Raw genomic sequence first — 57,671 nt, 5'->3', positions numbered from 1 at the left:
TTGCAGTACCTGTACCTGTTGCAGTACCTGTAGCTGTTGTTGTGCCTGATGGAGCACCTGTAACTACAGTTACAGTTGAAGTAGTTGTACCTGTTGCTGATGCTGTATTAGTATTTGAAGCTGTAGCTGTAGCAGTACCTGTACCTGTAGTTGTTGTTGATGTAATAGGATCTGTACCCGGAATAGGATCCTTGCCCTCAATGATGATAGCACCGCCAAGACCGATGATCTTGTCAGTGATGTCCTTGCACTTTTCGTCTGAAACGTTAAGTGTTCCGTTTGCAAAATCCACATTGTATGTACCCTCTGGGCAGTTTGCAGGAACAATAAATGTAAGAACTGCAACATTTGCGTCGTTAGCTGCTACAGCATTCTTAGCGTTCTCTGTTGTGAACAGGAAAGCGTTAAGATTCTTGTCAGCTTCCGGCTGGAGTACGAGTGTTCCGTTATATGCATCTGTACCCTTTGCAGAATCAAAGGAGATACCGCTTGCATTTGAAATACGGAACTGAGCGCCTGCAACGCCTACCTTGGCATTATTCTTATCGTTTACATAAACTCTGAGTTCAACCTTAGTATCTTCTGCAGGTGACTTCATATGCTTAGTATCGATCTGCCATACGAGAGCGTCGTCAGGGATATTTGTTGTTATTGTAGTTGTGGTTGTTGTAGGTCCAACTGTTGTAGTAGTAGTCGGAGGCGGGTTGCCTACACGAATGCTACCGTTTTCAAATGTGACCTTATCTGTGATGTCAACACACTTCTCGTTAGTTACGAACTGCTTGGACCACTTTACAGGATAAAGTCCGTCAGGTGTGCCAGCTGGAACGTCAACCTTGATCGTGAAGAGAACATCGCCGTCCTTAGCAGTCTTGCCGTCTACACTTTCAAAAATGCAGTTAGCCTTATACTCAGGATCGCTTGCAAGTGTCTTACCGTAAGGTGTACCACTTACAGTGTTAAGCATTGTAGGATCTGTGCATACGATAGAGAACTGAGCACCTGCAACTGCAAGGTCAGAATCTCCCTTTACCTTGGCAACGAGCTCAACTGAGCTTCCTGCCTCAGCCTTGACCTCACTTGGGATCACCCATGTAGCTTCGCCCTTAACTTCGGGATTTACATCGCCGACAGTAATTGAACCGCCTACAAGGATTATATCCTGAGTAATGTCCTTAGCCTTGTTGTCTGATACGAAAGTATCAGCCCAGTCTACAGTGTAAACGCCGTCTGCACAATTATCGGGAACCTTGAAGTCTACTGTGAAGATAGTAGAACCGTCAGCAGCACTCTTGCCCTTGTTTCCGAGATCGAACAGGAATCTGTTTACGCCCTCTGTAGCCTTGATAGCAGCGCCGTAAGCGTCGCCCTCTTTGATAGTATTATTGTAAGTGATAGGAGATTTAGCGTCAAAGCCAAACTGTGCACCACCTACAGGGACCTCGATGCTGTTCTTGTTTTCAACCTTAGCTGTCATAGTAACAACATCGCCGGCCTTAGCCTTCTCATTGCTGAGAGTCCACTTTACCTTATCGTCAGTGGTATTTTTCTTTCCTACCTTGATAGAACCGTCAACAAACTTTACCTTTGAGGTAATGTCTGCGCTCTTGCCATTACTTACAAAAGCGTCTGACCATGAGACCTTGTATTCGCCCTCAGGACAGGTTGATGGGATAGTGTAGGAAATGTTAAATATTGTTGCCTTATCAGCAGCAATGACACCCTTACCTGATGACTCACCAAGCAGGTATGTCTGAACCTTTTCGTCAAATGAGATAGGTGAAGCATAAGCTCCGCCTGCAACCATTGACTTGAATTCAATTGGAGACTCTGTCTTTACCTTGAACTGTGCACCTGCAACTGTAAGTGCTGCATCGTTAGGAGCATCGACATAAGCCTTTAATGTAACAGTCTCACCGGGTGCAGCCTCAACATTGTCGAGTACCCAAGAGATGTTTTGTTCAGTGATGTCTTTCTTTACCTTGATAGTGCCTGCGCCGATCTTTACACCTGAGGTGATATCAGCGCTCTTGGCATTACTTACGAAGAGGTCAGAGGCCTCTACCTTGTAATCGCCCTCAGCACAGTCAGCTGGTACAGAGAATGTCAGATTAAGAACCACTGAATCGTTGGCAGCAACAACGCCCTTACCGCTGCTTCTTTCAAGAAGGATCATGTTTCCGTCAAAAGAAGCATTAGCACCATAAGCCTCACCTGCTGTTACAGACTTGAGGGTGATTGGTGATGCGGCGTTGATCTTGAACTGGGCACCTGTTACTTCGAGAGTAGACTTGCTTACTACTACAGGTAATGTAACGTTCATACCTGGAGCAGTAATTCCGGTACCGATGTTCCACTCAACTGATTCACCGGCATTTTTATTAGCAGAAACATCCAATACTCCGCCCATATTAAGTTTAGGCTGCGAAGCAGTATTACCGCCCGCAGCACTAACTGGCGAAGCAAATGCACCTGCCATGAGCGAGAGGCTCATGGCAACGGATGTAACTGCTGAAAGCAGTTTCTTCATCAGTGCATTTCCTTTCCGAGCAAATTGCTCTTATTTTATTGGTGTTTCTTTATCAGGACTTCTTAGGAGTTACAGCCTTAGCCATATCGTAGTCCTTAGAAATGATGTAATTGATGATGTGGTCTACGTCAGCACCTGTGATCTGAACCTTAGCAGGATCGCAAGCTGCGCCTGTGATATCCTGAGGATCAACAACGTCAGAGTTTACTAAGCCCTGATCGCCGAAGCCGAGGTCAGTACCAGCGATTGTGTTTCTGATTGCAACAACGTCAGCAACGTTAACCTTGCCGTCTACGTTAGCATCGCCCCACATTGTAACCTTGATTGTCTTACCAGGTGTTACAGGAGCTGTTGTAGTTGTTGTAGGCTGAGGTGTAGCTGTTGTTGTAACAACAGTTGTAGTTGTTGTAGGCTGAGGAGCAGCTGTTGTAGTTGTTGTTACAGGCTTGTCACCGATCACGATTGTGAGAGGTGTGAAGTCTGTTGTGTAGTTGAAGTTTGTGTTATCCTTGAAGATCTTGCACTGGCTGTCGAAGCCGAATGTGTAAGTACCGTCAGCGATTGTTGCAGGAATCTCGATTGTGATACCGAATGCTGACTTACCGTCTACAGGAACCATAGGTGTGTCGCCCTTAAGTGTAGCGTAGTTAGCACGGTTGTCATCGATATTCTTGGAAACCTTAGCGCCCGGGAATGCCTCAGCTGTGCCGAGAACGTCTACGAGCTTGATGCCGCCTTCGCCCTTGAACTGTACGTCGAGAGCAGAAACGTCCTTGCCGCCTGCTGTGATGTTTACATCAACATCGATCTTATCGCCAGCCTTAGCTGTGATAGTATCCTTCTGAGTCTCATAGTCAACGAATGCGAACTTGATGTCTGCATTGCTTACAGGAGGCTTAGTTGTTGTTGTAACTGTGCTTCCACCGTCCTTGGTAGTTGTTGTACCAGGCTGAGGTGTATCGCCTATCTGGATTGTGATAGGAGTAAAGTCTGTTGTGTAGTTGAAGTTTGTGTTATCCTTGAAGATCTTGCACTGGCTGTCGAAGCCGAATGTGTAAGTACCCTCAGCGATATTTGCAGGAACTTCAACTGTGATGCCGAATGCTGACTTGCCGTCTACAGGAACCATAGGTGTGTCGCCCTTAAGTGTAGCGTAGTTAGCACGGCTGTCGTCGATATTCTTGGAAACCTTAGCGCCCGGGAATGCCTCAGCTGTGCCGAGAACGTCTACGAGCTTGATTCCGCCTGTACCCTTGAACTGAACGTCGAGAGCAGATACATCCTTGCCGCCTGCTGTGATGTTTACATCGATATCGATCTTATCACCGGGCTTAGCCTTGATTGTATCCTTCTGAGTCTCATAATCTACGAATGCGAACTTGATGTCTGCATTGCTTGTAGGATTAGACTTAGTTGTTGTTGTAACTGAGCTTCCGCCGTCCTTAGTTGTAGTTGTTGTAGGAGTTGGAGCCTTAGTTGTTGTAGGATCGGTTGTACCGCCGTCCTCTGTAACCTTGATTGTGAGCTCGCTGAGCTTGAGGTTACCGTCCTTCTTGGTGTATCTTGTACCCTGGCTCTCAACCATCGGGCAAGGATTGTCGTTAACACCTGTAGCGTCTGTGTTGTAGTCACAGAACATAACCTTGTATGAACCTACTGCGATGTCAGCAGGGATGATTGTATCAAATACATAGAAAGGATATGAATCAGACTTTTCGCCAGCCCAAGCGTAATCCTCACCGTTGTTCATCCATGAGCAGCCGATGAAGTAGTTGTCTGTCTTAGCAGCTGTCTGTGAAGCCTCACAAGCCATCTGATAAGCGCCGCCTGCCATATAGCCCTCTCTCTTTGACTTGCATTTACCAGCAAAAGAGATGTACTTGTCTGTTGTGAACTCTACATCACCGAGCTTGTATGACTTAGCTTCAGATGTGTAAGAATCCTTATCAGGATCATAAAGCTTGAACTTGATATCCTTAGAGTCAGTTGTGATACTTGCAAGGAGAGAACCTGTTGAGTTATTAGTTGCTTCTGAGTAATATACAGCAGAAGGAATTGTGTAGCCTGCAGCAGGGATGTCGCTCTTCTTGATTGTTATTTCTGACTTTGCAGAATCAGCAGATGGATTCGCGATATCATATGTTTTAATAGAAAATCCCTTGGAAGAATCAGCAGCACCTACAGTTGCAGGAACTACTGCACTTACCATTGTTGCAGCCATACACAGTGATGTGACTGCAGAAATTAACTTTTTCATTTGTAATAATTCCTTTCTTTAGGTTTTTAAGCCTATTAATAAAACATAAATTGGGTTTGTATTCCTTTGTAAGGGGGACAAATCAGATAATCTCGGATCAGAGCTCGGAAATGCTCTTGAGCAGCCACTTCTGGATCTTGAGGGCATCGTTTGAAGTAATACCCTTAACGTCCGAATCAACGTCGCCGTTTGCCTGTCCCTGAGCAGTAATGTGCTTTGAATCTGAACCGTCAAGGCCATACTTGTTGGGGTTAGCAAGGCTCTGCATGATAAGAACAACGTCAGACATATCTACTCCGCCGTCGCAGTTAGCGTCGCCGCGGACGATCTTGTTTGTAGGTGGCTGTGTAGTTGTTGTTACAATCGTACCAACTGTAACACTACCGTTATTCAGTGTTGTTGCATACTTAACGGGCTTACCGTCTTTCTCATAGCCACAGCTTATTTCCTTATTTGTCACGCCTGACTTTGAATAAGTCTCGCGATTGATAGGAACGATCTTAAGATCAGAAACTGTGCCGTCAGCAACGCCGCTTGCTACTTTACCTGTAATGGTGCAGAAAACGCCATCGCTCTTGAGCCAGTATGAAGCATCATCAGTAGATGTTGACCAAGCTGCGCTCACCCAGCCCTCTGAGCTGTTTACAGAACCCTCAAAAAGAGGTGCCAGAGATGCTGAAGCATCCTTAGAGTCAGCACCGTTTTTAACGAGTGCACCTGCCTCTACCTTGTCGATTGTGAGCACCTTGCTGTCATAAGTAACAGCGAAGTCAAGGCACTGAATGCCGGTTGATGGAATATCAGCTAACGATACGTCCACCGAGAATGTCTCACCTGCCTTTGCATTTACTTTGCCAACGGATATCTGCACTGTTTCGCCGGCAGCTACTGCAGGTGCAAGTGAGCAGACTGAAAGTGAAAGCATCGCAGCTAAAGCTCCGACGACTACCTTTTTTGTCTTCATTATTTTTTCCTCCTTCTTCAATAATGTTATATAACAAAGGAACAGGTCGCCCCTTTTATTATATCATGTCTTATGCAGCGGATACACCGTTCCGCCCTCCCTGCAAAACCGTATCACTAAAATACATAATGAAAGCTGTGCAAAGCGGTGGCTGTGAAGCCGCTGTCAGTCATACAGACGAGGCTAAGCTGTCCGAGCTGCGGTCGTTATGGAACAGTTCCGAACGACGTATGTACACGCCTCTCAGAAGCTCCCCTCTGCCGTCAGCCTGTGACTAAAAGCTTGTGCTCTGCCAGCAGTGGTTTTGTCTCAAGACGCATCACACTGCCGTGATGGGATACTAAATCCCAAATCTATATTTATTCATGATTTCATTATATATCAGGTCTAAAAAAAAGTAAATAGGTTCATATCGTTTTTGGTATTTTACATAAACAGCAAAAGTGATTTTTGCACGGTTTGCACAATGATAAAAATCTTGAAAAAGCCTTGCTAAAGCGGTTATTTGAACCAAAAATGAATTTATCAAATTATTTGTCGAGCTTGCGGAATTCCTGCGGGATCTGCTCATCTATTATGCGGTTGATGACGTCCCAGCCGAAGTCCGTATAGGTGCCCTGAGGCACGGCATACGGGAGTCCGTGGCGGTCTGCCAGCTCCGGTGAATACTTGCTGTACGGGTATATCTTCATGTTGGAGAAATCGTTCTCGTAATGGATTATGGTAGGTATGCAGCCCACGTTTTCCAGTCTGAGCTCGTTGGTATTCCCGTCAATGACTATATCGAAATCGGGCATCTCGCCGACCACGTTGAAGTTATCGGTCTGAGCGCATATGAAGTTGCCCATTGAGTAGTAAACAAAGCCCTTTGTGCCGTCGTCACGCTCTATCCACTCCATAGTCTCTGCGGTGTGAGTGTGACAGCCCAGTATCACATCGGCGCCCCAGTCCACCATTTTGTTTGCAAGCTCTATTCTGTCCTCTGTGACCACAGTGGTATCATCTTCGCCCCAGTGCGCGGACACGATGACCACATCTGCCAGTTCGTCGGCTTCCTTTATCTGGCGCTCGATAACGTCCTCCTCGTCGTTCTTGACAACTCTCAGAGGAACATCGTTCAGCAGATCGTCAAAGCCGTTTATATGGTGACAATACGCAAGGAATGCGATCTTTACGCCGTTGACCTCACGTACACGTATATTGTTTGCATCTTCCTCATTGAGGTAGGCTCCGAGAACAGTCAGATCGTTCTCTTCCGCCTTCTGGTTCCAGAATCTTATGGACTCCTCAAGACCGTCCGTACCCATATCAAGCAGGTGATTGTTAGCCATGGTGACTACGTCGAAGCCGAGGCCAATGACCGTATCGGCTACCTGCGGCGGAGAATTGAATATGAGCTGACCGCCGTCAGCACCGCGTATGGGATTGCTCTGAGAAATGATCGTTTCCTGATTTATGATAGCGAGGTCGGCGTCCTGAACAAGGTACTTGACCTCAGTATACATGGGGTCGAAATCATAGCCGCTGCCCCCTGCATACTCCTCAGCGTTTTTGTAGACTGAGTAATGTATAAGATTATCGCCTGCTGCCACAACGTGAACAACCTTATCGGGCTGATCCTCCGTGACCGCTTCGGTGACTTCCGTCGCTTCGGCAGCAGAAGAACCGCTGCTCGCAGGCACTGTGCCGCTTGTCTTTGTCTTTCCGACAACGCCGCAGCCTACTCCGCAGCCGATGATAGCTGCAAGGAAAGCCGCTGCACCGACAGCACGTCCTTTTCTGAGTTTCATAAAGGTCTCCTTTTTGTTAAGAGGCATAAAATCAATAAAAATTACACCTCTGTCCGTTTTTATTATATCACATTATTTTCCGTTTGGCAATTACAAATTGTATCAAACTTAAATGAATTTACAACGCGTTTTAAGTCTTGCAAGCTTAAATATCCGCAGCAAACAACGTATTTACGGCAAATTCTGCCTGTAAACTTTATCGTTGCCCCGTATTTGTTCATTCATACGAAGTTTTTGCATGTTTTTTGTGCATCATGACAACAAACTACTGTTTTGTCCACTTTGTATACGATTTGCACCGTTTCGGAATCCTCGGCGTATAACCGCACTTAAAAGCCTATTGACGGCTTCGCTGGAGCTCGATGAACTCCTCCGCCAGAGCTTCCGCTTCCGCATATGACGAAAGCTGATAGCAGCGCCCGCGGAATTTTGCCGAGCCGTAGCAGCCGTTCATATACCATGCCGCGTGCTTCCGTGCCTCGTGCATGGCAAGCTCCTCACACTTTTCGCTGAGCTCAAGTATCAGGCGTATATGCTCCAGCATGACCTGCATTTTCGTTTCAAGAGCAGGCGGCTCATAAGCCTCACCGCGGAGCTTCGCTTCTATCTCGCGGAATATAAATGGATTTCCGTAGCTGCCCCTGCCTATCATCACAAGGTCGCAGCCTGTCTCCTCATACATCTTCACGCATGAATCGGCGTCGGTGATATCGCCGTTTCCGATAACAGGAACGCTGACAGCCTCCTTAACAGCCCTGATAACGCTGCTGTCGGACTCGCCGCTGTAGAACATGTCCCTTGTGCGCCCGTGGACTGCAATAGCCGAAGCTCCTGCCGCTTCCAGAGCCTTTGCCATTTCGGGAGCGTTTATGCTCTCACTGTTCCAGCCGCTGCGTATCTTCACCGTGACAGGTGTCTCCCCTGCCGCCTTGACTGCGGCTTCCGTGATATCCGCCGCAAGCCTGATGTCCTTCATCAGAGCAGAGCCTGCTCCCGTACCCACTACCTTTGGCACAGGACAGCCCATATTTATGTCGATGATATCGGGGCTGTACTCCAGAACTATCTTCACAGCCTCCGCCATAAAGTCGGGCTCGCTGCCGAAAAGCTGGACAGCCATGGGACGCTCATCGTCCGTGACCGTACAAAGCTCCGCAGTCTTGCGGTCGCTGTAGCAGATGCCCTTTGCGGAAACCATTTCGCTGACAACATAAGCCGCACCGTACTTCTTGCACATGAGCCTGTACGCTCTGTCCGCAACTCCTGCCATGGGAGCCAGTGCAGCCGTCCTCGGCATAGCCACGCTTCCTATTTTAATTGTTTCAGTCATTGTGCTGCTCCGCAGTATTGTTTCCCTTATTTTTGAAAACGAACACCTTGCTGAGGATATAGTTTGCAATGAAAATGACTACCTGACTGAGGAAAGTGATGACGGTCTTGCTCATACCCAGCCAGTCGCAGAATATGAGGAATATAGCCTCCTCCATACCGAGGGTAGCAAGTCTCGCGCCGTAGAATGACGCAAAGACCTTCCAAAACTCCCTGGCATTGCTGGTCTTGTTCTTGAAAACGTACTTCTTATTGGTGAAGAACGCAAATGTTACGGCGCATATCCACGAGAAGACAACACCTGCGGTGCTCTCCCACTTGGGCTCTCCCGGGACCAGCTTGAAAAGCAGCAGCTTTGTGACGATAGACACGACGGTGGTAAGTCCGCCGAAAACGAGGTACAGCCACTTTTCTTCATATTTATAGTATATTTTCTGCAGCGGCTTCGGCAGTATCGAAACGCACCACTTTATGAATTTCTCCATTTTCAATATCCTTTCAAATAACAATGCTCTATAATAATAGCAGTTTATAAAGGAAAATGCAAGCCATTTCATGCGATTTTGTAGGAATTATTGAAATTTTCAACTGATCCGCCTCCTTACACATATATAATCGTATCAGGAGCGGTAAATGTAACAAGGTCGTGCTGACTTTATAATGAGTTCAAGGAATGCTATTACAGCAAGTATAATTGTTTATCCATATTACACTAAGTCGGCAGAATTAATTTGTGCATTACTGCTATTGTATATAACCGTAAATTGTGATATAATACAAATAGATTAATCATTTTACGCCTTGGCGCTTAAAAAAAGGCTTTTCGGCGTACTATTGAAAAATCATTCAAGCTCTGTTTTCATTTCACAGCTAACCGCTATGGAATGTAAAAAACTCCCCATAAGGGGAGCTTTTTTTATGCTAACACCTTTGTCATTCTGCACAACGCATGCTGCGTTTGCGGCAGCTTCACTTGTGCGTTATCACAATATTTAAAGTAACACTTTAAAAACTTATTGACACACTTTAATCTCTGTGCTATAATACAGTCATCAGCTGATAGAAACTTTAAAAACTTAAAGTAATACTTTAAAAAAGGAGATAATGTTATGAACAAAACTATATCAGAAAAACTAAAAAAACGCACCTTTATCGACACCATACTGAGCTGTCTCCTATGCTTTAGCGCACTCGGAGCTGCTGTATACCAGTTCATAGGCTATTCGGAGCATACGGCAATAAAAGAATATCTGATAAACAGCCTGTACTCCCTTGTATTATTCGCCGAGCTGGGACTTCTCGCCCTGATACTCCTTGAAATACGCAAAACAGGCAAGCCGTTCTCAAAAAAGATAATAACAAAGCTCCGCATTATGGCAGTTGTTCTGATCGCAGGCGCTCTTATCCCGTCTTATGCAACAGTACCGATCTCCGAACAGGAATACAGCGTAGTGATCGTTTTTGATATGCAGAATATGCTTTTTATCGCATTGGGAGTCATTATCGGCATATTATCCGAGGTTTTCGTCTACGGTCTGAGTCTTCAGGAAGACAACGACATGATAGCGTAAGGCGGTGCGGTATGGCAATAATAATCAGACTTGACAAGATGATGGCTGACCGCAAGATGTCGCTGAACGAGCTTGCCGAGAGGATAGGCATGACCAACGTGAACCTTTCAAACCTGAAGACCAGCAAGATGAAGGGCATACGCTTTGAGACCATGAACGCCATTTGCGAAGCTCTTGATTGTCAGCCGGGCGACCTTTTTGAATATGTGAAAGAATAAGGAAGAAATATAGAAAGCTCCCCACACGGGGAGCTTTTCTGCTATGCAAAATATTCCGAAAATGCCAGCCAGAAATACACGATCAAAAGCGCTATCCAGAACAGCAGCATGAACAGCGTCCGCCACGGAAAGCCGTGCTGCTTTATGTCCTTCGCGCCGAACTTCCACACTACGGAGCCTGCGCATGCTAACATCATAGCGTACCGTATCCCGTCCTCGTATATATCGCTGTTTCTCTCCGAAAAGCCGAATATCATGGGTATCAGGAAAACAAATACGACAATCCAGAAAATGCCTGCTGCGATAGGGACTAATTTCCATTTTCTGACCGCTGTTTCGGGGACTGTTATCTCCTCCGCAGGCACACAGCGCCGCGGAGCTTTTTCGTCGTACACCACGTCTATCCTGTATCCCTCATACATCTCGTTTTTCTTAGGAACAGTCCGACGGAGCTTATACGCCTTGTCCTCGACGTAATACTCCGCAGTGTACTGGTAAAAGTACTGCTTCCGCTTCTTGTCGTCCCTGCGTGAATACTCGCTTATCTTTGTGATGACCGCTTCTGTCCTGCCCTTGAAGTTCAGACAGTGAAGCTTCATGCGGTACCATATGAGCGACACTGCAAATAATACGCCCATGACCCCAGTAACTATCAGCCCTGTCATCATTTTCCCCATACCCCCTATATAGCAGAAAGGACTGCCGCAGCTGTGACAGTCCTTTCCTGTATATGCGGACTTGCCGCAAGATTTTCTATTACTTGTTGAGATTTGCTTCGATCATGTCGAGCTCATCGTAAAGTGCCTGTGGGATATTGCCGCCCTTAGCCTTGATGTCCTCGTCATAGTATCTTCTCATCTCAGCGATCTCCTTCTTCCACTCTTCCTTGTCAACAGTGAGGAGCATCTTGAGTGCGTCAGGAGTTACCTCGTCCTCGATACCCTTGAGGTTGATATCCTCAGCCTTAGGAAGGTATCCGATAGGAGTCTCAACAGCGTCAACTTCGCCGTCAACTCTCTTGATGATCCAGTCGAGAACTCTCATGTTGTCGCCGAAGCCGGGCCAGAGGAAGTTGCCCTGATCGTCAGTTCTGAACCAGTTTACGTTGAAGATCTTAGGAGCCTTGCTGCCGAGTCTTGCGCCCATTTCGAGCCAGTGTGCCCAGTAGTCGCCTACGTTGTAGCCGATGAATGGCTTCATAGCCATAGGATCGTGACGGAGAACGCCTACAGCACCTGTAGCAGCAGCAGTTGTCTCGGAAGAAACAGCTGAACCGATGTATGTACCGTGTGTCCAGTCGAATGACTGATATACGAGAGGAGCAGTTGTAGCTCTTCTGCCGCCGAAGATGATAGCAGATACAGGAACGCCCTCAGGATTGTTGAACTCAGGAGAGATGCATGGGCAGTTCTTAGCAGGAGCTGTGAATCTTGAGTTTGGATGAGCAAGCTTCTTGCCCTCAGCTACCCAAGCCTCACCGTCGCACTTGATACCAGTCCACTCTGTAGCGTCCTTAGGCGGATTCTCGTTGAGCTTCTCCCACCATACAGTGTTGTCGCTGTTGTCGAGAGCAACGTTTGTGAAGATAGCGCCGTTCTTTGTGCAAGCGAGAGCGTTGTAGTTTGACTTAGCGTTTGTTCCGGGAGCAACGCCGAAGAAGCCGTTCTCAGGGTTGATAGCATAGAGTCTGCCGTCCTTGCCGGGCTTCATCCAAGCGATATCGTCGCCGACTGTGAATATCTCATAGCCGTCCTTCTTGTATCCCTCTGGCGGGATAAGCATAGCTAAGTTGGTCTTACCGCAAGCTGACGGGAATGCAGCTGTGATGTACTTAACTTCACCGTTGGGCTTCTTAACGCCGAGGATAAGCATATGCTCAGCCATCCAAGCCTCGTTCTTGCCCTGGAATGAAGCGATACGGAGTGCGAAGCACTTCTTGCCGAGGAGAACGTTTCCGCCGTAAGCAGAGTTGATAGACCAGATAGTATTTTCCTCAGGGAACTGAACGATGTATCTCTTCTCGGGATCAACGTCAGCCTTTGAGTGGAGACCTCTTACGAAATCATCGGAAGTATCACCGAGGTTCTCGAAAGCCTGTTTACCCATACGTGTCATGATGTTCATGTTAAGAACAACGTAGATAGAGTCAGTGACCTCAACGCCTACCTTAGCAAGAGGAGAGCCGATAGGTCCCATTGAATAAGGGATAACGTACATTGTTCTGCCCTTCATAACGCCGTTGTACATAGGTGTAAGGAGAGCCTTCATCTCATCGGGAGCCATCCAGTTGTTTGTAGGACCTGCACCCTTCTTTTCCTTAGAGCAGATAAAGGTTCTGTCCTCAACACGGGCAACGTCGTTAGCACGGGTTCTGTGATAGAGACAATTCGGATACTTTTCCTGATTCAGCTTGTACATTTTGTCCCAGCTGTCATCGGGGAGTGAAGTTACCTCTTCGATAAGAGCGTCGATCTGCTCCTGAGAGCCGTCGATCCAAACTACCTTATCAGGCTGGCAGAGAGCTACCATTTCGTCTACCCACTTTAATACGTTAGGGTTTTTTGTCAGTGACATTGTATAATACCTCCTAAAAAATTATCATGTAATGTGCGGAAATAAGCACCGCAGCACGGAGCGTCCGACAAAAGCCAAACGTTCCTCTGATACTATTATATCTGTTTTTTGTCAATGTGTCAATAGCGGCAGAGGGTATTTTTTAGGAATAGCAATATTACCTGTAAGCAATGCAAAAATTGCGGTAAGGACAGTAAACATTGCCAAAGGCGGCGATAAACCGTTTCAGTGATATATAAAAAAAGGAAAGTTGTTATATTTTTATCAAAGCCTAAAACAAAAAATTCTCCCCATTTTTAGCTTTTTTCTTGCATTTTCTCCCCGTTTATGATATAATAGTCAAAGATTGCGCTTATTTAAAGTTGAGAGTTGAGAATTGAGAGTTGAAAGTTGTGGTATCGCCTTCGGCGATATTATTTAAATAACGTGAGCGAAGCGAACACCTAAACTCTCAACTCTCAACTTCCCAAAGAAGAGGGGGGATACTAATGCAAAAGAAAACCGCCACCAACTGCGAGACCTGCACCAACTATGTTTATGACGAGGACTACGACTGCTACGTCTGTATGATAAATCTCGACGAGGACGAGATGTACCGATTCTTGCAGGGCACCAACTACTCCTGTCCCTACTATCGCCTCGACGACGAGTACGGCGTGGTGCGCCACCAGAATTAACCCACGGAGCAGTATACACAGCAGCTCCCCGCGGAGCCGTCAGTGCGGAGCTCCGCCACCTCTGCTTCGCCTCTGCGGCAAAGCTCTCCCAGTACGGTTATGATGTCACACTTTGGAGCTATCCCCTGCTTCACTGCCTGTTCGGTTATGCCTATGAGAAGCTCCGCGTCATTATTGCGCAGAAGCTCTCCGCCGTTGTCACTGTACACCACTGTACATGAGGGCGACAGCTTCCAGCTGTCAAGCATATGGTCAAGAATCGCAAGGGAGTCCTTGCCGTCAATGATAATGAGCTCGGTATAGCCTGTAAATATTGGCTTGCCGCCAATGAGCTCCGCAGAGCTTTTGGCAGAATCCGCATCATCGCCCGAGCACGCAATGGTATCATCTTCGTCAAAGAATGAAAAAGTGAGCTGACCGCTTTCGGAAACTGCGGCAGCACGAAGATAGCTTCTCTCGTGGATACGTCCCGAGGAGCAGCCTGCGGCAGAGATAAGCGCCAGAACGGCAGCAGAAGAATAAAAGAATCTGTTCAAGATATATCACCTTTTTTATTTTATTCAATTAACTGATTGTTCATAAAAATGCTTTAAAATATCAACACTGTTCCCCTCAAAATGTGATACTATTATTATGAGAAACTGTAGGAGGTGAGTCAATGCAGCTTACTGACACCTCAGAGAAAAATATTATAAATGTTGTAGAACAATTCGATTATTCGACACAGGACGACAGCTACAATCAAAGCTTCATCAAATGGCGTAAGAACAAGGACAATCCATATGCCTTCAACTTTAAGATGGATCGCAGAGAAAGTGTCTTTGTAGAGGGAAAGGGCTTCGAGAGCAAGTCTCTCCCCACTGCCGAGCGCAACTGCGTTATCAAGATAATGAACGTTGCGGGCATAGCTATGCTGATATGGATAGTTATCGACAATATCATCGGCAAGGCAGTAATATCCCTTTTTGACTTTCTCGGCTTTGATATACATTCATCTTTTTTCAGCACGGGCGTTTACGGCGGCGATGTTGAGATCGTCACCTCACTCATACTTATCGGTCTGATGAAAGTACTGATACCCGCATGGTACGTACACAAGAAGCTGAAGATGCCTTCAAAGGCAGAGTACCTGACAAAGCTCAGGCATTCGCCGGATATGATAGACTCGCTTTGTATGGCGATGGCAGCAAGCGCAGTGACCAGCCTGCCGAACATTTACACCAACAAAACGCGCCTGCTCTACAATTATTTCCGCGACATAGACGCCGACACCTCAGTATGGAGCCAGGAACAGTTCATCATCTATGCCATATTCGATATAGTTGTCCTGTCGGTATTGTCCGAGCTCTTTTTCAGAGGGGCTATTTTCGGTGCGCTCCGCCAGTTCGGCGATGTGTTCGCATTGGTGATAACCTCTGTTATGTCCGCACTTCTTGTGCAGGACGTCCGCGAGTTCCCCGCAGCACTTCTGATGTCTGCCATAGCGGCAGCGGGAATGCTCAGGAGCGGCTCAATACTCACAGCCATATACGTGCAGATAATCTTCAAGCTGTACCGATTGGCACTGATACTTCTGGAATCGACCTCCACCGACACCATATACCTGCACAGAAATATTTTCATACTTGCGGTATTTATCATCGGAGCACTGGGCTTTGGCACCGTTTACCTGCTCAGCAAGAAAAAGAACCGCCACAGGATAGCCTCATACAAGTCAGAGATATCCATGTGGGAGAGACTGGTCATCGCATTCAGAAGCTATCCTGTGCCTGCTGTCGTAGGCGTATGCGTTATGGCAGCCCTCATAAAGCTCATATTATAAAGGAGCATATCAATGGATAAATATATGTCCCGCGCACTTGAGCTGGCAAGAGAAGCCTTTGAAGAGGGAGAAGTCCCAGTAGGTGCAGTGGTCGTAAAAAAGACCACGGGAGAAATCGTCGGCGAGGGACGGAATATGCGTGAGGGAGCAAAAAATGCTCTTGCTCATGCAGAGATAATGGCAATCGACCAAGCCTGCCGCACTCTTGGAGGCTGGCGGCTCCCGGAATGTGCCATATACATCACTCTTGAGCCCTGCCCCATGTGCTGCGGAGCTATAATAAACTCCCGTATCGACAACGTTATATTCGGAGCATACGATATTAAAAGCGGCTCTGCCGTTTCCGTGCAGAAGATGTTCGAGTTTCCCTACAACTACCGTCCCGAGGTCACGGGCGGCGTCATGGAGGAGGAGTGCTCGGCTATACTGTCGGAATTCTTCCGACAGCTCCGCGAAAGGAAAAGCCGCAACTAAGGTCCGCGCCTATCCGCTGCCAATGGCAGCGGATTTTTTTGCGCCAACAGGCGCAATAAGGAGCGCGGCTATTGCCGCGCAGGCGCGGACCGCCGTCAATTCACGCTGACTGATAACAAAAGACGCTCCGATCATCAGGGCAATGACCGTAAGACTCCGCCAGCGCTGAAAGCGCGGAAAAAGCTCTCCCAGCAGGTAAGCTCCCGTCATGACCTGCAAGCTCACGGAGAAAACAGCCAGCACCGAAAACACCACAAGAAACAGCGAGTCTATGCGCTGAGCCTCAAAAGGCTGGGAGAGCTGCGCCGCCGTGATAACGGGAAAGTCTGTCAGCGTCATGATACCACCCACAACGGGAAGTACCGTCAGCATGACCGCCGTCACAGCCATTGCCTTTGCCGCAAAGTATACCGTAACTGCACAGCTTTTGTCGCCCCTTACGCTGTCAAGCCACACTGCCATACTGCCAAGGCTGCCGCTGAGTCCGAAGCCCCTGAGCAGCTCCCTCAGAAAGCTCCTCTCCTGAGGGAGCGAAACGTTTCTCCACTCCGCATTGAATACCGCGCTTACAAGGTCAACGGACAGAAACAGCAGCGCCAATACCGCAGCAATAACAGCTGCCCGAGTCACTGACTTTATCCCCGTAGACGAAGCATACAGACACACAAGTGCTATAAGTCCTGCCGTCATAAGGCTGCCCCATACGCCGCGGCTTTCCTCATAGGGTATATAAATGGCGTCCCGTGTGCGCCAGAGACTTACAAAAAGAGCTCCGCCGCAGAAGACTGCATAGGCAAGAAAAAATACCTGCACCCACTTTTTCAGTGCTCCGCCCTGCACTGCAAAACACACCGCCCCAAGGAACTGCACTGCCGTCCCCGCCAGCATTCCCCACAGCGTAACTATGGAAACTCCGCCCCTGAGACAGCAAAGGCTGAAAAGGTCGGTGATGAGCAGCAGCGCTGCAAACTGATATTTCGATATGCTATTCATGGTATTCCTCCACAGTAAAACCGCGGCTCTGAAGCTTCTTTATGCCGCTTCGGACAGCCGTATCTCCCATGCCGCTCCTCCTGAACGGCGACAGGGGCGCCATATACGGGAAGCCGTAATTCTCCGCAGCACATATATTCACAAGCACCGCACAGGCAAGGAGACTTATGCCGAAAAGTCCCAGCGCTCCGCCTGCTATGAGAAAGGCGAACCTCAGCACCGTAACCTGCGGATTCAGCTCGGGAACTACCAGTCCGCCCAGTACAGAAAGTGCAGTCATTGTCAGCAGCGGAGTGCTGACAAGTCCGGAATTCACTGCCGCATCGCCTATGATAAGTCCGCTGATTATGCTGACAGCTCCGCCCACAGGCTTAGGCAGCCGCACTCCTGCTTCACGTATAACCTCGTACATTATCAGTACGAAGAAAGCCTCCGTGACTATAGACAGGGGCGCTTTTTTCTCAGCGTCCACAAGGAGCATGAACAGTGTGCTGTTGAGAAGCTCAGGGTGGTACATGACTATGGCAACATAAAATGAGGGCAGCAGCACCGCCGCAAGAAAAGCTCCGTATTTCAGCCAGCGTATAAAGGTCGCATAGTAGGGCTTGTAAGCGTAATCGTCCAGAGTCTGAAAACTCTCGCAGAATAACCGTGGTATAACTATGGCATAGGGAACGCCGTCCACAAGTATCGCCACACGCCCCTCGATAAGCTTTGAGCACAGCACGTCGGGACGCTCTGTTGTTCCCGTGGAGTCAAAGAGCTGAAAGCTGCTGTTCTCCACAAAGGGGCGCAGATAGCCCGTAGTGAGTATGGCTTCAAGCTCCACCTTGTCAAGGGAGCGGCGTATCTTCTCCATAAGCCCTTTCGGCACGCGGTCCTTCATGTAGCAAAGGCATATATCCGTGGAGCTCTTACTCCCCTTTTGGGTCAGCTCCATGACCAACTCTGGAGACTTTATCCGCCTGCGTATCTGGGACATATTGGTGCGGACAGTTTCCGTGAAGCCCTCATGTGCGCCCATGATATTGCCCTCGCCAAGGGGCTCCTGGATACCCCGTGAGCTATACCCCTGCACTCCGAATGCAAGTCCTGTGGTCATGCCCTCTGCAATAAACACCGCAAAGCCCGAGTTCATCAGGCTGAAAAGCGTATCGTAGTCTCTCACCTCGGGGCGGTCTGTTGACAGCAGCAGCTCCTCATTTATATAATGAAACAGCCCGTGGGAGTCCTTTTGCTGAGGTATATCGGTAATTGGCTCGAAAATTAGCTCCGTTATGACAGATGTGGACACCATGCCCTCGCAGCACAGCAGCGCACAGTGTATACCGCCCGTGACGAAGCGGTTTATGAGTACGTCCGAGGAGCCCCCCGAAATGCGGCGTATCTCATCAATACTGCTGTCAAGAACGGGCAGCAGTTCTCCTTTTCCCATACATCTCACCTCAGCGGTATTATCTGCTGAAACTGCGAAATTATACCTGTAGGGGCGGATAGTATCCGCCCGATAAAAACAAACCGCCCACACTGTGACTCTCCACAATGCAGGCGATAACTCTTATTTACGTTTATATTTGGAATATATCTTCCGATAGACAAGGAACAGCAATGGAATACCCGCTATTGTTCCGACAGCGACAACTATCCCTGCCGCCTCTAAGTTCAGAATTCCCAGAACAGCTCCCAGCCAGAAAACAGCCGAAAAGCTGAGCCACATGATGCCGTTTGCCCTGTTATAAGCAGGAATATCCGCTATTTTCTCTTCCTTTACCTCTTTTCCCGACCAGAACCACATGGGCTTTTTGCGTTTCCATGCGTATATACCAAAACAGGTAAAAAATACGCCTATGGGTATCGTAAGCATAAGCCAGACTGTCAGTTCCATTATAAGCCCCCCTATTTTTTAGGGCTGCCAAAGGCAGCCCCTACAGCGCGGACGGATAATATCCGCCCCTACTACTTTCTACTCACTACTCACCGATTACTTCTTTATCTTCATGGAAATATCAAAGCACTTTACTGAATGTGTAAGCGCACCGAGAGAGATTATATCCACGCCTGTCTCTGCAACTGCACGGATATTATCGGCAGTAACATTGCCCGAAGCTTCAAGGAGAGCCTTTCCGCCTGCTATCTCCACAGCCTGCTTCATCTCATCGCAGCTCATATTGTCAAGCATGATTATCTCAACACCTGTAGCAAGAGCCTCGCGGAGCTCGTCAAGTGTACGCACCTCCACCTCTATCTTGACGGTGTGACCTATCTTCTCGCGGAGCGCATTCACAGCCGCAGTAATGCCGCCGTAAGCGTCGATGTGGTTGTCCTTGAGCATTGCCGCGTCGGAGAGGTTGAAGCGGTGGTTCTTTCCGCCGCCAACAGTTACCGCGTACTTTTGCAGGGCACGAAGTCCGGGGAGAGTCTTTCTTGTGTCGGTTACAGCAGCCTTAGTGTCCTTGACAAGCTCCACGCACTTGTTTGTGGCAGTAGCTATACCCGACATATGCTGTAAGAGGTTGAGGGCTGTTCTCTCGCCTTTGAGAAGAGTGAGGGTGCTTCCCTCCAGCTCTGCGATTATATCGCCTTTCTGCACCTTTGTGCCGTCCTGAAGAAGTATCTTGAAGTCCACGTCGCCGCCGGCAAGGTCGAACACTCGCTTTGCGACCTCGATACCGCAGACAACTCCCGTGTCCTTTGCGACGTAATAAGCGGAGCTTCTGTGCTCGGGCGGGATAAGGTTATCCGCAGCAGCGTCGATGTAGTTTATGTCCTCCATGAGGGCAGTGGTTATGATATTGTCAACATAGCATTGTAAAAGCTTCATATGCAAAATCCTTCCATTTTAATTGTAGGGGCGGATATTATCCGCCCGTATATGATTTTCGCAATAAACACCATGAACCCATATGTAGAAGAGGGCAGGCTCCCCTACAATCGGTCATTTATAATTCATAGATTATTGGCGGGCGAATAATATCCGCCCCTACAAGCTAACGGCTAATGGCTAATGGCTAACGGCTCAAATTATGATTTGTACTTCGAGTCTATGCACAGGAACTCCTCTAAGGTAAGTCCCGAATCGCAGACCTCTTTTGCAAGCTGCTTGCCGAGATAGCGGACGTGCCACGACTCGTACATATAGCCCGTTATATTCTCCTTGCCCTTGGGGTAGCGAAGTATGAACCCATACTTATAGCAATTCTCCGCTATCCACTTAGCCTCGGGAGTATTATTGAAGCTGCTGCTTGCATTGTTTATATCCATTGCAAGTCCCGTCTGGTGCTCGGAGTGACCTGCTCTTGCGGAGTAGGTGTCCGCCGCCGCCTTTCCGTCACGGGCAACGTAGCCGTTGTACAGCTGTCCCTGATAGGAATATGAGCGGAAGCCCGAAACAATCGTGAGATTGTAGCCCGCCTTTTTCGCAGCCGCCTGCATTTCATTGAAAGCAGCCTGTGCGTCGGGAAGTATCTTGCCCGGATTGTAGTCCGAGGGCAGAGCGTAGGTCTTATTGGCAATAAGTATGCCGTTTACGTAGGTAATGCCGTTTTTCACTTCAATTTCCTGCTTCGTAAAGGTCTCCGCGGAGCCGTCTGCCCATGTCACGGTAAAGTGCATGGAGTCGGTATGCTTTATTTTGCCCTCGGTGTTGTTGTCGGTGCTGCCGAAGTGAAAAACTATATCCTCGCCGTTGGGAGCGTACTCGAAGCGGCTTATATTCTTGCTCTTGTCGGTGAGCTTTCCGCTGAGCCCGCTTATCTCATAGGTGCTGCCCTTATCGGTCACCCACCGTCCTGTGAGAAGCTCCGAGGAATTTATGGCGTTATCGCAGAAATACCTGAATGTCTCGGCAGTTCCGTTTTCCCATTTCAGCACAAAGGAGTTCTCATCGCTCCATGTTATGAACGCTGTAACAGTGCCGCCGTTCTTTATATTCAGCACCACCATGTCCTCGTCACACTCTATGGTGAACTCATTGGTCTTTCCCGAGCTCGGGTCGATAAGAGTGCCTGTGCCGTCTCCGAAGCTGAAATAGCGCTTGGAGCCTGCAATATCGCCTATCCATGTACCCTGCGGCAGCTTGTTCCTGCTCCTGAGGAAAATGTCCTGCATTTCCGCAAGGTCAAAGGTGTCGATATTTCCGTCGCTGTTTATATCAGCGGCTATGGACTGGTTCTCGTTGAGACCGTAGCGTCCCAGAAGATAATTCTTTAGCAGGACGATATCTGCAACAGATACCCTGTCATCGCGGCTTATGTCGCCCTTTATAAGTGTAGTGGCTCCCAGAGCGGCAAAGGGCTGAGCATAGCCTGCTATGACTGCGCCTGCCATTGCCGAAGCCGTAAAACGTCTGATTTTTCTCACAGATATCCCCCCTAAAATAAGATCAAAGATGAAAGCTTACTGCATTACCTCTCCGAGTATGATGTAAGCAACTGTAACGATAGACTTTGCAAGAACGAAGTCCGCGTCCACGAAGTAGCCGCCGTTTATAAGGTCGTCGCGTATCTCCTTGACACGCTTGAAGCCCTCGGCAGCAGCCTTTTTATCGGGTATTACAAAGTAGCAGTTCTGGAGTATCTTTCTTGTCTCCGTGCGGACGCCCTTGGGTATACGGGGAGCGCCCTTGTGCTCGTCAAATTCAGCCTCCTCAAAGTCCTTGGGTGCGTCGGCTATCTTTGAAGCTATATCGTTTGCCGCATGGCGTGAGAAAACAAGAGCTTCAAGGAGAGAATTGCTGGCGAGACGGTTGCTGCCGTGAACTCCCGTATGGGAGCATTCGCCGCAGGCATAGAGGTTTGGCAGGCTGGTCTCGGAGTTGTTGTCAACGTCGATACCGCCCATAAGGTAGTGCTGGCACGGGAATATGGGCACAGGCTCCTTTGTGAGATCGTAGCCCTGCTCCAGCAGGTTCTTGTATATCATAGGGAAGCGGTTCTTTAAGAATTCGCTGTCCTTATAGCTTATGTCGAGATAGAAGTCCGTAGAATTCTGCTTGCGTGATTCGAGGACGATAGCGTGGGAAACTACATCTCTGGGAGCAAGCTCCAGACGCTCGTCGTAGTTGTGCATGAAGCGCTCCTTCTTGCAGTTGAGGAGATAGGCTCCCTCGCCGCGGACAGCCTCTGATATAAGAAAACACTCGCGGGTAGCACGGTTGTTGAACGCTGTAGGGTGGAACTGCACATAGCTGAGGTTCTTTATCTTAGCGCCCATTTCGTAAGCGAAGGTGATACCGTCGCCTGTTGCGATAGCGGAGTTTGTAGTGAACTGGTATACACGTCCGATACCGCCTGTAGCCAGTATCATGAAGTGGCAGTTGCAGGTCTCGTAGCTGTCATCGGGCAGCTTGAGAAATGCGGAATAGCCCGTTTTTGTGCGCTTGACGCCGCACATTATCGTGTTTTCCATTATGGTCACGTTGCTGAGCTTCTGAACGTTTTCAAGGAGAGTTGAAGTTATCTCCTTGCCTGTAGCGTCAGCGTGGTGGAAGATACGGTGGTGGCTGTGACCGCCTTCAAGGGTGCGGTGGTATGTACCGTCGGGGTTCTTGTCGAACTCCACGCCCAGCTTGATGATATGCTCGATATCCTGAGCTGCCTCGCTTACAAGAGTATGAACGGCTTCAACGTTATTCTTGAAGCTTCCTGCGATAAGGGTATCGTTCTGGTGGTACTGGATATTGTCCGACGGGGAGTTGTACACACCTGCGATACCGCCCTGAGCCAGTGAGGAATTGCACAGCGGCAGGTCGCGCTTGCAGAGGATAAGGATATTCAGCTCCTTGGGGAGATTGATAGCTGCGTAGAGACCTGCTGCTCCGCAGCCTGCTATAATAACATCATAATTTTTAGACATGATACGGACCGTCCTTTACATAAAATATGTATACATAATTATTATACCACACTTGTACTGAATTGTAAATCCATTTTTTGCTAATATATTGAGCAGGGCGCACACTGTGCGCCCGAGCCGTTAGCCCTTAGCCATTAGCCTGTAGGGTCGGATATTATCCGCCCGTTGATTTCGGCGGTGATTTTAGCGGGCGAGTGTCACCTGCCCGAATAAAAATCCAAATAAAAATTACGGGCGCACGGAATGCGCCCCTACATTGGTTCAACATGTTCGTAATGCGACCTGCGGACGCGCAATGCGCGTCCCTACAGTGTGTCATTTTTAATTTTATCGTATAGTGTGGGACGTCGAGGACGCCGTCCCCTACATTGCGATATTAGAGTTTATGCGTAATCTGCGGGCTGCCAAAGGCAGCCCCTACAATTCCGAATCCCAAATTAAAAAGGGCGGATAATATCCGCCCCTACAAGCTATTTCTTCTTCCATTTCAGCAGCACAAACGCCGTTATTCCTGTGAGGAATGCGGTCAGCGAAAGGGCCACCCATGTATAGTTGAACGGTATATCATTGGTATTGATACCGTAGAACGCAAACATGATATTGGGTATCTGAAGTATGATAGTGACGATAGTCAGTCGCCACATAACGATATTCTGGTTATTTGAGATTATGGACGAGAAGCCGTCCATCATACTGGACAGGATTCCCGAATAGATACTTGCCATCTCGATAGCCTGCTTCATCTCGATGAGAACGTCTTCCAGAAGATCCTGATCCTCGTCGTAGAGCTTTATTACTCTGCCGCGGAATATCTTCTCGATAGTCGCCTCATTAGCCTTGAGTGAAGTAGAGAAATATACGAGAGACTTCTCCAATGCAAGGAGCTGCATGAGAAGCTCGTTCTTCATGGCGTCGTGGAGCTCCTGCTCGGCAGCCGATGATATCTTATCGATCTGTTTCAGGTAGGTAAGGAACAGAGCAGATATCCTCAGCAGCAGCTGAAGCACGAATCTTGTCTTGAAATCGGGGCGGAGATTGCGTATGCCGCCTCTCTTTGCCTCGCTTATTATCTGTGTTTCACGGATAGAGATAGTGAAAACGTACTCCTCCGTAACAATTATACCCATAGGCAGGGTATAGAAGTTCTTGGTCTTGTCCTCGTCAACAGCAGATACAGGAGTATCTATGATAACGAGAGTCTGGTTGTCCTCGCGCTCGATACGGGATGACTCCTCCTCGTCGAGTGCGGACTTAACGAAGCCGCTGTCCAGACCGTAGTCCTCGATAAGCTCCTTCACCTCTACTGGAGTCGGATCAATAACCGATATCCAGCAGCCAGCAGACGGAGCTTCGCACTGGGACAGCGAACCGTTGATGTAACTGTAAAAGTTTATCATATCATTTCGGGAGCAGCCTGCACACGGCGCAGACCATCCCTGCTCCTTTCGCCGAAATTCACTTCGGCAAAGGGCGAGAGCATTATCGTCTGCCGAAGCGTGGAATATTATTCAAATTCCCATAAGGGTCAGAACTCATAATGCACCTCCAAAAATTCATGATACAGTAATATTATATCAAATATCCTTCATGATTACAAGTACTTTTCAAAAAAATAATTATTGCTCCCTCAGTGTGGGGACAATATAAGAAAAAGGCTGTCGGACCTTTGTCCGACAGCCTTTGATAAACGATATTATCTCAGAAATATCAGTCGTCGTTTCTCTTTCTTGAACGAGCTGCGAAAGCGCCGCCTGCTGCAAGTGCGAGTATCGCAAGTGCTGCACTGATGCCCTTAACGCCCGTCTTAGGAGAATTTGCTGTAGCTATCTTACCCTTTGTGGTGGTAGATGCCTTTGTTGTTGTAGTAGCAGTAGTTGTTGCAGTTGTAGTTGTGGTCTCCTCTGTTGTTGTAGTTGTCTCGGGAACAGTAGTAGTTGTTGTAGTATCTGTTGTAGTTGTAGCAGTCGTTGTTGTTGTGGTAGTAGTAGTTGTTGTAGTTGTTGTATCTGTAGTTGTAGTCGTTGTAGTGGTTCTGGAAACGTCCATACCGTCTACACGGCTCTTTGTTGTAGTAGTAACAACTGCCTCGTCTATCATAATGATAGTCTGCTCAGAGGTTGCCTTTCCGTCAACTGAAACCACCTTGCCGTCAATGATCTCGAATACGATATCTGTTGCTACAACATAGCCTGTAGGAGCAGCTACCTCATGGAGAGTGTAGTTACCGTCTGTAAGCCTGATCTCTGTAGCGGAAGTACCTGAGATCCATGATGCAGCGGTGCCTGTCTTTCTTACAAATTCAGCACCCTCGCCAAGCTCGATGTCGCCGTCCTTGAATTCCACAGCTTCGCCGCTCTTATCCTTACCTGAGATAGAGAGCTCTGCGCCGGGGACCTCAGCACCGTAAACGTCCTGCTTGTCGATCTTTACAGCTGCTGTAACAGTTGTAGTAACTGTTGTAGCTGCAGCAGTTGTAGTTGTTGTAGTAGTTGTGGTCGTAGTAGTTGTTGATGTAGTTGTAGTTGTGGTGGTCGTAGTAGTTGTGGTAGTTGTTGTTGATGTTGTGGTCGTGGTTGTCGTAGTAGTTGTTGTTGTGGTAGTTGTAGTCGTCGTTGTAGTTGTTGTAGTAGTAACGATGATCTCGTCTACCATTTCAACTGTATCCTCGGACTTGCCGCCCTTTACTACCTTGCCGTCCTTGACCTCGAATGTGATAGCTGTAGCCTTCTCATATCCATTCGGAGCTGCAAGCTCTTCAAGTGTATATGTTCCGTCTGCAACTGAAACTATTGTCTTTTCGTCGCCTGAGAGCCATACGAGAGCATTGCCAACGCTGTTGACTGCTTCGCCGCCCTTGCCGACTGTAAGCTGACCGTCCTTGAAGGTGATCGGCTTGTCGCTTGCGTCCTTACCTGTGAGGGTAAGCTTTGCACCCTTAACTTCCTTGCTGTTCAGATCGTCTACCTTGTTGATATTGACCTTAGCAAGTGTAGTTGTTGTAGTAGAGGTTGTTGTAGGTGTTGTAGTAGTTGTGGTTGAAGTCGTAGTGCTTGTTGTGGTCGTAGTAGTCGTGGTAGTTGTAGTAGTCGTGGTAGTTGTAGTAGTTGTTGTTGTTGTGGTGGTGGTTGTAGTCGTTGTTGTAGTTGTAGTGGTAACGATTATCTTGTCTACCATTTCAACTGTATCCGCAGACTTGCCGCCCTTTACTACCTTACCGTCCTTGACCTCAAATGTTATCCTTGTAGCCTTTTCATATCCGTTAGGAGCTGCAAGCTCATCGAGTACATAAGTACCGTCCTGAACTGTAACTACAGTCTTTTCGTCACCTGAGAGCCATACGAGAGCACCGCCAACGCTGTTGATAGCCTCGCCGCCCTTGCCGACATTGAGCTGACCGTCCACGAATGTGATAGGAGTATCGGAAGCATCTCTTCCTACGAGAGTGAGCTTAGCGCCCTTGACCTCCTTGCCGTTCAGGTCGTCAACCTTATTGATATTGACCTTAGCAAGTGTAGTCGTTGTTGTAGAAGTTGTTGTTGGAGTTGTGGTTGTGGTTGTGGTAGTAGTTGTTGTTGTGGTAGTGGTAGTTGTTGTAGTTGTAGTCGTCGTTGTAGTAGTGCTTGTTGTGGTTGTAGTTGTTGTTGTGGTAGTGGTAGTTGTTGTAGAAGTTGTAGTTGTGCTTGTTGTTGTAGTTGTGCTTGTAGTTGTAGTTGTAGTTGTAGTTGTTGTAGCCTGAGCATCGCATACCTCGATAGCATTGCCTGCCTTGTCTACTAAGTAGTAGCCGTCAGCAGATGTCTTGTCGTGCTCAGCCTTGATATCCTTGCCTGATGCATCAACTATCTTACTGTTCTTGATAGTGAACTCCAGCTCGGAAGTGATTACGTCATAAACCTTGCCGCCGCTTGTGAACTTGTCACCTGTTTCCTTCAGCTTGTACTTACCGTCCTTGAGTGCCTGAACGATCTTTGCAGTATCGCCTGATACCCACTGGATACCGATAATGTTCTTGTCGCTGTCGTAAACCTTTGTGAAGTCCTTATCGCCGCTGTTGGCTTCGATAATTGAAGTCCAGTCAACGTCGGAGTTTGTGAGCTCCAGTGCAGCTCCGCTTATCTCATCTTCACCTGAGATGTCCTTCTTGCTGATGCTTACGTAGTTAGCGTCCTCGATAACGAGTGTCTTTCCGTCCTCAGCAACTGAAGTCCTGCCGTTTGTTACAGCGTCGACCTTTGTAACAACGCCGTTCTCCATAATGAAAGTGAACTTTGAAACTACTGAATAGCCGTCAGGAGCAGCTGTCTCTTCGAGACTGTACTTGCCGTCCTTTAAGCCTGTGAACTTTGTGCTGTTGCCTGTGAATGTTGTGGACTTGTCGTCCTTTGTCAGTGTCTTGTCGCCGACCTTTACTCCCTCGAGAGTCTTGCCCTCGTCCTCTGCTGTAAGTACAAATGTTGCCTTACCTGCGGAAGCGGGAATTTCCTTAGCGCCAAGTGCCTTCTTGTCGATCGTGATAACGGACTGCTTGTCCTCAACTACAAGGTTGCCCTTTTCGTCAACGTAAGCGTTGCCGTCTGTTACTGCCTCAACGTTCTTTACTACACCGTTCTCGATGTCGAATGTGAACTTTGTAACTGTTGTATAGCCGTCGGGAGCAACTGTCTCTTCGAGACTGTACTTGCCGTCCTTTAAGCCTGTGAACTTTGTGCTGTTGCCTGTGAATGTTGTGGACTTGTCGTCCTTTGTCAGTGTCTTGTCGCCGACCTTTACGCCCTCGAGAGTCTTGCCCTCGTCCTCTGCTGTAAGTACGAATGTTGCCTTACCTGCGGAAGCGGGAATTTCCTCAGCGCCAAGTGCCTTCTTGTCAATTGTGATAACGGACTGCTTGTCCTCAACTACAAGGTTGCCCTTTTCGTCAACGTAAGCGTTGCCGTCTGTTACTGTCTCAACGTTCTTTACTACACCGTTCTCGATGTCGAATGTGAACTTTGTAACTGTTGTATAGCCGTCAGGAGCAACTGTCTCTTCGAGACTGTACTTGCCGTCCTTTAAGCCTGTGAACTTTGTGCTGTTGCCTGTGAATGTTGTGGACTTGTCGTCCTTTGTCAGTGTCTTGTCGCCGACCTTTACTCCCTCAAGGTTCTTGCCCTCGTCCTCTGCTGTAAGTACGAATGTTGCCTTACCTGCGGAAGCGGGAATTTCCTCAGCGCCAAGTGCCTTCTTGTCAATTGTGATAACGGACTGCTTATCCTCAACTACAAGGTTGCCCTTTTCGTCAACGTAAGCATTTCCGTCTGTTACTGTCTCAACGTTCTTTACTACACCGTTCTCGATGTCGAATGTGAACTTTGTAACTGTTGTATAGCCGTCGGGAGCTACTGTCTCTTCAAGACTGTACTTGCCGTCCTTTAAGCCTGTGAACTTTGTGCTGTTGCCTGTGAATGTAGTTGACTTGTCCTCGCTTGTGAGTGTCTTATCGCCTACTTTTACTCCCTCGAGAGTCTTGCCCTCGTCCTCTGCTGTAAGTACAAATGTTGCCTTACCTGCGGAAGCGGGAATTTCCTCAGCGCCGAGAGCCTTCTTGTCGATCGTGATCTTTGAGATGTCATCTGCAACAGTGATTTTCTTTCCGTCCTCGGACTTTGTTACCACATCGCCTGTTGTTGATGTCTTGACATCTGTAACTACGCCGTTCTTTACAGTGAAATCAAATGTTGATACAACTGTATAGCCGTCCGGAGCAACTGTCTCCTTGAGAGAATAGCTGCCGTCCTTGAGGTGTTCAAGAGTTGAGATGTTGCCGACGATCTTTGCAGACTTATCTGTGCTTGTAAGAGCGTCGCCGCCGTTGATCTTCACACCCTCAAGTGTGCTGTCCTTGGCTGTGAGCTCGTACTCCACCTTGCCTGCCGACTCGGGAACGTCATTGCCGCCGAGATCGGTCTTGTTGATAGTGATTATGGGAGCGTCCTTGACTGTTACAGTCTTGCCGTCCTTTGATACTTCAACAACACCGTCTGTAACAGCACTTGACTCTGTTACGACACCGTTCTTGACTGTGAATGTGAACTCTGATACTGTTGAGTAGCCTGCGGGAGCTGTGTCCTCCTTCAGTGAGTACTTGCCGTCCTTAAGGTACTCGATCTTTGTTGTGTTGCCTGTGAATGTTGTTGACTTTGTATCGCCGAGAGCCTCGCCGCCGTTTACCTTAACACCTGCGAGAGAACCGTCAGCGTCCTTGGCTGTGAGTGTGAACTCTGCTGCGCCGTCTGTTATCTCCTTGCCGCCAAGATCAGTCTTGCTGATATTGAGTATAGGAGCGTCCTCGACTACGAGCTTGCCGTTCTCGTCAACATAAGCCTTGCCTGTTGTGACAGCAGATACGTCAGTTACCTTGCCGTCCTTTACTGTGAATGTGAAATCGCTTACTACTGAGAAGCCTGTAGGAGCAGCATCCTCTCTGAGGGTATATGTACCGTCCTTGAGACCCATGAATGTAGCAACGTTGCCGTCGAACTCGGAAGACTTAACGTCTGCGCCCAGCTCTGTGCCGTCGTTGATGCTTACACCGCTCAGGTCTGTGCCCTCTCCTGCAATAAGAGTGAACTTAGCCTTGCCTGCTTCCTCGGGGATAGGTGTTCCGCCGAGAGCCTGCTTGTCAAGTATGATAGTGTTCTTCTTTACGTTAAGGAGGCTTTCCTTATTGGAAGCATTGCCCTTGATAACGCCGTCCTCGATAGTAAATGTCTTTGAAGCTGCCTTTTCGTAGCCGTGAGGAGCCTTTACCTCTTCGAGAACATATTCGCCGTCCATGAGGCCCTTGAAGGTCTTGGAAGCGCTTGTCTTTGTGTTCCACTCAGCAGACTTGCCCTCTGCAATAGTGTCGGCGTCCTTGATAACTGTAACAGCCTTGTCGGAAGCCTTCTTGAATGTGAGCTTCAGGTCTGCGCCGTCGGTTGTGCCCGAAGGAGTTGTGTTGCCGTCTGAGTCGAAGTACTTGTCAATGGTTATCTCGGAAATATTATCCGTGATGATCAGTGAGCCGTCCTCAGCTGTCTTTATTGCGCCTGTTGTCTCGGACTTGACGCTTGACTTGTCAACTGCGCCGTCCTTGACAGTGAATGTGAATTCTGAATCTACCTTTGTGTAGCCGTTGGGTGAAGCAGTCTCTTTGAGTACATAATCGCCGTCGCTGAGACCTGCTATATCAGCCACACCGCCTGTGAACTTGTATTCGCTGAGCTGTTCAGCCTTGAAAGCAGTTACCTTAGGAGCAATTGCCTCGTCAGCGTCAGCTACTATATTGAATACTCTGCCGTCTTCAAGCTCCAGCCTGTAAGTACCGCCCAGTATGCCTGCGATCTCAAGCTTTGTGCCTGAAGCCTTGCCTGTTGTCTTGTATACGTTCTGCTCATCGGAAACAGCATTTCCGTCAACAGTAACGTTTCTGAATGTAGGACCGCTGAGTGTGTAGCCCATGCCGTCCGTAACATCGTTTACTGTGATGTTCTTCTTGTTTGCTTCAAGGACAGGACTCATTGAAGTCATAGCCTTGATCTCGTCAGCGGAATAATCGGTGATGACCTGTACCAGCTTGTCGCCGCTGCTCTTTGTGAGAGTGAACTCAGCGCCCTGAACGATCTCGCCGCCAACGTCAGCCTTACTTATTTTAATAGAAGAATCATTCTTCTTGTTTGTAACTACGACCTTGTCCTTTTCCTTGTCGGATACAAGCTTGCCGTCTTTTTTCGATACGGTGAACTTTACGACCTCGGTCGAAGTAACATAGCCTGTAGGAGCGCTTACCTCCTCAACGGTGTAATCGCCCTCTGGAAGACCTGTAAATACTATCTCCGAGCCTGTTGAGTTCCACTCGAAAGCGGAATTCCTCTTCAGATTGTTGATGTAGAACTCCAGCTTTTCGCCCTCGTCATGGCTGCGGCCGTCAGCAGTATAGTACTTTGCGTCACGAGCCTTGACGTTTGTCATGTCCACATCTTCGCCTGATTTAGTCTTACCTGTGAGTCTGAGACGAGCACCGACGAGAGCATCGCCGTTTTCGTCAACCTTATTGATAGAAAGCTCAAAGAGCTCGTTGACAACATCGATCTCAGTGCTTCCGTCGCCCAGTTTTCTTATCATATCCTTATTATCGGGATTTGATGGAGTGATACCTGTGCCGTCCAGTCTGAACTCTATGTCGTCGATTGGATTGAAGCCTGCGGGAGCTACCTCTGAGAGAACATAGACTCCGTAAGGGAGACCTGTGAACTCGATATCGGTAGTTCCTGTGAGCCATGTGATGGAATCCTCGGAATATACGGGAGTACCCTCGCCGTCGTTGTCGAGGTTTGAAGTAACGCCCGCATTGAGCTTAGCGCCCTCAACGTTCTTGGCAGTAAGTGTGAACCTTGCACCCTCCTGCTTCTTCTTGGCGCTCTCTGTAGTGATAGTGCTGTCGGTCTCGGAAGTGATCTTGATAGTGTCGTTGTACTTTACGAACTTTACCTTTGTGAGGACTTCCTCAAGCTTGTTTGTAACACCGATAGATCTGTTTCCGCCGCCGACGCCGTTTCCTGTGTATGAAACGTCATAGCCTGTGGGAACATTTTCCTCTACTGCATAGTAGAAGTAAGTATTGCCCTTGCCGTCGTCCTTGGGGAGCTCTGTCCACTTCGCTGTCCAGTCGCCTGTGCTGTTGAGCACCTTGGTATCCAGCTTTACAGCGGAAGCGTCAGCGCTTACATTTGCAAGACCTGCCTTGTCAGCACGGTAAAGTGTTACCTCTACCTCGTCGCCGGTGTGCTTGCTTTCGCCGTCACTCCAGCTCTTCTTTGCTGAAACGTCGATAGTCTCTTTTTCGGCAACGGGATTCATGAAGGGAGACATATGTGTCTCGTTGTGGAGGCGGATATTCTGTGCGATGATAGTACCGCTCATATTGTTGGGCACTACATCACAGTCGGGAGCAAGAACGCAGCCCCATGGCTCTGCCATACCGCCGCTTCCTATCTCGCCTTCGCTCCATGAAGTACCCTCGTTATAAATGATCTGTGTACCGCCCTCGGCAGCATTGAAGAAGTTATAGATGATATTTGTACCGTGAAGAGCACTCTGAGTCTCTGCGATCTCTACCTTGTTATCGGGATCCTCGATAGTTCTGTAGGTCCACTCGGGAGTCCAGCTGAGCTTTGACTTGCCCTGAAGATCTATATTTACTACCAGTACCTGATCGTCATAGAAAGTGCCGTCCTTATAATTGATGCCTGCAACTACAAGCCCCTTATAGCGGTCAAGCTGATCCGCAGTAAGGTGGAGTACATTCGTACCCTCGCTGTTCAGCATGAGCGTACCTAACTCTGCCTGCTGATTGTTGGGGTCGTCAGCGTTGTAATTCGGATTGGCTTCCCAGTTGACCTTGGCATAGGTATCGTCAAGTGCGGCATACTTCTTTGACATATTCTGGTAATTTACCTTTTCCTTGTCAAAGTCGATGAGATTGCTGCCTGCATGAGCTATATAACTCTCAGCCTTGCCAACACCGCCTGTGTAGAGCTCTATCACGTAATCAGCCGACGGAACTCTGAGGTTTACAGCTCCGCTGGTATCCTGAGGATAAGTGAGATTGCCCTCTGGGTAGCCTGTTGAAAGAGTGCAGTCCGCAGGGAACATGAAATCGCTCATATTACCCAGCGAGAAGCCTTTTCTTCCGTCGTTCTTTGCAGCGGTATCATAATTGCCGCCCTCTTTGAATTTGAAGGAATCCCTTACGACATTGAGAAGCCGTCCCGTTCCCTCTGTGTTGAGCTGACCGTGGTTTGCACCGATAAGATAATTTGGTGCAGCGATATTGCCGTTGATATGGGCGCTGTCATTCATTGTTTCGATAGTATCGAAAGCAAACAAATGGAAGTCACCTGCTACGCCCAGCGGATTTCCCCTGTACCACATAGACTCCTCATAGGGCGTGTTGACTATCGGAAGTCCGTCAGCGGCGGTCTCATCGGCATAAGCCGGGATACCCATACTTGACGGCACCGTGTACATCACAGCCAGAAGTCCCGAGGTAACGCCGCTTAACAGGCGCTTCCCCATTGAATTTTTCATGGTCATTCCGTCCTTTCTGTTTCTATATATTTCCACAATCCCCGTAAAAACTTCCCGAGCCTGTCCGCGTCGGGATATAGTTACAGACTTTTGCACATTAATTATAACACAACTGTATACAAATTGCAATATTTTAACATTAACTAATAATTAGAAATTTTTTTATCACTTTTGTGCACTTTGTTGCGGAATCAAGCTTTTTTTCGCAGTCCGACAGCATGTTCAACAAAGTATCACATCTTCAAGTCAACGCAACTCAAAAAGCGGGGTGACTCGCGGCAAAACGGGCAGTTTCCTGATATTAGCCTCAAATAATACCGTCAGTAAAGCTTTTGTGCGATTTGTTTATACAAGCAGTCGAATTTTGTGCAATAAGCACTAATCATGAACTTCTTGTTAACATCTTTCTGGAGGATTGGGCTATTTACAAATTGTGCTAAACATGGTATTATATTGTTATTGTATTATATCCTCACAAGAGGAGTAGTAACAAGGAGGAATTTTGAAAATGAAAAGTTTTAAGTTCGACGCCAAAAGCATGGTATTGCTCGGTCTGCTGACAGCGATCGTAGCGGTATTCTCGTTTACCCCCATCGGTTCCATACCAATAGGTCCGCTGGTAATAACCCTGAATATCATACCTATCGCAATAGCTGCCATTTCGCTCGGTCCCGTAGGCGGAGCCATTATCGGAGGAGTATTTGGCATATTCAGCTTCTTGCAGTGCTTCGGAATCGGAGTGCTCAGCGGTATGGGAGCAATACTGGTAGATATCAATCTCCCGTTTGCATTTATCCAGCGTTTTGTACCGCGTCTGCTTGACGGTTTTCTTGCAGGACTTATCTTCCAGTGGGTCTCAAAGCTCACAGGTGTCCGCATCGCCTGCTTTATCACAGGCTTCTGCACAGCCCTCATGAACACAGCCTTTTTTATGCTGTCACTGGTGTTCCTCTTCGGAAATACAGAGTACGTTCAGGGACTTATGAAAGGCAAGAGCGTTATTCCATTCATTATTAGTTTTGTAGGAGTAAACGCACTGGTCGAAATGATAGTATGTACGATAGTTACAGGTGCTGTGGGAGCAGCTCTTTTCCAGGCAAAGCTCATCAAAGCTCCCGAGAAAAAAGCAGCAGTCAGGTAATATACAGCTTCTCTCTGAGGAGCAGACAGGTCAATCATACATTAAAGGTATACAACAGATCCAACTACATCGGCAGACTCAGGGGGACGTCGGAGCACGCTGCTCTTTACCGCCGGTTCTGTCGGTATCAAAGCATTGTTTGAAATGTTTATCCCGACATCATTCTCAGCACTTATCGGCACAGTCCTTTCATGGAAAAGCCGATAAAGACTTACAATTTTTCCAAAGACTGAATTCAAAAGCCTTTCCACAAACGGAAAGGCTTTTTTATGCAATACTGCCAATGCAATCAAATGAACCAAAATGGTCACGAAATGACCATATCTTGCAACATTCTACCATTTTGCAGAGCCTTTACCCACACGCCCAAGCGAGCTTTTGAAAATTACTGCCAGTATAATCGGACTATTTTATAAAAAGTTATTGGTAGGTCAAACTATTTTTATGGTTTTTCCCAAACATTTCCAAAAGGGCTTCTTTTCTATTGACAGCGTGTAAAATAGGTGATAAGATGTATTTGGTGTATTAATAAGTAAGGAGCATAATAGATGTACAACAGAGCATTCCTGTTCAACGGCATCGGTTCAAAGCCCGAAAAGCTTCTCGTAAAGCTGCCGCCCGAACTCATGGATAAGTATGAATATTACATGGAAGCTGCATTCGGCAGACTGGGTCTGAACAAGGACCTTGAAAAAAACAAAGCCTACGACGGAAGAGTGGCAGAGTGGATAATCTCACTCATCTGCGACAGAGTAGTTTACGAGCACTACATAGACATGGGCATAATCCCCGACATCGGTGCGGGCTACAGCTCGGGAATAGTCAGCATAAGCGGCTGCTTCGGCTCTGTGCCCTACGAATTCGCACAGGACATCATTATGATGAACCGTTCCACTATGCGCTGCCTTGAAAGGAACGACCAGAAGCTTGACATGGGAATAGTTATCGGCTTCTCGTACAGCGACATCGAGGAAATGTTCAAAGACAAGTTCTCACCCGATGAAATCATCATCGGAAGCGGCAACTCCAAATTCCACGTAATGGTCAGCGGACGTGCCGACGCAGTAGAAGAGGCACTGGTGCTTTGCCAGAACGAGGGCGCTATCAAGGCGTTCAGCTTCGGTACAGGCGTAGCATACCACCACCCCATAATGAAGCAGTACTCACAGGAGTACGTGGATTTCTGCGGCTCAATAGCATACAGCGATCCCGAATATCCTATACTCTCTATCTTCGACAGAGAGATAATGACAAAGGGACAGCAGATAATGAAAGAAAACCAGCTGAATGTATATACACCTATCCGCTGGGATCTGGCTGTCAAAAAGCTTGAAGAGCTTGGCGTAACCGAGTTCTTCGACGTAAGCGCAAACGGCGCAGTGAGCAAGTTCTCACGTGTAAGCAGAATATGTAAAATTTACACTCTCGAGGAAGTATGCTGAGAACGTGTAGGTTTTCATATATAAACAAGCAGCCCCATTGAAAGGGAAAAGACAAGATTATTATTGATGGAGGATTTTATCATGAGAGAGATCACAGAAGAAATCAGACAGGAAATCAAGGACATGATCTTTGATTATTACGCAGAAGAGTGTGAAGTTGAAAAGGACGAGATCACTATGGACACAAACCCACAGGAAGACCTCGGCAGCGACTCACTTATGTTCGTTGAGCTTATCGAAATGACTGCTGATAAGTATGACCTCGACATCAAGCTCCAGAGCATCGGCAAGTATATGCTCAAGTCTCCTATGGACACAATGAGCGACGTTGTTGATATGTTCTGCAAGATCTATCAGTACGGCAACGACATCGTTAACCAGTAAGGGATACAGATGTTACAGTCTAATCATTCAGAGCTTCACGCCGAGGATGACATAGCCGTTCTCACTATTGACAACGGCCCCAAGAATCTCCTTTCCGAGCCCGAATTCATCGACCGCAAGGAGTTCCTCGGCTGGCTTCAGAAGAATCCGCAGATAAAGGCTCTTATCATCACAGGCAAGGGCAGACATTTCTCCCACGGCGCCGACGTTTCACGCTTCGGCACTGCAGGCGGTGATGAGCTTTCTGCAAAGCTTGAAAGCGCAAGAGAGCTTCTCCGTACTATTGAGAAGCTCCCCATAATCACAGCTGCTGCAATAAACGGCGGCTGCTTCGGCGGCGGACTGGAGGTCGCTCTGAGCTGTCAGTTCAGAGTTGCTTCACCCTCTGCTTTTCTGGGACTTCCCGAGATAATGCACGGCGTAGTTCCCGGTATGGGCGGCATGGAACGCCTTTACAGGCTCCTCGGCAAGGAAAAGGCTCTCCGCATGATTCTCTGCGGCGAGATGATCGGCGCCAAGGACGCTCTTGAACTGGGCCTCGTTACCAAGCTCAGTGAAAACAAGAATTCCTTCGATGAGACAGTTACTTTTGTAAAGGAGCTTCTCAGCGGCAAGAGCCTCGCACAGATAAACGCTATCATCGATACCATCAACCTTGCTTCGGACGGCGAAGTTGATCCTTCCAAGGGCAAGTTTGAGGCTGTTCTGGCGGAGGCGTTCAAAAAATGAGAAGAAGCTCTTACAAATTAACAGTAAGGGGCTATGAACTGGATTCCTTCGGACACGTCAACAACTCCGTATACCTTCAGTACGCAGAGACCGCTCTGTGGAACTTCTTCAAGGTACACGGACTGCTGGCAACTATTGTGGACGAAGGACTCTTTCCTGTTATAATGGAAAGCACCCAGCGCTACATACATGAGCTGAGGATGATGGACGAGGTCAGGATAGATACTGAGGTCACCTGCTCGGGCGGCATCGTAAGCTACAAGCATAACATCATAAACAAGAACACAGGTCTTGTTTCATGCAGAGTTTCAGGCAAGCTCGCCTACGTGGACAAACACCGCATGATATGCGATATCCCCGAAAAGGTGAGAGAGTGTCTGGAGGGGGACGAAAATGACGATAATTAATAACGAGATAACCGCCAGGGTCTCTCAGATAAGCTCGCTGTATCAGCTTCTTGAAAATAAGGAGCAGCTCGGCGAGCCTTGCTTGCTGCTCATCTGTACAGACGGCAGCACAGTTCTCGGCGCGGACGACAAGGAAAAGTCCGCAGTAAGAGAATTCCTTGCAGATGCACAGTTCATGACGGCAATAGTTTCAGAGGGCGAGCCCTCTGAGGAGCTCAGAGCCGCAGCGGATATGTGCATAAAGGCAGAGGAAGCGGACGAGTTCGTTGAGAAGATCTTCAAGGATAAGACCAAAAAGCAGATAACGGAGATAAATGCCTGCTTCATCGCAGCGCGCAGAGCTCCCGCAGAAAAGGTGCTCGAGACAGAGTCAAGAGCATTCTACCGCCTTATGGCAGACAAGAACGGGGGTGCAGCAAATGAGTGAGACAAGCGGAATGATACTTGAGGAACAGGACGGTATCCTTGTTCTCTCAATGAATATGGCAGGCAACAACCTTATGACCGCGGACTTCTTCAAGGAGTACGAGGCTGTAATGGCGCAGATAGAGGAAAAGGCTGCCAATAATACATACAAGGGACTTATAATCAAGGGCGCAGGCAGACACTTCAGCGTTGGCGCTGACGTTGCCGCTCTGGCAGACCGCTCCGCAAACGATGCCTACGACGACTCCACAGGAGAGCTCCCCGCAGGTCACATCAGGCAGAAGCATTTCTTCACATTTCTCCGTGAGCTCCCATTCCCCGTTGTAAGCGTGGTAACAGGCTTCTGTATCGGCTCGGGCAGCGAGATCGCTGTAAACAGCCACTACAGGATAATCGAGAAGAACGCAAGAGTAGGTCAGCCCGAATCCACATTCGGTATCCTCCCCGCACTTGGCGGAGTTGCAAGAACTATCGAGATATGCGGCGTTAAGAACGCTTATCAGCTCGTTATGTCCGGCGAGCTCATCCCTGCAGAGGACGCATTTGCGATCGGCTGGGCTGATATCTTCGCTGACAAAAAGCAGGGCGTTCCCGAGGCTGTATCACTTATAAATTATATTTCAGAGAGCACAGACAAATTCGTGCCTTTAAACTATAGGGAGTACATAAGCTCCTACTTAAAAAACAAGGAGGCGTGAATATGAAAATCGGAATAGTCGGCTACGGCAAAATGGGAAAGGACATCTTCTCCCTCTTCTTTGACAAGCTCCCCGATGCACAGTTTGTTGTCATCGACCTGTTCGGAGCCGAGGAGAACACCGCAGCATTACTTAAAACACTTGGCAAGAGCCTCAAGCGCAAGAAGCTCACAGAGGAGCAGTACGAATTCAAAAAGGACAGCTTCCTCTTTACTGACGATACCTCAGCACTCAGCGGCTGCGACGTCGTTATCGAGGCTGTATTCGAGAACATGGAAGCAAAGAAAGAACTCTTTGCAAAGGCAGCACAGGCTGTCTCGGATGACTGCCTGCTCCTTACAAACACATCATCACTGGATATCGCAAAGGTATTCGAGGATATCCCCCACAAGGAGCGCTGCTTCGGTCTCCACTTCTTCTACCCCGTAAAGCTCACAGGCTTCGTGGAGCTTAATATTCTCCCCGATACAGCACAGAGCAATGCGGACAAGGCTGCACAGCTGGTAAAAAGTGCAGGCAAGAAGCCTATCGTATTCTCAGGGGAATACCACATCTACCTGAATCAGATACTGTCATGCATGGTAGACCATGCAATATACCTCCGTGACAGCTTCGGCGTTACCGTCGCTGAGCTCAACAAGTCACTGGAGGAGCTCTTCCCCGTTGCAGCACCCTTTGACGTGCTGGACAGCATAGGTCTGGGACTTATGGCAGGAAACCCAAGCAACTTCCGCATCGAGAGAAACAAGGGACTTCTCGGTTACGGATGCGAGAAGCTGAACGGCTGGCTGAATGAGGGCTGCCCCAAGGAGACAATGACTTTCCTTGACTTCATGGCTGAACATGAGAGCGCAAGCGGCAAGGATTGCAGCAAGGCTCCTCTTTATATGGCAGCACTTATCCTCAATGAGACAGTAAATGCTGCAAGCGACTACACAGGCGACAAGGCAGTGCTTCTTGAAGCAGTACAGGATACTCTCGGACTTGCCGAGTCACCCGCAGACTATTACAGCAGATTCGGAGCTGAAAAGCTCTTTGCAGCTCTTGACGAGCTCAGCGCAAAGACAGGCTTCGGCTCATATGCACATCAGGAAAAAACAGTTTGGGATAAAACATTTTGTTAAAAAATTATCGAGATATGAGGTTGTTAATATGAAAAAAGTTGTTATTACCGGCATCGGTGCCGTTACATCAATAGGATATACCGCTGAAGACTACTGGAACGGACTCATTTCAGGCAAGTGCGGTATGAAGACCATCACACGTATCCCCCTTGACAAGCATGACACAACAGTTGCTGCCGAGGTCGGCGAGGACTTTGAGGCTGAGGCAGTAAAGTACTGGAAGAAGCGTCTTCTCAATGCCACAACCACAGCAACAAGAATGGGTCTTGCTTCCGCAGGAGAAGCTATCGAGGACTGCGGCGTTGACATCACAACATACAACGGCAAGAAGGTAGGCGTAGTATACGGCGTTATCGATACCTCCTACGAGGACTCCGAGCTTGACAAGCCACTCAACATCACACTGAAGAAGATGCCTAACGAGCTCCCTGCTCTGGTATCTATCAAGTACGGCTTCACAGGTCCTGCTTTCAATGTGAGCACAGCATGTGCTTCATCTGCTTACGCTATCACACTTGGCAAGCAGTTCATCGAGTCGGGACTCTGCGATATGGTCATCGCAGGCGGCATCTCAGGTATAATCACTCACCTTGTAATAAGCGGCTTCAATCAGCTCCTTGCAATGTCAGTAAATCCCGATCCCAATACAGCAGCCCGTCCTTTCACAAAGAACCGTGACGGCTTCATCATGGGCGAGGGCGGCGGTACAGTAGTACTTGAGTCCGAAGAGAGCGCAAAGGCAAGAGGAGCAAAGATATACTGCGAGCTTGCAGGCGCAGCAATGTGCGGCGAAGCATTCAACCTTACAGCTCCCAAGACAAACGGTGAGGGCATGGCTGAGTCCATAAGACTTGCACTTGACAACGCAGGACTTTCCCCCGACGCTGTTGACTATATCAACGCACACGGCACATCTACAGGTCTCAACGACCTCTACGAAACAATGGCAGTTAAGGAAGTATTCGGCAAGAGAGCTTATGATATCCCGATGTCAACAGTAAAGGCTTCCATCGGTCACACTCTCGGCGCAGGCGGAGCTCTTGAGGCTATCGCTTGTATCAAGGCTATAGAGACAGGCATCGTACCTCCTACTATACACTACGATGATCCCGACCCGGAGCTCGACCTCAACTACGTACCAAACAAGCCGCAGGAGCACAAGGTAGACGTTGCTATCTCAAACTCATTCGGCTTCGGCGGACACAATGCTACTCTTGTACTGAAAAGATACAACGGCTGATTTGAGCCGTTTCTGAAAGGATAAATAATTATGCCAATAGCACAAATGAAAACCAATTTCAAGTTCATCGCCCCGGCTGCAAAAACTGCTTTTCTTGACGAAGCAGCAACAGAGCTGGCTGATATACTCAAAAAGCCCCTGCCTGCAATAATGGTAATGCTTGACGACTGCTCAATGTATATGAACAAGTCCGAGGACACAGTTTTCTTCGCAGAGTTCAGATACATACTCCCACAGGAGTACGCAGACAACAAGGCAGCTTTCCTGAAAGAGCTTGCAGACAGAATGCTGAGTCTCATACAGAAGCACACTCAGGTGGATCCATACCGCATTTATATGCAGTTCACCGAAATGACCCGCGAGGGCGCATGGAAATACACAGGCTAACGGTTAAACTCTAAACACAGAAAGGACAAGATAAATATGAAATGGGCAATCAGAGACCTGCTTAACCCCGTAGTAACACGTTCACTCCTCTATGGAGCAGACCCCTTCGATCTGGAGGCAATACTCAAGAAGATAGACAGCATAAAGGTAAAGAGCGGCAAGCAGATCCAGGAGATCTGGATAAACGAATGGCATGCAAAGATCGACCGCTATTCCGAGCTCCGCGACAAGGCAGAGGCAGCAGGCAATAAGGTATCCGCAAGAGAGTACGCAAAAATGGTAACTCAGTGCCATTATGCATGCTTTATGATAAACATCGAGGACTTAGAGCACAAGACCGAGATATACAACGGTCTCGTTGAGAGCTACAGACGCTACGCCAAGCTCTGCAAGAACAAGATCGAGTACGTTGAGATAGACTCAAAGGCAGGCAAGATACCTGCATATATCCACTATCCCGACTCGGGCAGAAAGACCGACTACCCTGTAGTAGTTACCTACTCAGGTATCGGAAGCTGCAAGGAGGAGCTTGAAATGCTGGCTGCTCCCCTCAACGAGAGAGGTATCGCAGTTCTTACACCTGATATGCCCGGTGCAGGCGCTGCAATCATCTACAACAACATCAAGTGCGGCGGCAAGCAGCTTGAGGCTGCATTTGAAGGCATCACAAAGTTCATAAAGAATCACAAGAAGCTCGACGAGAAGAATCTGGCAAACTTCGGTCTCTGCATGGGCGGCGGCTACGCATTCCGCGCAACTGTAAAGAACCCCAAGGCAAAGGCTTGTGTAAGCCTCTTCCCTCTCCTTATGCACTTATCATCAATAGACAATATCCCGATATGGATGAAGCGCGGCAAGTGGAGCTCATACCAGTACAGTGACGATTATTATGAGGGCATGCAGGTACTTGAGGAGGGCACTCACAAGGCTGACTTCCTTATGGTATACAGCAGCGACGACAACTGGATGACTCCCGAGGCTTCAAAGGAAATCCTCGCCAAGGCTACAGGCTACAAGGAGTGCATACACATCGAGGACAAGCCCGCTTACGTTTCCGAGGAGACTATCATGCACGCTATGCCTGTTGGTGAGCAGTATCACTGGGTAAAGCACATTGCAGCAGACTTCCTTGCTGAAAGACTTATTGGGGGTAAGAAATAATGTCGGAAAAGTTTTTTGATTATTATGCCAAGTACGCTCAGGAAACACCTGACAAGGTAGTACTTAGGATCGACGAGAACGAGCTCACATATGCACAGTTCATGGAAAAGACAGCTGTTTTCGGCTCTGCAATGAAGAAGCTCGGTATCGGCGAGGACGACAAGGTGGGCATCTGCATGCCAAACAGCATCGAGTGGTTCATCGTTTACTGGTCAGCAGTAAGAATAGGCGCACAGCCTGTTCCAATGGATCCTCAGAGCGGCTCACTGGAGCTCTCAAAGCTTATCCCTGCTACAACATCAAAGATAATGTTCGTAACAGAGAAGTACAGAAACAACAACATCATCGCAGCTGTACACGATCTCGTACCTTCACAGCTCACACTGGACAAGGTAATATGCTTCGCTGATGACAGCGTTATCCCGCAGGACAGCTGCTACATCTCCGCTGACAAGTTCGCAGCAGAGTACGGCAGCAGTGAGTGCGATATCTACGAGCCCGATTATCTCCATACACTGTCACTTGCCTGCACATCAGGAAGTACAGGTATACCAAAGCTCCTCTCGGTTCCTTCGGGCGGATTCCTCTCCACACAGAGGGACATGGGCGACTACCTTGAATTCAAGGCTGACGACGTAATGATGCTGGGTATGACACTCTATCATCAGGGCGGCTTCGGCATGGGACAGCAGATGGTGCTCAAGGGCGGTACAGTTATGTATCAGCCCCAGTTCAACCCCGTAACATTCCTTGAAACAATAGAGAAGTACAAGATAACAGTTATCCAGCTCACAGCTACACTGGCAAAGGTGCTGCTTTCTACTCCCGACTTTGACAAGTACGACCTTTCAAGCGTTCGTGTAAGCTACTGGGCAGGAGAGGTCCTCCCCAAGGAGATAGCTGATATCTTCGTTGAGAAGCTTGGTATCCGTGTAGTAAACGTTATCGGCTCTTCCGAGACCTGCACCATGGTAGTATGGGACTCCGCTATCGATCAGGGCACAGACCCCAGCGATTTCAAGAAGCTCAGCTTCACTGATATCCGTGTTATCGACGGCGACAAGAACGAAGTAGCCGAGGGCGAAACAGGCGAGCTGTGCGTATACACAGACGGCGTTATCACCGAATACTTCGGCAACCCCGAGCTCTCCGCAGAGAAGATACTCACAGACGAGCAGGGACGCCGCTGGTTCTGCACAGGCGACCTTGTAAACAAGCTCCCTAATGGTATCGTTCGTTTCGCAGGAAGAAGCAAGCGTATCATCAAGCGCGGCGGCAACCTGGTCCACGCTGAGGAAGTTGAGGCTTGTCTCCTCACTCACCCCAAGATAGCAGCAGCTGCTGTTACAGACGAGCCGCACCCCATTATCGGTCAGCAGATAGTTGCATATATCCAGCCAAAGGGCGACGAGAGGATCACCCGCGGCGAGATCGCACACTACTTCGACGGCAAGCTTTCCGCATACAAGGTGCCCGATAAGGTAGTTCTCGTTGAAGAGATACCAAAGGACATCGGCAAGATACAGTTCAAATACCTGAGAAAAAAGGAGTATAAATAATGAATAACCTTAAATTTGAAGACTTCACAAAGGCAATTTCCGATTACGTAGGCGTTGATCCTTCCGAGATCACAAGAGACACAGACGTTTACGACGATCTTTTCCTCGATTCACTTGGACTTTTCGGTATGGGCTCAGAGATCACAGAGACCTTCAAGCTCAACATTCCCCTTTCACTGGTAGCTTCTATCAGCAAGGTAGGCGATATATTCGACCTCCTCAACGAAAAGGGCACACCTGTCGAGGAATAATATGGTATTATTCTTTTTCCCCCATGCAGGCGGCTCTGCAAAGAGCTACAGCTCCTTCAAGCGTTTTCTGCCAAAGGAGCTGACCGTAGTGCCTATGGAGCTCTCAGGACGCTTCACACGCTCCGCTGAGCCTCTCATAGACAACGTACCCGACTGTGTATCAGACCTTATAGAAAAGCACTCAGAGCTTCTCACAGAGGACTATGCGCTTTTCGGACACAGCATGGGAACAGTTCTTATAACAGAGTTCGTGAAGCAGACACAGGCAAAGGGACTTCCCCAGCCATGTCACATCTTCCTTTCGGGAAAGAATCCTCCCGACGAGGACGTACACTGCTTCAAGGACGTTACCACAGCCACTGACGAGGAGATAGTATCCTTCTTTACGGCAAATTCCCTTTCGTCAAGTGCTCCCGTTCCCGATGAGGAGCTTATGCGCACACTGAACCGCATACTCTGTACAGATGTACGTATGGCTGAGCGCTACAAGGCAACTCCCGAGGAAGTAAAGTTCCACTGTGATGTTACTGTTATATACGGCAAGGGCGACCCCCTTATGCAGAGCGTTGACATGAGCAGCTGGAGCAGATTTACCGACGGCAAATGTCAGATATATCCCTTTGACGGCGACCATTTCTACTATCAGCAGCACAAGGAAGAGGTCTGCGGCATAATCAAAGAAAAACTGCATATATAAAGCACAAAGCCCCCGCTATTGCGGGGGCTTCGTTCATCTCATTGAACCCTTACTAAGAATTATTACAAATTATCTGTTTAGAAATTAGCCCAAGTGTCCTCTCCTGTCTTAACGCTGTAGCTGCCAACATTACGACACTCGCTCTTATCAACACAGTTGCCTGCACTGTCAGTTACTATGAACTTGAGATCAACTTCCTCTGCGTAGTAATCATAGAATATTCTTGAATACCAGCCTGCACCTGACTGATATGTACTGCCGCTGCCTGTATAACATCTGTATATTTTTCCTCTTGTCCTATAAGTATTTGATCCCAGATTTGAATAAGTTCCTGTAGTGTAATAGCTGCCGTAACCGCCCTCTACCTTATAATCAACATAGTAATATCCGTCCTGTGTATAATGCTTTACTTCTTTCACTTTAAGAGGCTTTGTTACGTTCATAACTCCGCTTCCCACTGAAGCTGCATACGCATTGCCGTCCATGCTGTATATTATACAGCGGTACTTCTTATTATATGCGTTAAGATAAATGGTTCTTGTATTTGATGTTGCTGTAGTTATATCACTTCTGTAGAACTCTGTCCATGTGCTGCTGCCAATATCGGCTGACTGCCATACATACTGGTAATGACCTGTACCGCCCTGAACTGATACTGTGAAATCCTTTACAGTTCTTGTATTTTCGATATTGAATGTCTTGGGAAGTCCCTGCTTGAGGCTGTAGAAATTAATAGTTGCCTTGACTTTATTAGTTGTTACTGTGGAATTGAGTGAATCTGTGATAACGCAGTAATATGTGCCCGGATCAGTTACATTGAGATATGAGTTTGTTCCGATAACTGCATTGCCCGAATACCACTTGTATGTATAAGGAGCTTTTCCTCCGGCAACATTTGCATAGATATATCTGCCGTTCTCATTGCAGATAATAACGTCCTTGGGCTGGCTTGTTATTCTGAGGAAATTCTCTGTAACTATCGCACTGTTGCTTGTTACGGTATTGCCCTTGCTATCAGTTATCCTGCACTTGTATGTGCCTGCCTTTGGAGCGTTATAGGTCTGGTTTCTTCCTACTACAGTGCCGTTCAGCAGCCACTCGTATTTATAAGGCGCTGTACCGCCCTTAGCTTCAACAGAAAGAGCATATGTACTGCCGCTCTTGTATATGTAACCGCCCTTGGGCTGTGTCTTTATTTCAAGCTTTTCAGTTATAACGCAATTTTCTGTTGTGAATGAATCTACTGTAACAGGGATCAATCTGCCGTCTATTCTGCGAACTCTCCTTGTAGCGCTTACTGCACAGTAATATGTACCTGTCGATGTTGCGGGATAACTGTCCGATGTAGCTCCGCTGATAGTTGTTCCGTCCTTGTACCACTGATATTTAACGGAAACATCACTTGGTATCTGACAGGAGGAATCCTTCACAAGCTTTATAGTGATCTGACTGACGCTACCGCCTATCTGACCGCTTTTAGTATTAAGATGATATGCGAGCTTGCATGGTGCTGTTGTGGTAGTAGTTGTTTTTGAAGCAGCAGTTGTTGTAGTAGTTGTTACACGCGGTCTATTTCCTGTAGTCAGCCTTGGTCTCAGAAGATCATCATCCGAAGGAAGAGTAGTTAGCGGAAGAGTACGCTTGATCTGCTCATCGAACCGGATCGGGACTGTGGTCGTAACAGCTCCGCCTGCCTCTGTGGGGATAGTTTTCATATACTCATTCTCTATCTTCATTTCAGAGAAAGGAACGGCAGTTGTTGTGACATTCTCACCCACCTCTGTGGGGATCGTTTTTATCAATTCATTCTCTTTCATCAGCTGAGTGAAAGGAACTTTCGTTGTTGTGATCTCTAATTCAGCACTTGCAGGGATAGCGCCTGCGCCGCATAGTAAAACGGCACTGGAAATTAAGCTTAAAGCCTTCTTTGAAAAGTTTCTCATTTTTGACAACCTCCTATAAAACAATAATAATATGATCTGTTTTTTATTTTTATTCAAACAAGTTCGGCGCCTTGACTTGTTCTTAACTTTGACTATGTACAGATTATATCACGTTCATAGGAGCTTGAAAAGGTGTCATTTGTCACTTCGGCAGTGACATTTGTCACTTATTTTACCGAATTGGTTCAACAAGTAAAACAAAAAGGAACTGCAATTGCAGTTCCTTTTTACTATATCATGGATAATACTTTTTTCTATTAATTGCTGACAGCAGCCTTTTTTGCGGTAGTCGCAATAGCAGCGCCGCTGTACTTTACCTTTCTCACAAGAAGAGTAAGGATAATGAGCATTACTGCGAAGCCGAACTCCACAAGATAGCAAGTGAGCACGCTGCTTCTGCTGAAAGGCTCGATGTCGGCTATCATATTATTAGCCTTTACGTACCAGTAAGCAGGCAGGAACCTCGCAACCGAGAGCACGCCGTCGCTGAGGACCTCCATAGGGATAAATATACCGCAGAGGAAGCTCATACCAAGGCTGAGTGCCTGTGTGATAAGGTTAAGCACGTTTTCCTTTGGCTCAAAGCTGGATACGAATACAGCCATTGAGGCAACTACAACAGAGAAGATAAAGCTGTTGAGCACTGCGTACCAAGCTCTGCCCGTGTACATCTCCTTATTGAGCACAGCTCCGATAACGATGAGCAGCAGCCATACTGCAATTACGAATAATCCGCTGCCGAAGAAGAGCTGGAAGGTGTACTTTGAGCTTTGCATGCATGAGCAGTTTGTGCGGTAGCGAATGTCCTTTTTGTTCATGGTTACAAGCACCTGACAAACCACGATAAATACAGCTGCTATAAGGATATATGGCATATACTGGAAGTAGCCTGCGAAGTCCACGCTGAAGTGTGAATCGCCGCCCTTGTCCACTCTCAGCATATCCACCTCTGTGCTCTGTGAGAGAGCCTCCTCAGTGTTTTTTATAGCCTCGTCAAAGGTCATACCCATAGTGAGGTAAGCCTTTACCGAGGTGATATACTCATCGAGGAACTGTCCCATAAAGACTACGGAGTAGTTCTCGTCGATGTGATAGCTTCCGAAGAGGTCGGCGGTGTCCCCTGCTGCCAGCCTTTCAGCGTAGCCCTTATTTATAATAAGAGCGTAGTTTATGCGCTTATAATAAAGAGCGTCGATTATCTTGTCCCTGTCATTCTCTATTTCGACCATATCATTGCTTTTACCGAGAAATTCAATAAGCGCACGGCTTTCGGGAGTATCGTCCTCGTCGAAAACGCATATATCAAGCTTTGTGATCTCGAACTTATTATCCTTTGTGGAAGCATTTGTAACGAGTATAGAGATGACCACAAATACAATGATATATACCATTGCCGACGGAAGTCTTTTTCTTGTGACCTTCATCATTGCCTTAAATACTTGCATACTTTTTCCTCCTTGAACAGATAATGCCGAGAGAAATGAATATTACCGTAATGACTGCCATTGTTATAATCTTGGAGATATAGCGGTCATAGTCCTCATAGATGTTGAGGCAGTAGAAGCAGTCCGAGATGACCGCTACGGGATTGATGTTATTGAACCACGGAGCCTTTTCAGCTACAAGAGGTTTCATATTGCCCAGCATAAGACCGCTGAAAAAGCACAGCAGCATAGATGTGGTCATAAGTATAGCTGTCTTGACCTTTTCGTTTACACGGGCTAAAGAGCCTACCATAAAGCCAAAGGATACTCCGAGGATACCGCCGAATACCGCAGTAGGATATACCAGCCACAGTCTGTCGCCGAAATCAACTTTAAGCACGAATGCAAGGAAAGTTACGCATATCAGCATACATACCGTCTGCAATAAAAAGCTTGACGCAAGACTTGCAAGAACGCTTATCGACTTAGGCACAGGTGAGCAGCAGCTTCTTGCGCCCAGTGCCGAAAGGTCAGCCTGTGTGCGTGATGTAACTGTCATACCTGTTATACAGCCGAAAATCGCGACCATAGCAATGAGGTTGTAGAAGTACTGTGCATATACGTCGGGATTGCCCTGAGTAACAGGTATCTCCCTGCACGATGAAACAGTTTCCGAAGTAAGTGAGGTGATGACCTCCTGAGCCTTTTCGGGAGCTGTATTGATAGCGTCCATAGCTATCTTCTCGCGGACTGAATACTGCTCCACGAAGGATTTCAGCATGGTCTCGCGGAGTCCCTTTTCCTTGACTGTAAGTCTCAGCTTATCACCCGAGAAGATGATGCCCTCAACGTCGCCGTCATCAAGGAGCTTTTCAGCCTTTTCCTTATCTGCGAAGCTTACCTTGATAAAGGGCTCATCAGCGCTTGTTATATTGTCAAGCACCTGTCTGAACGCTGCATTTTCGCTCTCCTCTACCACTGCAACAGGTATGGAGCTGAACTTCTCCGTCTTTTCGTAAATGCTTCCGAAGCCTACCTTAAAGACTGTGCCGAGAAGTATGGGAAAGAGTATGAGCCATATGATAAGGTCCTTTGCGCGGAGACCGCCTTTCAGCTCATATTTGAGTATGTGCATGAACATATTCAGTCCTCCTTGTCTCTGAGAGCAGTACCTGTAATTTCAAGGAATACATCGTTGAGTGTAGGCAGCTCTGTGTAAACTCTGCCGAAGCCAAGCTCGTTCTTCTGCAAAACGTCCAGCACTCTTGTGAGGTTGTGCTTGCCGCCCGAGCAGTACACTGACAGCTTGCCGTTTTCAAAGCCCGAATCGTATACATGAGGCAGCGAAGCTATCTCTCTGAACGCCTTGTCGGGTAGCTCCAGTATCTCGATAGTGATAGTCTCTGTATTCTTTATCATGCGCTTGAGCTCGTCCTTGGTGCCCTCAGCCACCTTTTTGCCCTTGTCCATGATAGCTATGCGTGTGCATATCTGCTCTACCTCCTCCATGTAGTGCGAGGTATAGATAACAGTTGCACCGTTCTTGTTGAGCTCCTGTATGCCTTCAAGGATACGGTTTCTGCTCTGCGGGTCAACGGCAACTGTAGGCTCGTCGAGGATAATGAGCTTTGGCTTGTGAGCTATACCGCAGGCGATATTCAGTCTGCGGAGAAGTCCGCCCGAAAGCTTCTTGGGATAGAATTTGCGGAAGTCCTCCAGCCCCACGAACTTGATAGCCTCCTCAACGTACTGCTTTCTCTTTTCCTTGTCGGTTATGTAGAGACCGCAGAAGTAGTCGATGTTCTCGTATACCGTAAGCTCATCGAACACAGCCACGTTCTGCATGATAACGCCTATCTCCTTTTTGATGTCGTAGCTGACAGGCGTCATCTTCTTTCCGAATATCTCTATCTCGCCCTTGTCAAATGAAAGCAGGGACAGCAGACAGTTTATGGTAGTGGTCTTGCCCGAGCCGTTCGGGCCGAGAAGTCCGAATATCTCACCCTGCTCTATCTCCAGACCAAAGTGGTCCAGAGCTATGAGGTCGCCGTAGCGTTTAACGAGGTCCTTTATTTTAACAACAGTATTCATAGTGTTTTCCTCCCTTATGTTTTTCACTATAATCATTATACCTCATGGAAGAACACTTTTGTAGTGTCCCGTGTCAGTTTCTCATATGACATTTGTCACATTTCAGATATTGCAGATGTCATAAAATTAATTTCGCTTTTGTAACGTTACCGTAAGATAAGGGTGTTATACTGTGGTTACAATAAGGAAAGGTGGTCTTATTATGGAAAACAACATTATAATAAAAACAGAAAAGCTCTGCAAGCAGTACGGCGAGGGCGAGACAAAGCTCATGGCAGTCAACAGCGTAGACTTTGAAGTGCGCAAGGGCGAATTCGTAGCAATAACAGGCGAAAGCGGCAGCGGCAAGACCACTCTGCTGAACTGTCTCGGCTCACTGGACCGCCCCACAAGCGGCAACATCATAGTCAACGGCAGGGACATCACCAAGCTTGACGACAAGGGGCTCTCAGCCTACCGCAGAAAGAATATCGGCTTTATATTCCAGTCCTACAATCTTATCCCCGTGCTCAACGTGGAGGAAAATATAGTTCTCCCTCTGAATCTTGACAACACTCCTCCAGATATGGAGTTCCTTGAGGAGCTCCTGCGGCTGACGGGACTTGACAAGAAGCGTCAGAATTATCCCCACGAGCTCTCGGGCGGTCAGCAGCAGCGTGTAGCCTTTGCCCGCGCACTTATCCACAAGCCACAGATAATACTGGCGGACGAGCCCACGGGAAATCTTGACAGCAAGAACAGCCGCGAGATAATCTCCATACTGAAAAGCTCCATAAAGAAGTACAACCAGACTCTGATACTCATAACACATGACGGCAGCATAGCGACCCAAGCAGACCGTATCTGCCGTATCACCGACGGCGTTCTTTCAGAATAAAGGGGGCGGCATCATGAAACATCTTATCGCGCTTTCCATGAAGTATATCCGCCGACAAAGACTCCGCACCGTTCTCACGTTCATGTGCATAACCCTGTCGGCATTTATACTCACAACTATATGCGCCTACGGCAGCAGTCTCTATACCACATTATATAACGAGACCATTATGGACAACGGCAGCTGGGAGGTGGACATATCCTCATGGGTAGAACAGGCAAAGGACAAGACAAAAGCCGAGGATATAATCGCACACCACGCCGTAGTTGACGACTATATCTGCACAGACAGCGGCTTTATAAACACCACTATATATTCCGCAGACAATAAAGTAGGCTTATTAGAGCTTTCCGACGGAAAAAACACAATAGTCTGCAATAATCTGACAGTAAGCAATTTAAGCGGAAATACAGAACTTCTGGGCAAATATGACCAGAACAGTATCACTTCTGTCATAAACCCGTCCTCTTTAAAAAACGGCATCTTCGTTCCCAACTCATTAAAGGATATGGGCTATTCCGAGGGCGACACTATTACTCTTACCGTACGCCCTTTCACAGGTACTATTGACGAGGATTCCGACATTATAAAACAAGTCCGCGCCGAACTCAAAAAGAGATACGGCACGGAATACTGCAAGGGCGAGGAGGGCTACGAAAAGCTCACCAAGGAGGAGCGCAAAAAGGCATTCGGAGATTCCTTCTCCTTCTACCTTCATGCAAAAAAGCGCATGGCTTTCGGAAATATCCCCTATACCGATATTCAATACGGCACACCCGTTGAATACTCATTCAGGATAGCAGGCTTTATTGCTCCAAACGGAATTGTATTCGATGATGACTCCTTTATCATCGTAAATACAGGCAGTGAAAACCTCAGTCTCAATGATTTTCACGAGAAGAATCCCGATATCATATTCAATACCACACATGATATGAAAATACGTCTCACAGACAGCTGCGACTATGACGAGGCTCTGAAAATGCTGTTCACCGACCTTGGCTACAACTACGACACAGATTATCTCGATGAATACGAATATCCCCACCATGAAAACTCAATGCTCCTTGCACTTGAGCTGAAAAGCCCCTATGCTATCGCAAGCAAAATGGTAATGATAGTCCCCATGCTGTTGGTTCTTCTCATAGCATGGTTCATAGCACGATTCGTTATCGACAACACCTTTGAAATGGCAGTGCAGGAGCGCAGCACCCACTTTGCTGCTATGCGTATAATGGGCGCTTCAAAAACTCAGGTAGCCTTTGTGGTACTGAACGAAGCCCTGTTCTACTGCTTCACGGCAGTACCTCTGGGAATGATACTGGCAGTGCTCATATGCAAAGCCTGCTTCACAGCACTGAAAAAATCAGGACTGCCATACTTTGAGTTCTCCGCAAAGCCTGCATTTCTCATATTAGCCGCATTCCTGACCATAATAGCCCTGTTCATATCGGCATACACCTCAGCTATGTGGGCGTCGAGAAAGCTCTCCCCTGCCGAGGCTCTCAACTTCGGAAAGCCCAGAAGCAAAAAGAAGCTCCGCAAGAGAAAGTCTAAGCTGAACCTCAGCTTCAGGCAATTCCTGCGCCGCTACACAAAAAAGAACATCAAGGCATCAAAGAGCCGCTTTGTGGTTGCCACCATAACAATGGCACTGGGCGTGACCATGTTCACGGCGACCTCGCTTATAGGCACATATTTATACCGTGAGATCAAAAAAGAAGACATAATCTTTGACTTTGATTACTATATGGAAGGCTATGTCAGCAGCGAGCCCGACAAGCCCCTTGAAGAGACCGATAAATACTTCGGCGACAATGAGATATTTTCCAAGTACAAGATAACAGCCCTTGACTTCGTTATGCTCAGCACCGTGGACGGCTCCGATAAGGTCGTCACAGAAAAGCTGCTTACCCGTCCGCCGAAGAAAGGTGCGTCAGCCGTACGGCTCTGTGTTATCAGTGAAGCGGAGTACAACGAAAAAGGCATAGATACCCTTACGGGTATAAGCTATGAGGAGTACCGCAAAAATGACGGCGTCCTGTTCAATAACTCAGTATACGGCGACGGTTACTTTACCGATGAATTTGCCACATCCAAAAAGGAGATCTTTGACGAGAGCTATACCGATCTGAAAAAGGGCTTTACCATAACCGATTACAACGGCACCGCCTATCAGATCATCGGAAAGATGTCAAGCAAATTAGCTGACAATGCTATCATAATCCCCGTCGAAAAAGCTTCCGAATACGGTGTGAACTCATTCGACATCATTCTTAAAGTCTCTGACAGCAAGCACTACGAACAGGCAAAAGCAAATGTTGAGGAATTCAAAAAGAACTGCTTCTGTACAGATCTCAATGAGCTTTATATGTCCTGTACAGGATTTACAAGCTTCGTAAGCGCAATAATAAAGATAGTCCTCACATTCCTTGTATCCATATGGCTGGTAGGTATACTCTCCATGATAAACTCGGTAAACACCAGCGTACTCAACAGAAGCCGAGAGCTTATGATGCTGCGAAGCGTGGGAATGTCCAGAAATCAGCTCCGCAAGAGCGTAATGCAGGAGACTGTTATGTTTTCAGCCACAGCAGCCATATCAGGAACTCTCATCGGTATAGGCATATATATGCTTTGCATAATGAGCGAAATGAAGCTTAGTGACTTCTTTGCAGTACCTGCAGTTGCGGCAATAGCGCTGACCCTTAATATAATCATATCCCTTATCGCCGCGATACCTGCCGTAAGAAATCTCAACAGAGTAGAATCCATAGCACAGGCAGCAAACTCATAAAAGAAAAAGGTATAAAGAATGATCTTTATGCCTTTTTTGTCGCTTCCTTATGACTAACGAGTCATGCAATAGTATATTATCGCCTGCTGTATCTCAAGCAGCGCTTTTTTGAAGCCATATCCCACAAAATATTCTGAATCGATGGCGTCGGCAGAGACCTCCTCTCCGCGGTAAAACGGCGGACATGGATCAAGAACTGCTCCGCTGTTTGCCTTTTTCAATGCATCAAGTGTCACCTGACAGCCTTTAAAATCATCGAGAACGTCTGCTGACAGACAGTCGGTACAGATAACGTCCTTGCCCGCAATAGCCTCATAAATGTCATTGTAGGTCTTTACAGAGGGTATCTCATAGCCCTTTCCGCAGCACTGCTCCAGCTCAAAGCCCATGACCTCAGCGGCATTCTTCCATTCAAGACCTATATTGCCTCATTTACCAACGAAAAGATACTTGTCCCTGCGGAAATCCTCACGTATTTTTGAGAGAGAATACATATCCGTGAGTATCTCGCAGGGGTGATTCATGCTTGTCATCGCATTGATAAGCGGAGCGTCAAGGCAGTCCGCCATTGCTTCAAGAAGCTCTATTTTACTGTGACGAACCACAACGCAGTCCGCCCAGTTATCAAGATAGCCGCACACATCGCGTATATCCTCTTTCTTATCGAGAGTCTCCGTGGGAAACAGTATGCACTGTCCGCCCATGAGATAAATTGCTTTCTCGAAAGACACCCTTGTTCGGATACTCGCCGCAGGGAAAAACATGACCACAGTCTTTCCGCGGAGAAAGTCGCTGTGAGCTCCTGCCGCCATATCATCGGCTATTGAGAATATCTCAAATACATTCTCGGGAGCAAGTCCGTTAAGTCTCAGAAGATCCATGTCATTTCCTCCTCAGATACATTACCTCACGCAAAGGTTTACCGCCGATATTATCGTCCATATAGTCCCCTGTGCAGATAAAGCCGTGCTTTTCATAGAAACGCCGTGCGCGGTAGTTATCCTCCAGTACCCAGAGAAGTATCTCCGTAAAGCCAAGAAACTCAAGCTCCTCGATACATGATTCCATAAGCTTTGAGCCGATACCCTTTCCAATATACTCAGGCAGCAGATAAATAGTCACGATCTCACCGCAGCTGCTGAACTGCTCCCAGCGGGATACTCCGAAGCTTGCGGTGCCGACTATTTTATCGCCGTCAAAGGCACCTATCTCGGTCCTTCCGTTATGGAGGATATTTCCGCCCCATTTATCCTTTGGTCTGTTTTCCATCCACTCCATGGGAACGATATCTTTATAAGCGAACTTCCAGCTTTTCTCGTAAATTTCTCTTATAGCACCGAAATCATCATTTTCTGTAATATTTCTTATTATCATGTCACCACTTCCTTTAGAAAAACAAATTATATCACATCGCAGCCCATAAGTCAAGACCTGCATAAAAAGAAAAACACGCAAATGCGTGTTTTAAACAAAGAAGGGGATAAATAATAAAGGAAGAATTAATTAAGACGTGGAAGGGAAATGATCAACATTCTTGTTTCCTTGACTGTATTATATCACATTTTGTATACTTTGTCAAGCTTCTCGGTCTATAATTAACAGTTTTATAACATTTTGTATACTGTTTGTGGATATAGCATAGTATTCTCCGAAACAAAAAAGCCTGCAACAGCAGGCAGAAATATGATCTCATGAAAAATAAAAAACGCCTGCTATTGCAGACGTTCTTTGGCTCCCCCTGCCCGGCTCGAACGGGCGACAACTCGGTTAACAGCCGAGTGCTCTACCGACTGAGCTAAGGAGGAATATATATGTCGGCACTGATTTAGTTTCCCGGGCCGTCACCAGCCAAGTATCGTCAACGTGAATGAGCTTAACTTCCGTGTTCGGAATGGGAACGGGTGTGACCTCATTGCCATAAGCACCGACTAAATATTGATGACCCGTACCAGAATCGAACTGGTGTTACCGGCGTGAGAGGCCGGTGTCTTAACCGCTTGACCAACGGGCCAAAAAATTGGTGCACCATCGGGGACTCGAACCCAGGACCCACTGATTAAGAGTCAGTTGCTCTACCAACTGAGCTAATGGTGCATTTCAAACTGCTTAACTATTATATCACATTTGAAGTAATTTGTCAAGCGATTTCTTCAATTTTTTTTTAAAACTTTTGAAGGAATAAAGCGTAATGCGAGGCGATCACTCTGAATGAAGTAAAAAGGAAAAGCCCTCGACCGATTAGTACTCGCAAGCTGAACGTGTCACCACGCTTACACTTTGAGCCTATCAAACTCATAGTCTTTGAGAGGTCTTACTCTTACGAAGGGATATCTTATCTTAAGGTCGGCTTCACGCTTAGATGCCTTCAGCGTTTATCCGTTCCGCACTTAGCTGCCCAGCTGTGCCATTGGCATGACAACTGGTGCACCAGCGGTGCGTCCATCCCGGTCCTCTCGTACTAGGGACAGCTCCTTTCAAATATCCTACGCCCACGACAGATAGGGACCGAACTGTCTCACGACGTTCTGAACCCAGCTCGCGTACCGCTTTAATTGGCGAACAGCCAAACCCTTGGGACCGAATTCAGCCCCAGGATGCGATGAGCCGACATCGAGGTGCCAAACCTCCCCGTCGATGTGGACTCTTGGGGGAGATCAGCCTGTTATCCCCAGGGTAGCTTTTATCCGTTGAGCGACGGCATTTCCACTCACATACCGCCGGATCACTAACTCCAACTTTCGTTACTGCTCGACCCGTCAGTCTCGCAGTTAGGCTCGCTTTTGCGTTTGCACTCAAAAGCATGGTTTCCATCCATGCTGAGCGAACCTTTGAGCGCCTCCGTTACCTTTTAGGAGGCGACCGCCCCAGTCAAACTGCCCACCTAACAATGTCCCCTGACTCGATTCAGAGCCACAGGTTAGAATTCCAGCACCTCAAGAGTGGTATCCCAAGGTTGACTCCATAAAGGCTGACGCCCTTACTTCCCAGTCTCCCACCTATCCTGTACATGAAATACCGAAATTCAATATTAAGCTACAGTGAAGCTCCATGGGGTCTTTCCGTCTAGTCGCGGGTAACCGGCATCTTCACCGGTACTACAATTTCGCCGGGCGGGTTGTTGAGACAGTGCCCAAATCGTTACACCATTCGTGCGGGTCAGAACTTACCTGACAAGGAATTTCGCTACCTTAGGACCGTTATAGTTACGGCCGCCGTTTACCGGGGCTTCAATTCAGAGCTTGCACTCCTCCTCTTAACCTTCCGGCACCGGGCAGGTGTCACCCCATATACGTCATCTTTCGATTTAGCATAGAGCTGTGTTTTTGCTAAACAGTCGCTTGGGCCTATTCTCTGCGGCTCTTAAAGAGCACCCCTTCTCCCTAAGTTACGGGGTCAACTTGCCGAGTTCCTTAACAACCCTTCTCCCGTTGGCCTTAGAATCTTCTTCCTGTCTACCTGTGTCGGTTTGCGGTACGGGCTCCATCTTCTATACACACAGCTTTTCTCGCCTTCTTCCAAGTTTACTTCCCGCTCATTCGCAGTCCCTTACGACCGAGGCAACCAACGCTCGGCTAAACCCTTCAAAAGTGTCCCTGTGCTTAAATGAATGGAGGCTACGGAATTTCTACCGTATGTGCATCGGTTACGCCTTTCGGCCTCACCTTAGCTCCCGGCTTACCAGAAGCGGACGAACCTTCCTTCTGAAACCTTAGACTTTCGGCCATTATGATTCT

General features: G+C 47.8%; 46 protein-coding genes, 3 tRNA genes and 2 rRNA genes (2 of these 51 cut by a window edge). 22 read left to right on the top strand and 29 right to left on the bottom strand.

The window, feature by feature from the left end; translation table 11 throughout:
* The 3 genes from N774_RS18375 to N774_RS0112500 form a co-directional block, all read right to left on the bottom strand.
* On the bottom strand, positions 1-2,530 hold the 5' portion of the coding sequence (locus tag N774_RS18375; protein WP_051463400.1) for a cohesin domain-containing protein. The gene continues 1,814 nt to the left of window position 1, outside the view; 2,530 of the gene's 4,344 nt are visible here — the first part of the coding sequence; it begins with the start codon at positions 2,528-2,530; its stop codon lies off the left edge, out of view.
* 52 nt (positions 2,531-2,582) lie between these two features.
* Positions 2,583-4,787 carry a hypothetical protein gene (locus N774_RS0112505; protein WP_024861562.1) on the bottom strand — a complete coding sequence of 735 codons (2,205 nt, stop codon included), beginning with the start codon at positions 4,785-4,787 and terminating at the stop codon, positions 2,583-2,585.
* 97 nt (positions 4,788-4,884) lie between these two features.
* Positions 4,885-5,751 (bottom strand): cohesin domain-containing protein, encoded by an 867-nt coding sequence (locus tag N774_RS0112500; protein WP_024861561.1) that lies wholly within the window; start codon positions 5,749-5,751, stop codon positions 4,885-4,887.
* Positions 5,752-5,879: 128 nt separating this feature from the next.
* Here N774_RS0112500 and N774_RS19635 point away from each other — a divergent pair, with 128 nt between their 5' ends.
* Positions 5,880-6,029 carry a hypothetical protein gene (locus tag N774_RS19635; protein WP_207640554.1) on the top strand — a complete coding sequence of 50 codons (150 nt, stop codon included), beginning with the start codon at positions 5,880-5,882 and terminating at the stop codon, positions 6,027-6,029.
* Between the two features lie 252 nt (positions 6,030-6,281).
* Here N774_RS19635 and N774_RS0112495 read toward each other — a convergent pair whose 3' ends face one another.
* The 3 genes from N774_RS0112495 to N774_RS0112485 form a co-directional block, all read right to left on the bottom strand.
* Complete coding sequence (locus tag N774_RS0112495; RefSeq protein WP_024861560.1) at positions 6,282-7,541, bottom strand: CapA family protein; 1,260 nt, start codon at positions 7,539-7,541, stop codon at positions 6,282-6,284.
* Between the two features lie 337 nt (positions 7,542-7,878).
* A complete protein-coding gene (gene dusB / locus N774_RS0112490; RefSeq protein ID WP_024861559.1) occupies positions 7,879-8,871 on the bottom strand; it encodes a tRNA dihydrouridine synthase DusB in 993 nt (330 codons plus the stop codon).
* Entirely contained in the window at positions 8,864-9,355 is a 492-nt protein-coding gene (locus N774_RS0112485; RefSeq protein WP_024861558.1) for a GtrA family protein, read from the bottom strand. The genes dusB and N774_RS0112485 overlap by 8 nt, the downstream gene beginning before the upstream one ends.
* A 624-nt stretch (positions 9,356-9,979) precedes the next feature.
* Here N774_RS0112485 and N774_RS0112480 point away from each other — a divergent pair.
* Positions 9,980-10,441, top strand: a complete 462-nt coding sequence (locus tag N774_RS0112480; protein WP_024861557.1) for a DUF2975 domain-containing protein — start codon at positions 9,980-9,982, stop codon at positions 10,439-10,441.
* Between the two features lie 11 nt (positions 10,442-10,452).
* The gene (locus tag N774_RS0112475) at positions 10,453-10,659 is read left to right on the top strand and encodes a helix-turn-helix domain-containing protein (protein ID WP_024861556.1); all 207 of its coding nucleotides are present in this window, start codon (positions 10,453-10,455) and stop codon (positions 10,657-10,659) included.
* Positions 10,660-10,700: 41 nt separating this feature from the next.
* Here the strand turns inward: N774_RS0112475 and N774_RS0112470 are convergent, their stop codons facing one another.
* Together N774_RS0112470 and N774_RS0112465 are read right to left on the bottom strand one after the other, a co-directional pair.
* Positions 10,701-11,297 carry a DUF3592 domain-containing protein gene (locus N774_RS0112470; RefSeq protein WP_155250393.1) on the bottom strand — a complete coding sequence of 199 codons (597 nt, stop codon included), beginning with the start codon at positions 11,295-11,297 and terminating at the stop codon, positions 10,701-10,703.
* Positions 11,298-11,415: 118 nt separating this feature from the next.
* Complete coding sequence (locus N774_RS0112465) at positions 11,416-13,233, bottom strand: phosphoenolpyruvate carboxykinase (GTP) (RefSeq protein ID WP_196231553.1); 1,818 nt, start codon at positions 13,231-13,233, stop codon at positions 11,416-11,418.
* A 488-nt stretch (positions 13,234-13,721) separates the two neighbouring features.
* Here N774_RS0112465 and N774_RS0112460 point away from each other — a divergent pair, with 488 nt between their 5' ends.
* Positions 13,722-13,910 (top strand): DUF6472 family protein, encoded by a 189-nt coding sequence (locus tag N774_RS0112460; RefSeq protein ID WP_024861553.1) that lies wholly within the window; start codon positions 13,722-13,724, stop codon positions 13,908-13,910.
* Here the strand turns inward: N774_RS0112460 and N774_RS0112455 are convergent.
* A complete protein-coding gene (locus N774_RS0112455; protein WP_024861552.1) occupies positions 13,907-14,446 on the bottom strand; it encodes a hypothetical protein in 540 nt (179 codons plus the stop codon). The genes N774_RS0112460 and N774_RS0112455 overlap by 4 nt on opposite strands.
* Before the next feature lie 122 nt (positions 14,447-14,568).
* On the opposite strand from N774_RS0112455, the gene N774_RS0112450 reads away from it, so the two are divergent.
* Complete coding sequence (locus N774_RS0112450) at positions 14,569-15,732, top strand: CPBP family intramembrane glutamic endopeptidase (RefSeq protein ID WP_024861551.1); 1,164 nt, start codon at positions 14,569-14,571, stop codon at positions 15,730-15,732.
* Positions 15,733-15,744: 12 nt separating this feature from the next.
* Positions 15,745-16,206, top strand: a complete 462-nt coding sequence (tadA, locus tag N774_RS0112445) for a tRNA adenosine(34) deaminase TadA (protein ID WP_037280280.1) — start codon at positions 15,745-15,747, stop codon at positions 16,204-16,206.
* 9 nt (positions 16,207-16,215) lie between these two features.
* Here the strand turns inward: tadA and N774_RS0112440 are convergent, their stop codons facing one another.
* The 8 genes from N774_RS0112440 to N774_RS19215 form a co-directional block, all read right to left on the bottom strand.
* Entirely contained in the window at positions 16,216-17,199 is a 984-nt protein-coding gene (locus tag N774_RS0112440) for a hypothetical protein (RefSeq protein ID WP_024861549.1), read from the bottom strand.
* Positions 17,192-18,634, bottom strand: a complete 1,443-nt coding sequence (locus N774_RS0112435) for a spore germination protein (RefSeq protein ID WP_024861548.1) — start codon at positions 18,632-18,634, stop codon at positions 17,192-17,194. The genes N774_RS0112440 and N774_RS0112435 overlap by 8 nt, the downstream gene beginning before the upstream one ends.
* Positions 18,635-18,757: 123 nt before the next feature.
* Positions 18,758-19,084, bottom strand: a complete 327-nt coding sequence (locus N774_RS0112430; RefSeq protein ID WP_024861547.1) for a hypothetical protein — start codon at positions 19,082-19,084, stop codon at positions 18,758-18,760.
* A 96-nt stretch (positions 19,085-19,180) separates the two neighbouring features.
* Positions 19,181-20,020, bottom strand: coding sequence for a carboxylating nicotinate-nucleotide diphosphorylase (gene nadC, locus N774_RS0112425; protein WP_024861546.1), 840 nt, complete (start codon positions 20,018-20,020; stop codon positions 19,181-19,183).
* A gap of 200 nt (positions 20,021-20,220) precedes the next feature.
* Entirely contained in the window at positions 20,221-21,558 is a 1,338-nt protein-coding gene (locus N774_RS19490) for a D-alanyl-D-alanine carboxypeptidase family protein (RefSeq protein ID WP_024861545.1), read from the bottom strand.
* A 36-nt stretch (positions 21,559-21,594) separates the two neighbouring features.
* Positions 21,595-23,052 (bottom strand): L-aspartate oxidase, encoded by a 1,458-nt coding sequence (locus N774_RS0112415; RefSeq protein ID WP_024861544.1) that lies wholly within the window; start codon positions 23,050-23,052, stop codon positions 21,595-21,597.
* A gap of 470 nt (positions 23,053-23,522) precedes the next feature.
* The gene (locus N774_RS0112410; RefSeq protein WP_024861543.1) at positions 23,523-24,449 is read right to left on the bottom strand and encodes a magnesium transporter CorA family protein; all 927 of its coding nucleotides are present in this window, start codon (positions 24,447-24,449) and stop codon (positions 23,523-23,525) included.
* A 310-nt stretch (positions 24,450-24,759) separates the two neighbouring features.
* Positions 24,760-33,159, bottom strand: coding sequence for a SpaA isopeptide-forming pilin-related protein (locus tag N774_RS19215; protein ID WP_024861542.1), 8,400 nt, complete (start codon positions 33,157-33,159; stop codon positions 24,760-24,762).
* A 508-nt stretch (positions 33,160-33,667) separates the two neighbouring features.
* Between N774_RS19215 and N774_RS0112400 the strand changes: the two genes are divergently transcribed.
* The 14 genes from N774_RS0112400 to N774_RS0112335 all read left to right on the top strand — a co-directional run bounded on the left by N774_RS0112400 (position 33,668) and on the right by N774_RS0112335 (position 44,805).
* The gene (locus N774_RS0112400) at positions 33,668-34,300 is read left to right on the top strand and encodes an ECF transporter S component (protein WP_024861541.1); all 633 of its coding nucleotides are present in this window, start codon (positions 33,668-33,670) and stop codon (positions 34,298-34,300) included.
* Positions 34,301-34,848: 548 nt separating this feature from the next.
* On the top strand, positions 34,849-35,742 hold the full coding sequence (locus N774_RS0112395) for a malonyl CoA-ACP transacylase (protein WP_024861540.1): 894 nt from the start codon (positions 34,849-34,851) through the stop codon (positions 35,740-35,742).
* A gap of 81 nt (positions 35,743-35,823) precedes the next feature.
* Entirely contained in the window at positions 35,824-36,126 is a 303-nt protein-coding gene (locus tag N774_RS0112390) for an acyl carrier protein (protein WP_024861539.1), read from the top strand.
* A 9-nt stretch (positions 36,127-36,135) separates the two neighbouring features.
* Positions 36,136-36,855, top strand: a complete 720-nt coding sequence (locus N774_RS0112385; RefSeq protein ID WP_024861538.1) for an enoyl-CoA hydratase/isomerase family protein — start codon at positions 36,136-36,138, stop codon at positions 36,853-36,855.
* Positions 36,852-37,262 (top strand): acyl-CoA thioesterase, encoded by a 411-nt coding sequence (locus N774_RS0112380; RefSeq protein WP_024861537.1) that lies wholly within the window; start codon positions 36,852-36,854, stop codon positions 37,260-37,262. The genes N774_RS0112385 and N774_RS0112380 overlap by 4 nt, the downstream gene beginning before the upstream one ends.
* Positions 37,249-37,689, top strand: a complete 441-nt coding sequence (locus N774_RS0112375) for a hypothetical protein (protein ID WP_024861536.1) — start codon at positions 37,249-37,251, stop codon at positions 37,687-37,689. Before N774_RS0112380 ends, N774_RS0112375 begins: the two co-directional genes overlap by 14 nt.
* Positions 37,682-38,386, top strand: coding sequence for an enoyl-CoA hydratase/isomerase family protein (locus N774_RS0112370; protein WP_024861535.1), 705 nt, complete (start codon positions 37,682-37,684; stop codon positions 38,384-38,386). Before N774_RS0112375 ends, N774_RS0112370 begins: the two co-directional genes overlap by 8 nt.
* A gap of 2 nt (positions 38,387-38,388) precedes the next feature.
* Positions 38,389-39,510, top strand: coding sequence for a 3-hydroxyacyl-CoA dehydrogenase family protein (locus N774_RS0112365; protein ID WP_024861534.1), 1,122 nt, complete (start codon positions 38,389-38,391; stop codon positions 39,508-39,510).
* 28 nt (positions 39,511-39,538) lie between these two features.
* Entirely contained in the window at positions 39,539-40,750 is a 1,212-nt protein-coding gene (locus N774_RS0112360; RefSeq protein ID WP_024861533.1) for a beta-ketoacyl-[acyl-carrier-protein] synthase family protein, read from the top strand.
* A 45-nt stretch (positions 40,751-40,795) separates the two neighbouring features.
* Positions 40,796-41,137, top strand: coding sequence for a phenylpyruvate tautomerase MIF-related protein (locus N774_RS0112355; RefSeq protein ID WP_242836617.1), 342 nt, complete (start codon positions 40,796-40,798; stop codon positions 41,135-41,137).
* 36 nt (positions 41,138-41,173) lie between these two features.
* Positions 41,174-42,298, top strand: coding sequence for a dienelactone hydrolase family protein (locus N774_RS0112350; protein ID WP_024861531.1), 1,125 nt, complete (start codon positions 41,174-41,176; stop codon positions 42,296-42,298).
* A complete protein-coding gene (locus N774_RS0112345) occupies positions 42,298-43,857 on the top strand; it encodes a class I adenylate-forming enzyme family protein (protein ID WP_024861530.1) in 1,560 nt (519 codons plus the stop codon). The genes N774_RS0112350 and N774_RS0112345 overlap by 1 nt, the downstream gene beginning before the upstream one ends.
* On the top strand, positions 43,857-44,108 hold the full coding sequence (locus N774_RS0112340; protein WP_024861529.1) for an acyl carrier protein: 252 nt from the start codon (positions 43,857-43,859) through the stop codon (positions 44,106-44,108). The genes N774_RS0112345 and N774_RS0112340 overlap by 1 nt, the downstream gene beginning before the upstream one ends.
* Before the next feature lies 1 nt (position 44,109).
* Entirely contained in the window at positions 44,110-44,805 is a 696-nt protein-coding gene (locus tag N774_RS0112335; RefSeq protein WP_024861528.1) for a thioesterase II family protein, read from the top strand.
* A gap of 77 nt (positions 44,806-44,882) precedes the next feature.
* Here N774_RS0112335 and N774_RS0112330 read toward each other — a convergent pair whose 3' ends face one another.
* The 4 genes from N774_RS0112330 to N774_RS0112310 all read right to left on the bottom strand — a co-directional run bounded on the left by N774_RS0112330 (position 44,883) and on the right by N774_RS0112310 (position 50,263).
* A complete protein-coding gene (locus N774_RS0112330) occupies positions 44,883-46,748 on the bottom strand; it encodes an immunoglobulin domain-containing protein (protein WP_024861527.1) in 1,866 nt (621 codons plus the stop codon).
* A 257-nt stretch (positions 46,749-47,005) separates the two neighbouring features.
* A complete protein-coding gene (locus tag N774_RS0112320) occupies positions 47,006-48,193 on the bottom strand; it encodes an ABC transporter permease (RefSeq protein WP_024861526.1) in 1,188 nt (395 codons plus the stop codon).
* A complete protein-coding gene (locus N774_RS0112315; RefSeq protein ID WP_024861525.1) occupies positions 48,180-49,313 on the bottom strand; it encodes an ABC transporter permease in 1,134 nt (377 codons plus the stop codon). Before N774_RS0112315 ends, N774_RS0112320 begins: the two co-directional genes overlap by 14 nt.
* A gap of 2 nt (positions 49,314-49,315) precedes the next feature.
* Positions 49,316-50,263 carry an ABC transporter ATP-binding protein gene (locus tag N774_RS0112310; protein WP_024861524.1) on the bottom strand — a complete coding sequence of 316 codons (948 nt, stop codon included), beginning with the start codon at positions 50,261-50,263 and terminating at the stop codon, positions 49,316-49,318.
* Between the two features lie 202 nt (positions 50,264-50,465).
* On the opposite strand from N774_RS0112310, the gene N774_RS0112305 reads away from it, so the two are divergent.
* Positions 50,466-51,140 (top strand): ABC transporter ATP-binding protein, encoded by a 675-nt coding sequence (locus tag N774_RS0112305; RefSeq protein WP_024861523.1) that lies wholly within the window; start codon positions 50,466-50,468, stop codon positions 51,138-51,140.
* A gap of 13 nt (positions 51,141-51,153) precedes the next feature.
* A complete protein-coding gene (locus tag N774_RS0112300; RefSeq protein ID WP_024861522.1) occupies positions 51,154-53,937 on the top strand; it encodes an ABC transporter permease in 2,784 nt (927 codons plus the stop codon).
* 53 nt (positions 53,938-53,990) lie between these two features.
* Here N774_RS0112300 and N774_RS19850 read toward each other — a convergent pair whose 3' ends face one another.
* From N774_RS19850 to N774_RS0112265, 8 genes are all read right to left on the bottom strand, one after another.
* Positions 53,991-54,326: a hypothetical protein gene (locus tag N774_RS19850; protein ID WP_242836615.1), complete on the bottom strand. Its 336-nt coding sequence runs from the start codon at positions 54,324-54,326 to the stop codon at positions 53,991-53,993.
* A gap of 39 nt (positions 54,327-54,365) precedes the next feature.
* Complete coding sequence (locus N774_RS19845) at positions 54,366-54,818, bottom strand: hypothetical protein (protein ID WP_242836614.1); 453 nt, start codon at positions 54,816-54,818, stop codon at positions 54,366-54,368.
* A gap of 1 nt (position 54,819) precedes the next feature.
* Positions 54,820-55,311 (bottom strand): GNAT family N-acetyltransferase, encoded by a 492-nt coding sequence (locus N774_RS0112290; protein ID WP_024861521.1) that lies wholly within the window; start codon positions 55,309-55,311, stop codon positions 54,820-54,822.
* Between the two features lie 355 nt (positions 55,312-55,666).
* Positions 55,667-55,742, bottom strand: a tRNA-Asn gene (locus N774_RS0112285).
* 7 nt (positions 55,743-55,749) lie between these two features.
* Positions 55,750-55,866, bottom strand: a 5S ribosomal RNA gene (gene rrf / locus N774_RS0112280).
* Positions 55,867-55,876: 10 nt separating this feature from the next.
* Positions 55,877-55,948 (bottom strand) — tRNA-Glu (locus N774_RS0112275).
* 7 nt (positions 55,949-55,955) lie between these two features.
* A tRNA-Lys gene (locus tag N774_RS0112270) sits at positions 55,956-56,031 on the bottom strand.
* 124 nt (positions 56,032-56,155) lie between these two features.
* Positions 56,156-57,671, bottom strand: a 23S ribosomal RNA gene (locus N774_RS0112265); it runs 1,314 nt beyond the window's last position.

This window comes from Ruminococcus flavefaciens AE3010 (assembly GCF_000526795.1).
Classification (GTDB): Bacteria; Bacillota; Clostridia; order Oscillospirales; family Ruminococcaceae; genus Ruminococcus; species Ruminococcus flavefaciens_D.
Note: the sequence above shows the minus strand (reverse complement) of the source record. Positions and strands in the feature narration are given on the sequence as shown.

What these genes read in the sequence shown, in the direction of transcription:
- N774_RS0112485 (WP_024861558.1), bottom strand. Translation starts at nt 9,355, where the DNA reads ATGGAGAAATTCATAAAGTGGTGCGTTTCGATACTGCCGAAGCCGCTG.
- N774_RS19850 (WP_242836615.1), bottom strand. Translation starts at nt 54,326, where the DNA reads ATGGGCTTTGAGCTGGAGCAGTGCTGCGGAAAGGGCTATGAGATACCC.
- N774_RS0112495 (WP_024861560.1), bottom strand. Translation starts at nt 7,541, where the DNA reads ATGAAACTCAGAAAAGGACGTGCTGTCGGTGCAGCGGCTTTCCTTGCA.
- N774_RS0112380 (WP_024861537.1), top strand. Translation starts at nt 36,852, where the DNA reads ATGAGAAGAAGCTCTTACAAATTAACAGTAAGGGGCTATGAACTGGAT.
- N774_RS0112465 (WP_196231553.1), bottom strand. Translation starts at nt 13,233, where the DNA reads ATGTCACTGACAAAAAACCCTAACGTATTAAAGTGGGTAGACGAAATG.
- N774_RS0112290 (WP_024861521.1), bottom strand. Translation starts at nt 55,311, where the DNA reads ATGATAATAAGAAATATTACAGAAAATGATGATTTCGGTGCTATAAGA.
- N774_RS0112335 (WP_024861528.1), top strand. Translation starts at nt 44,110, where the DNA reads ATGGTATTATTCTTTTTCCCCCATGCAGGCGGCTCTGCAAAGAGCTAC.
- N774_RS0112415 (WP_024861544.1), bottom strand. Translation starts at nt 23,052, where the DNA reads ATGTCTAAAAATTATGATGTTATTATAGCAGGCTGCGGAGCAGCAGGT.
- N774_RS19845 (WP_242836614.1), bottom strand. Translation starts at nt 54,818, where the DNA reads ATGGATCTTCTGAGACTTAACGGACTTGCTCCCGAGAATGTATTTGAG.
- N774_RS0112450 (WP_024861551.1), top strand. Translation starts at nt 14,569, where the DNA reads ATGCAGCTTACTGACACCTCAGAGAAAAATATTATAAATGTTGTAGAA.
- N774_RS0112470 (WP_155250393.1), bottom strand. Translation starts at nt 11,297, where the DNA reads ATGGGCGTATTATTTGCAGTGTCGCTCATATGGTACCGCATGAAGCTT.
- N774_RS19215 (WP_024861542.1), bottom strand. Translation starts at nt 33,159, where the DNA reads ATGAAAAATTCAATGGGGAAGCGCCTGTTAAGCGGCGTTACCTCGGGA.
- N774_RS0112315 (WP_024861525.1), bottom strand. Translation starts at nt 49,313, where the DNA reads ATGTTCATGCACATACTCAAATATGAGCTGAAAGGCGGTCTCCGCGCA.
- N774_RS0112360 (WP_024861533.1), top strand. Translation starts at nt 39,539, where the DNA reads ATGAAAAAAGTTGTTATTACCGGCATCGGTGCCGTTACATCAATAGGA.
- nadC (WP_024861546.1), bottom strand. Translation starts at nt 20,020, where the DNA reads ATGAAGCTTTTACAATGCTATGTTGACAATATCATAACCACTGCCCTC.
- N774_RS0112350 (WP_024861531.1), top strand. Translation starts at nt 41,174, where the DNA reads ATGAAATGGGCAATCAGAGACCTGCTTAACCCCGTAGTAACACGTTCA.
- N774_RS0112500 (WP_024861561.1), bottom strand. Translation starts at nt 5,751, where the DNA reads ATGAAGACAAAAAAGGTAGTCGTCGGAGCTTTAGCTGCGATGCTTTCA.
- N774_RS19635 (WP_207640554.1), top strand. Translation starts at nt 5,880, where the DNA reads ATGAAAGCTGTGCAAAGCGGTGGCTGTGAAGCCGCTGTCAGTCATACA.
- N774_RS0112460 (WP_024861553.1), top strand. Translation starts at nt 13,722, where the DNA reads ATGCAAAAGAAAACCGCCACCAACTGCGAGACCTGCACCAACTATGTT.
- N774_RS0112410 (WP_024861543.1), bottom strand. Translation starts at nt 24,449, where the DNA reads ATGATAAACTTTTACAGTTACATCAACGGTTCGCTGTCCCAGTGCGAA.
- N774_RS0112435 (WP_024861548.1), bottom strand. Translation starts at nt 18,634, where the DNA reads ATGGGAAAAGGAGAACTGCTGCCCGTTCTTGACAGCAGTATTGATGAG.
- dusB (WP_024861559.1), bottom strand. Translation starts at nt 8,871, where the DNA reads ATGACTGAAACAATTAAAATAGGAAGCGTGGCTATGCCGAGGACGGCT.
- tadA (WP_037280280.1), top strand. Translation starts at nt 15,745, where the DNA reads ATGGATAAATATATGTCCCGCGCACTTGAGCTGGCAAGAGAAGCCTTT.
- N774_RS0112370 (WP_024861535.1), top strand. Translation starts at nt 37,682, where the DNA reads ATGAGTGAGACAAGCGGAATGATACTTGAGGAACAGGACGGTATCCTT.
- N774_RS0112430 (WP_024861547.1), bottom strand. Translation starts at nt 19,084, where the DNA reads ATGGAACTGACAGTCTGGCTTATGCTTACGATACCCATAGGCGTATTT.
- N774_RS0112505 (WP_024861562.1), bottom strand. Translation starts at nt 4,787, where the DNA reads ATGAAAAAGTTAATTTCTGCAGTCACATCACTGTGTATGGCTGCAACA.
- N774_RS0112375 (WP_024861536.1), top strand. Translation starts at nt 37,249, where the DNA reads ATGACGATAATTAATAACGAGATAACCGCCAGGGTCTCTCAGATAAGC.
- N774_RS0112395 (WP_024861540.1), top strand. Translation starts at nt 34,849, where the DNA reads ATGTACAACAGAGCATTCCTGTTCAACGGCATCGGTTCAAAGCCCGAA.
- N774_RS0112310 (WP_024861524.1), bottom strand. Translation starts at nt 50,263, where the DNA reads ATGAATACTGTTGTTAAAATAAAGGACCTCGTTAAACGCTACGGCGAC.
- N774_RS0112400 (WP_024861541.1), top strand. Translation starts at nt 33,668, where the DNA reads ATGAAAAGTTTTAAGTTCGACGCCAAAAGCATGGTATTGCTCGGTCTG.
- N774_RS0112385 (WP_024861538.1), top strand. Translation starts at nt 36,136, where the DNA reads ATGTTACAGTCTAATCATTCAGAGCTTCACGCCGAGGATGACATAGCC.
- N774_RS0112355 (WP_242836617.1), top strand. Translation starts at nt 40,796, where the DNA reads ATGAAAACCAATTTCAAGTTCATCGCCCCGGCTGCAAAAACTGCTTTT.
- N774_RS0112440 (WP_024861549.1), bottom strand. Translation starts at nt 17,199, where the DNA reads ATGAATAGCATATCGAAATATCAGTTTGCAGCGCTGCTGCTCATCACC.
- N774_RS0112320 (WP_024861526.1), bottom strand. Translation starts at nt 48,193, where the DNA reads ATGCAAGTATTTAAGGCAATGATGAAGGTCACAAGAAAAAGACTTCCG.
- N774_RS0112330 (WP_024861527.1), bottom strand. Translation starts at nt 46,748, where the DNA reads ATGAGAAACTTTTCAAAGAAGGCTTTAAGCTTAATTTCCAGTGCCGTT.
- N774_RS0112340 (WP_024861529.1), top strand. Translation starts at nt 43,857, where the DNA reads ATGAATAACCTTAAATTTGAAGACTTCACAAAGGCAATTTCCGATTAC.
- N774_RS0112475 (WP_024861556.1), top strand. Translation starts at nt 10,453, where the DNA reads ATGGCAATAATAATCAGACTTGACAAGATGATGGCTGACCGCAAGATG.
- N774_RS0112390 (WP_024861539.1), top strand. Translation starts at nt 35,824, where the DNA reads ATGAGAGAGATCACAGAAGAAATCAGACAGGAAATCAAGGACATGATC.
- N774_RS0112300 (WP_024861522.1), top strand. Translation starts at nt 51,154, where the DNA reads ATGAAACATCTTATCGCGCTTTCCATGAAGTATATCCGCCGACAAAGA.
- N774_RS0112480 (WP_024861557.1), top strand. Translation starts at nt 9,980, where the DNA reads ATGAACAAAACTATATCAGAAAAACTAAAAAAACGCACCTTTATCGAC.
- N774_RS0112345 (WP_024861530.1), top strand. Translation starts at nt 42,298, where the DNA reads ATGTCGGAAAAGTTTTTTGATTATTATGCCAAGTACGCTCAGGAAACA.
- N774_RS0112305 (WP_024861523.1), top strand. Translation starts at nt 50,466, where the DNA reads ATGGAAAACAACATTATAATAAAAACAGAAAAGCTCTGCAAGCAGTAC.
- N774_RS0112365 (WP_024861534.1), top strand. Translation starts at nt 38,389, where the DNA reads ATGAAAATCGGAATAGTCGGCTACGGCAAAATGGGAAAGGACATCTTC.